Genomic DNA, 56319 nt, shown 5'->3' with positions numbered 1-56319 from the left:
TGACAAAACCGGCGCCTGCGACCCTGGGGGACGCGGACGCCGGTCTGCGGCTTGTCAGGTGGCCTTAGCCGCGCACGACCTTGCCTGCCTTGAGGCAGGAGGTGCACACGTTCAGGCGCTTGCGCTGTGAGACGCCCAGGCGGGCGTGCACAGTCTGGATGTTCGGGTTCCACCGGCGGTTGGTGCGCCGGTTCGAGTGCGAGACCGACTTGCCGAAGCCTGGCCCCTTGCCACAGACGTCGCACACGGCAGCCACGTCAGACACTCCTTCAGGTTGGCGGAGTCCACTCACACAAAGCGATATGCGGGTGGACGCACGTACGAGGGCCCAGGGCACACCCGGGCGGTCTGCACAGGGTAACCGGTCGCCGTAGCGTGCTCCAAACCGGGGCTGTCGGGGGTCGCTAGTCTCCCCCGATACCGATGGACGAGGTGGAGGGCCTGTGCTCAACGCGCTGGACGCGGGCGAGGTGCGGCGGTGGGCCGCGGCGTGCGTGCGGGCGCTGGACGCGCACCGCTCGGCCATCGACCGGATCAACGTGTTTCCGGTGGCTGACGGTGACACGGGGTCGAATCTGCTGTCGACGCTGCGGGCGGCGTTGGCCGCGCTGGTGGCGGCGCCTGCCGGGGAGCACGCTGGGCAGGCGTTCGGGGTGTTGGCGAAGGGGGCGCTGGCGGGGGCGCGGGGCAACTCGGGGGTGATCGTCTCGCAGGTGCTGCGGGGGATGGCCGAGGTGTTGCGGGAGCGGGCGGTGGTGACCGGGCCGGATCTGGGGGCGGCGTTGCGGCGGGGGGCTGAGCTCGCGGCGGCGGCGGTGTCGCGGCCGGTGGCGGGGACGATGCTCACTGTTCTCGACGCGGCGGCCGCGGTGGACGACCGGGGGTTGCCGGAGGTGGCGCGGGCGGCGGCCAAGGCGGCGGCGGAGGCGTTGAGGCAGACCCCGGCGCAGCTCGCGGTGCTGGCCGAGGCCGGTGTGGTGGACGCGGGTGGGCGCGGGATCGTGGTGCTTCTCGACGCGTTGGTCGACGTGGTGGCGCAGCGGCCCGCTGGGGTGGGCGCGGCGGCGGTCCACGACGACGAGCCGGTGGGCGGGGTGTCGCGGGAGGCCGGGTCGGACCTGTTCGCCTATGAGGTCATGTACCTGCTCGGGGAGTCCACCGAGGACGCGGCGGGCGCGCTGCGCGAGCGGCTGGTGGGGTTGGGGGACTGCGTGTCCGTCGTCAGCGACGGGGACGGGCTGTGGACCGTCCACGTGCACTGCAACGACGTGGGGGCCGCGATCGAGGCGGGCATCGAGGCGGGCAGGCCGCGGCGGATCAGGGTGGCGCGGTTCGCGGACGCGCCGTCGGACACGGCGGACCGGTTCGTCCGGGACCGCGCTGTGGTCGCGCCGGTGCGCGGCGACGAGCTGGCCGAGCTGTTCGCCGCGGAGGGGGTCGCGGTGCTGCGGGCCGACGACGCCGAGCCGCCGACGGCCTACGACCTGCTGCGGGTGATCACCGGGACCGGCGCGGCGCACGTGACCGTGCTGCCCGGGGACGCCGGGCTGATGGCGATCGCCGACGAGGCCGCGATCCGGGCGGTGGCCGCGGGCCAGGACGTCGTGGTGGTGCCGTGCGCGTCCCCGGTGCAGGCGCTGGCCGCGATCGCCGTGCACGATCCGCGCAGGCGCGCGGGCGACGACGTGGTCGCCATGGCCGAGGCCGCCGCGGCGACCCGGCGCGGCGAAGTCGTTGTCGCCGAGCAGGACGCGATCACCTGGATCGGCCCGTGCCGCGCCGAGGATGTGCTGGGCTTCGCCGACGGCGAGGTGGTTCTCATCGAGCCCGGCCCGCCCACGACCGCCGCCCTGGCGCGCGCCGCGTGCCGGGTGGTCGAGCGGATGCTGGCCGCGGGCGGGGAGCTGGTGACCGCGCTGCTGGGCCGCGACGCGCCCGACGAGGTGCCCGAGGCGCTGGCGGAGTTCCTGCGCCGCGAGCGGCCAGACGCCGATCTGGCCGTCTACCGGGGCGGACAGTCCGACTCGGTCGTGGTGCTCGGCCTGGAGTGAGCCGGTGTCGGTGGATGCCGACATAATCGGGGCGTCCAGATTTGGCACGGCGGGGAGAGTGATGGCAGCGCTGAGCGACCGGCTCGACCGGGTGGTGGGCAAGAAGTCCGCGGACGCGCTCGCCGCCGCGTTCAAGCTGGAGACCGCGGGTGACCTGCTGCGCCACTACCCGCGCCGGTACGCCGAGCGCGGGCAGCTCACCGACATCGCGGGCCTGGAGGTCGGCGAGCACGTCACGGTGATGGCGAAGGTCGTCTCGGTCAACAAGCGGCAGATGAAGACCAAGCGCGGCACGCTGATCGAGGTTTCCCTGACCGACGGCAAGCGGTCGCTGGACTGCGCGTTCTTCAACCAGCCCTGGCACATGGACAAGCTCAAACCGGGCATCAGCGCGCTGTTCGCGGGCAAGGTCACCGCGTTCCGGCAGAAGCTGCAGCTGGCCAACCCGGACTACCAGCTGCTCGACGGCGACGCGGAAACCGGTGCGGTGGAAGAGTTCGCGGGCGGTCTCATCCCGGTCTACCCGGCGTCGGCGAAAATCCAGTCCTGGCAGATCGCGCAGTGCGTGCGGCAGACGCTGGACATGCTCGACGAGATCGAGGACCCGTTCCCCGACGAGCTTCGGCTGAAGCTGGGCCTGGTCGAGTACGACACGGCGGTGCGCGCCATCCACCGGCCCGCCGAGTGGGCCGACCTGGAGATCGCCCGGACCCGGCTCAAGTGGGACGAGGCGCTGGCCGTGCAGCTCGCGCTCGCCCAGCGCCGCAAGGCTTCCGCGGCCCGGCCCGCGCCCGCGTGTCCCCCCAAGCACGGCGGAATCCTGGACGCGTTCGACAAACGGCTGCCGTTCACGCTGACCAAGGGGCAGGTGGAGGTCGGCGCGGCCGTCGCGGAAGACCTGGCAGGCGAGCACCCGATGAACCGGCTGCTCCAGGGCGAAGTGGGTTCCGGCAAGACGATCGTGGCGCTGCGGGCGATGCTCCAGGTGGTCGACTCGGGCAGGCAGGCCGCGCTGCTGGCGCCGACGGAGGTGCTGGCGTCCCAGCACGCCCGGTCCCTGTCGGACATGCTGGGCGACCTCGGGCAAGCTGGAGAGTTGGGGGCCGCGGAGAACGCCACCCGGGTCACCCTGCTCACCGGTTCCCTCTCGGCGCCCCAACGCAAACAGGCGATGCTCGACGCGGTGAGCGGCGCGGCGGGCATCGTGGTCGGCACGCACGCGCTGATCCAGGACAAGGTCTCCTTCGCCGACCTGGGTTTCGTCGTGGTGGACGAGCAGCACCGCTTCGGCGTCGAGCAGCGCGACGCCCTGCGCGCGCGGGCGGGTGAGAACGTGAGCCCGCATGTGCTGGTGATGACCGCGACGCCGATCCCCCGCACCGTCGCCATGACCGTCTACGGCGACCTGGAAACCTCGTCGCTGCGCGAGCTTCCGGCCGGCCGCTCGCCGATTTCCACGAATGTCGTTCCCGTGTCGGAGAAACCGGCGTGGCTCGACCGTGTGTGGCAGCGGGTCCGCGAGGAAGTCGCCAAGGGACACCAGGCTTACGTCGTCTGCCCCCGCATCGGCGACGAGGACTCCCCCGACTCCCCCGACTCCCCCAGCGGCGGCGACGACGGCCGCAGGCCCCCGCTGGCGGTCGCCGACGTGGCCCCCATGCTCGCCGAGGGTCCGTTGGCAGGCCTGCGGGTGGGAATCCTGCACGGCCGGTTGGCGACGGACGAGAAAGACCGCGTCATGCGGGCGTTCGCGGCGGCGGAGATCGACGTCCTGGTCGCCACCACGGTGGTCGAGGTCGGCGTGAACGTCCCCAACGCGACGGCCATGGTCATCATGGACGCCGACCGCTTCGGCATGAGCCAACTCCACCAGCTTCGCGGCCGCGTCGGCCGAGGCTCCGCGCCCGGCCTCTGCCTCCTGGTGACGGAAGCGATCGGCGGCACCTCCACCCGGGAGCGCCTGGACGCGGTCGCCGCCACCCTCGACGGCTTCGAACTGGCCCGCCAGGATTTGGAACTGCGCCGCGAGGGCGACATCCTCGGCGCCACCCAGTCCGGCTCCCGCTCCGGCCTGAAGATGCTGTCCCTGCTCCGCGACGAAGACGTCATCGCCAACGCCCGCGCCGTCGCCCAGGCCCTCGTCGCCGACGACCCCGACCTCCGCGCTTTCCCCGGCCTGGCAGGCATGGTCGGCCAGTTGGTGGACGACGAACGCGCCGAATACCTGGAAAAGGCCTAGCCCTGGCGCGTCCCCTTGCCCACCGACCACTCCCCACCGCGAGGACACGTCCGCCCAATGCCCACCACGCCCCGAGTCGGCGCGCGCGTCCTGCTGCTCGACCCCGCCGACCGCGTGCTGCTCATCCACGCCCTCGACCCCAAGGAACCCGACCACCACTGGTGGGAACTCCCCGGCGGCGGCCTCGAAGCGGGCGAAACCCTTACTGAGGCCGCACTTCGGGAAGTCGCCGAGGAAACCGGCTTCACGCTGTCGACCCTGGACCGCGAACTGTGGGTGGGCGAAACCCGATTCCACTACCAGGGCCGCGACCACCACCGCGTCGACCACGTCTTCCTCGGCCGAACCCACACCACAACCCCCCAACTCCCCCGCACCCCCACCGAGAACGAGAAAGCCGGAGTCATCGAACGCCGCTGGTGGTCGGCCCCCGAACTCCACCAGTGCCCCGACAAACTCGTCCCCGCCACCCTCCCCACCCTGCTCGACGACTTCCTCGCGGGCCGCATGGGCGACTCTCCCCTGACCCTCCACGGCTGACCACTCAGAGGTCCAGAAGCGTGTAGTCAGCCAGTTCACGGACAAGTTTGGACGCGAGAGTCCAGCGGATCACGGGATCGGTGAAGGCCACGACGTGCTGGTCAACGGGCACCGGATGCGGACGTCCAGCGCGGTACCGGAAGCCGTCAATCCCGTAGAGGGAGAACGATCCCGCCCGCAGAAGCACGTGCCCCTTCCGCAGCGCCGGACAGACCTTCACAGCCAGGTGCGCGCAGGCCCGGCAAATCGGTGGCTCGCTGACCAGCATGTCCTCCGGCAACGTCTCACCCTTGTCGCGCAACAACCACAGCACACCGTGACAGGTGTTTTCAGCCCCTCCCCCGCACACCTGACACAGCAGCCTGCGCATCGCCCGACGCTGCCGCAACGGATGGATCTTGGCGAACTCCGGTTTGCCGCATCCCCGCCTGCCCGTCACCCGATCCCACAGGACCCCGCCGCTGTCCCGATCGGCCACGATCTCATCGGCATAGGCGATCCCGGCACCGCCCCGCCGTTCCACCACACGCGGAAGGTCGGCCCAACTCTCCCCGCTCCAGGTCGCGACGTACGGAACCAACAGCCCAACCCGGTCAGTGGCGCTCACGCCCCACCACCCAGGGACGTCGCCGCCGAGCGGGAGTGGTTCCCGCCAGGAGGCTGTGCCAGCAACGCACTCACCGGAAAGAGCACCTTCGGCGCTTCCGGCTCACCCGGTGCGGGCAATTCGATCAATTCCCGAGCAGTCCCGGCGATGCCACCACCGTGCCTCAACCACGCGATCCCACCATCCGGGTCAGGCACCACCCGCATCCCCAGCACCTGACTTCGATCAAAGATGACGACGACATCGGTATGCCCAACTTGCCCACGACTGGCCGCCACTCCACGCGGGCGGTCGTCCGCACTGAGCAGGTGAAATCTCCATCCGTCTCGACGGACAGCCAACAATTCACTCAATTCCGGCAGGACAGACAGGGCTTCGGTTTCGGTGAAGTCGACGCAAGGCATCTGATTTGGCTCCAGCTCGGCATCGGTCGGCTGTGTGCATCGACCCTCCCGCGCTCGGCCGCCCGGATACAGGGCATTGACCGTGCGACCCTCGCGCATCTTGCGGGCACACCGCGCGCCAACAGCAGGGCGACCAGGGATAACACGGTATGAAGTACGCTGGGAGCGAAAGGCGACGCCGGAGGTGAGCGCGCGATGGGGAAGCGACGCGAGTTCGCGGAAGCGCGGCGAGCGTGTGGGTACACGCAGGAATCGCTTGCCGAGGCGATCGGTGTCGATCCTTCGACTGTCCGGCGTTGGGAAGCAGGCAGCAGCACTCCCTTCCCACACTTTCTTCCCAAGCTCTCCAAGCTTCTGGGCGTCACGCGAGACGAGTTGCAAACCCTCCTGCCAGACGACTCACCTGTGCCGATTCACAAGCGGCTACCGGCTACTGATGACGAACTGGCAGCGCTGGAGCTATTGCATCGGGTCACGTCCAGCGATGTCAGCGAGGAAACACTGACGCAGTTGGAGTCGGTTGTTGACGATCTCGCGATGGCGTATCCGCTCGCACGGCCAGAGGAACTGCTTGAACGGCTTCGCATGTACCTCGCCTATGTGAACACTCTTCTGGATAGCCGCATGACGCTCGCGGGCCGTCAGCGGCTTGTGGTGGTGGGGGCGTGGCTGTCGTTGCTCGCGGCCACCGCGCATATCGACCTGAACCAGGCTGGAGCCGCGACCGCCCGGCTGCGGGTGGCGGCTGGGTTGGCGAAGCACGCGGGGCACAACGAAATCCGGGCGTGGTGTTACGAGACGCAAGCGTGGCGGGTGCTCACCGAAGGGCGGTTCGCGGAGGCGATCGGGCTCACCCATGCCGCGCAGGCGTTGGCGCCTGTCGGGAGTGGAGTCGAGGTGCAGGCCGCTGCGCAGGAAGGGCGGGCGTGGGCGCGGTTGAAGCGGCCGCAGGAGGCCTACCGAGTGATCGGGCGGGTGGAGAAGCTGGTGTCGCCGCTTCAACGGCCGGAGCAGCCGGAGCATCACTACCGGTACGACCCCACCAAGTTCGTCGCCTATCTGGCCACGACGCTCGCCTGGATCGGCGACCCGGAGGCTGAGCGGTTCGCCCGGGAAACCATCACGCGGTTGACGCCCAGTGATGGCGACGGGAAGTGGCCGCGGCGGGTCGCATCGGCGAATCTGGATCTGGCGCTCACGTTGGTGGCGAACGACCGGCATGACGAGGCCTGTCACGCTGCCGCGCAAGCGCTTCACTCCGGGCGGGTCGTGCCCTCGAACCACTGGCGGGCAGCGGAAGTCGTCGCCGCTGTTGAAGCGCGTGGGCTGCCGGAAGCCGCCGGGCTAAGGGAAGCGTATGACGGGATGTTGCGGGGCTAGGGGAGCTTCCAGTCCACCGGCTCCGCGCCCTGTTCCACCAGCAGCGCGTTGGCGCGGCTGAACGGGCGGGAGCCGAAGAAGCCCGCGTGCGCCGACAGCGGGCTCGGGTGGGCCGACTCGATGGCCGGGACCGAGCCGAGCAGGGGGCGCAGGTTGCGGGCGTTGCGGCCCCACAGGATCGCCACCAGTGGGCCGCCGCGGGCGGCGAGGGCGCCGATGGCCTGCTCGGTGACGTCCTCCCAGCCCTTGCCCTGGTGGGAGTTCGACTTGCCCGGCTGGACGGTGAGCGCCCTGTTGAGCAGCAGGACACCGTTTTCCGCCCACGGCGTCAGGTCGCCGTTGGACGGCGGCGGGTGCCCGAGGTCGTCGCAGTACTCCTTGTAGATGTTGACCAGGCTCTTCGGGATCGGGCGGACGTCGGGGGCCACCGAGAACGACAGGCCGACCGCGTGTCCCGGAGTGGGATACGGGTCCTGGCCGACGATCAGGACGCGGACATCGGCGAAGGGCTGTTTGAACGCCCGCAACACGTTCTCGCCCGCGGGCAGGTAGCGCCTGCCCGCGGCGATCTCCGCGCGCAGGAACTCGCCCATCGCGGCGATCTTGTCGGCGGCGGGCGCCAGCGCCTGCGCCCACCCGGATTCGACGATCTCGGTCAACGGTCGTGCCACGCCGAGAAACCCTACTCAGCCGAGCCTGCGCAGCCCCGACCGGTACACGGCGATGTTCTCCACGTACTTGGCCACGATCCCCGATGTCATGTCTTCTGGCACCACATGGCCTTCGCGGACTTTCGCCGGGATGCCCAGGGCCATCGAGCGGGCGGGGATGAAGCCGTTGAACGACACCACGCCGCCCGCGCCGAGGATGGCGCCGTCCTCGACCACCGAGCCGTTGAGCAGCACCGAGCCCGAGGCGATCATGCAGCGGTCGCCGACGGTGGCGCCCTCGATGTGGACGTTGTGCCCGATGACGCAGTCCGCGCCGACGCGGACCGGGTGTAACTCGGTGCAGTGCACGACGGTGCCGTCCTGGACGCTGGTGCGGGCGCCGATCTCGATGCTGCCGTAGTCGCCGCGCAGGACCGCCTGCGGCCACACCGACGCGAACGGGCCCAGGGTGACGTTCCCGATGACGGTCGCGTCCGGGTGGACGTAGGCGTCGGGGTGGATGTCGGGCGTCAGGTCGCCGAGGGCGTAGACGGGCACGTTATCTCCTCGCGGGTGAGCGGCTTTCCGAGGTGGTAGGCCTCGGTGGCGTCGGCGTAGTGGCCGAACGGGGTGACGGGGGTGTATCCGGCGGACTCGTACAGGGCGATGGCCTCCGGCTGCCGCAGGCCCGTTTCCAGGATGAGCCGCCGGTGGCCCGCGGCGTACGCGGTGCGTTCGAGTTCGGCGAGCACGGCGCGGGCGAGGCCCCGGCCGCGGACGGCGGGGGTGACGTACATGCGCTTCATCTCCGCGTCGCCGCCGTCGTGGCCGCGCCACCCGCCGGTGGCGACCGGGGTCCCGTCGAGGTAGCCGACGAGGAACAGGCCCCGGGGCGGGGCGAACTCGGCGGCGTCGACGGGGGTCTCGTCCACGCCGCCGTAGCGGATCACGTACTCCTGTTGGACCTCGTCGATGAGCCGGGCCGAGTCGGGGTGGTCGTACCGGCGGACTTCGATGCGCACGCCCCGATTGTCGCTCACTCGATCCGGTGAATCGCGGGCCGCCTCAGCGCCAGTGCTGCCAACCCGTCGGCCCCGCGTACGGGCCGCCGTCGACGGTGACGCCGGTGCCCCTGGTGACGGTGCCGATGGTGCGCCAGCCCGGGGGCACGCCCGCCGGGTCGGGGAAGGTGGCGGCGAGGGCGTGGTCCTCGCCGCCGGTGAGGACCCAGTGCCGGGGGTCGCCGCCGAGCGCCGAGGCGACGTCGACCAGCCGCTGGTGCACCTCGATGAGGTCGGTGCGCACGTCGATCGCCACATTGGACGCGGCGCAGATGTGCCCGAGGTCGGCGAGCAGGCCGTCGGACACATCGATCATCGCGGTGGCCCCGGCGTCGGCGGCCTGCGGACCGGCGGCATACGGCGGCTCCGGGGAGCGGTGCGCGCCGACAACGCTGACCGGGGAGCGGAAACCGCGCCCGAGGACCGCGAGACCGGCCGCGCTGAAGCCAAGCTGACCGGCCACCGCGACCACGTCGCCGGGCATCGCGCCGCCGCGGGTGACCGGCGCGCGGCCCCGCAGGTCGCCTAACGCGGTGATCGAAATCACAAGGTTTCCGGACTCCGTGAGGTCGCCGCCGACGACGCCGACGCGGGCGCGGGTGGCCTCGTGCCACATGCCCTTGGACAGCTCGTCGACGACCTCCGCCGCGGTCGCCGACGGGCAGGCGATGCCCACCAGGACCGCCGTGGGGACCGCGCCCATCGCCGCGACGTCGGCCAGGTTCACCGCCACGGCCTTGCGGCCCACCTGCTCCGGGCTGGACCAGTCGAACCGGAAGTGGACGCCCTCGACCAGCACATCGGTGCTGGCCACGACCCGTCCGTCGGACGCGGCGACCACCGCGGCGTCGTCGCCGGGCCCGAGCAGCGTGCTCTTGGGCTGGGGCCTGCTCTCGGTGATCCGCCTGATGAGGTTGAACTCACCCACGTCGGCCACGGTCTCCGCGCCCTGGGGCGTGTCCGGTCTCACGACTTCCTCCGATCGCCGAACTCTGTCGAACCCCCGCGGATCGCCAACTGGGGTACGTTGCTGGACACGTTCCTACATCTTGGGGACTCCTAGCCGCGAAGGGGCGCGCCGTGGTCCACGCATACATCCTTATCCAGACCGAGGTCGGCAAGGCCGCCGCGGTCGCGGCCGAGATCGGCGGAATCGCAGGGGTCACCACCGCGGAGGATGTCACCGGGCCCTACGACGTCATTGTGCGGGCGGAGGCCGACAACGTCGACCTGCTCGGCCAGCTCGTCGTGGCCCGCATCCAGAACGTGGACGGCATCACACGGACGCTGACCTGCCCGGTAGTCCACCTCTGAGCCGTGGTCTAGTGGGGGCGTGAGCGAGCTTGCGAGCGAACAATCAACACAGTGCGTAGGCGCGCGAGGCCACCGATCTTGTGAGGTGGCCGCATGAGCAAGCTTGCGAGCGAATCACCGACACAGCGCGCCCGCGAGGAAGGCCACCGATCCTGTGAGGTGGCCGCGTGAGCGACCAGCCCCAGACCGGCCCGTCGCGCGCCGCGGTGATCACCGCCGCCGCCCTCGTCGGCGCGCTGGCCGTGGGCATCGTCGTGGCGAGCAGGCTGCTTCCCGAGTCCCCGGACAACCCCGAGTCCGGGCCGGTCGGCCTGGTGCCGGTCGAGGCGCCCGCCGCCGGTTCGCCCGAGTGCGGCGCGCTGGTGGCCGCGCTGCCCGCGACCCTGCCCAGCGGCGGCTCGACCCTGGACCGCCTCCCGATCGTCGAACCGGCCCCGGTCGGCGCCCTGGCCTGGGGCGACGCCGCCGGGAGCCGGGTGGTGCTGCGCTGCGGCCTGGGCAAGCCCCCGGAGCTGACGCCGACCGCGGCGCTGCGGCAGGTGTCCGGCGTGCAGTGGCTGCCCATCGAGGGCGACGGGTCGGCGACGTGGTTCGCGGTCGACCGGGGCGTCTACGTCGCGCTGACCCTGCCGTCGACGGTGGGCACCGGTCCACTCCAGACGGTGTCCGAAGTGGTCGGCCAGACCCTGGCCGCGCAGCCAGTGCGGCCCTAGCGCAGGCCGGTTCCTCGGGCCAACGCGGTGTCGATCAGGACTCCCAACAGGTTCGGGTAGTCCACACCGGACACCTCCCACATCTTCGGGTAGGCCGAGGTCGGGGTGAAGCCGGGCATCGTGTTGACCTCGTTGACGGTCAGCGCGCCGTCCTCGCCGACGAAGAAGTCGACCCGGGCCAGGCCCTGGCAGTCCAGGGCGCGGAAAGCGTCGGCGGCCATGGCGCGCAGGCGTTCGGCCACGTCGTCGGGGAGCTTGGCCGGGATGTCGAGCTGGCACACGTCGTCGAGGTACTTGGCGTCGAAGTCGTACCAGTCGACGCCGTCGACCAGCCGCACCTCGGCGGGCTGGGAGGCGCGCACGCTCCCGTCCGGGAACTCCAGGACGCCGCACTCGACCTCGCGGCCGACGACGGCCGCCTCGACCAGCACCTTCGGGTCGATCTCGCGGGCGTGCGCGATGGCAGCGTCCAGGTCGCCCCAGGACGTCACGCGGGTGATGCCGGTGGACGAGCCCGCGCGCGAGGGCTTGACGAACACCGGCAGGCCAAGGTGGTCGCGCTCGGCCTCGGTCAGCGTGGCCTGGTCGCGGCGCGGCTCGACATACCGGCCGACGGGCAGGCCCTCGGCGGCGAGCAGCTTCTTGGTGTAGCCCTTGTCCATCGCCACCGCGCTCGCCAGCACTCCGGGCCCGACGTAGGGCACGCCCACCATCTCCAGCAGTCCCTGGATGGTGCCGTCCTCGCCGTAAGCGCCGTGCAGCACCGGGAAAACGAGGTCCACACCGGAAAGGACCTCGCCCGCGCGGCCCTGCTCCAGCACGACGAGGCTCGCCGCGGTCGGGTCGGCGGGCAGGGTCAGCGCGGTGCCCGAGGTGACGCTGGGCAGGGTGCGGCCCTGGATGCCCAGCTCGCGGGGGTCGGACGGGCCGAGGACCCAGGCGCCCTCGCGGGTGACGCCGACCGGCACGACCTCGAACCGCTCAGGATCCAGGTTGGCGAGCACGCTCGCCGCCGACACGCAGGACACCGAGTGCTCGGTGCTGCGCCCGCCGAACACGACAGCGACACGGATCTTTGAGCTGGTCATGGGGCCCGACCCTACCCGGATGAGCGCACCCGCCCGGTGAAGACCTCGAGCAGCTCCGGAATGGCCTCGTGGAGCTGCTTCCTTGAGCACGCCGCGTATCCGAGGGCGATGCCGAACCAGGTCGGTTTGCCGCAGTGGTGGCGGGCGAGGCCGTCGAGGACGAGGCCGCGCGCGCGGGCCCGCCCGATCAGGTCGCGCTCGGTCTCCGCGGAGTCCAGCGGCACCACCAGATGCGCGCCCGCGTCGTCGCCGATGACCGCGACACCGCCGTCCGTCAGCGCCCGCACCAGCAGGGCGCGCCGCTCGGACAGCTCGCGGCGCAGCTTGCGCAGGTGCCTGCCCAGGTCGCCGTTTCGGGCCAACTCCACGACCACGAGCTGCCCGGCCGCGGACGGGCTGGCCCCAGTGGACTCGCGGTGTTCCAGGACGGCGGACACCACCGCTGGCGGGGCCACCAGCCAGCCCGCGCCGAGCGTCGGGGTCAGGATCTTGCTCGTGGTTCCCAGGTGCACCACCACATCCGGGGCGAGCGCGGCGAGCAGCGGCAGCGGCGCCACGTCGTAGCGCAACTCGCCGTCGTAGTCGTCCTCGATGACCAGCCAGCCCTCGCGGCGGGCCCGCTCGACCAGCTCGACCCGCCTGCCCGCCGACATCCGCCTGCCCAGCGGGTACTGGTGCGCGGGCGAGCAGTAGACGGCCTTCGCGCCCGCGGGCACGGCGTCGAGCAGCAGGCCGTTGGCGTCGACCGGGATCGGCACCACCCGCAGCCCGGCGGCGCGCATCGTCTCCACCGCCCGCTGGTAGCCCGGGTCCTCCACGGCCACCGTGTCGCCTTGCCGCAGGACCGTCGCCGCCAGCTCGGCCACGGCCGCCGTCGTGCCGCCGGTCGCCAGCACCGACTCGCCCTCGCCGGACTCGTCGAACTCGGCCCGCACCCGCAGCCCCCGGTGCCGCAGCAGGTGCTCCGCGACGACCGCGCGGTAGGCGGGCAGGCCCGCGCGCTGGTGGCGCAGCATCGGGGCGGCCTCGGCCGCGCCCCGCCACGCCCGCCGCCACGCGGACCGGTCGATGCCCCCCGCCCACGGCGAGCCCGGCCGCAGGTCCACCGCGGCTTCGTCCTCGGCGGCGGGCTTGGCGCGGCGCGGCCTGGCCGTGGGCGAGCCGGGCGGCGCGGTCGTGACATAGGTGCCCGAGCCGTGCTTGCCCGCGATCCAGCCCTCGGCGTGCAGTTGCTCGTAGGCGGCGGCGGTGACGGTCCGGCTCACCTTGAGCTGGGCCGCGAGCGCGCGGGTGGACGGCAGCCGGTCACCGCTGCGCAACCGGCCGTCGGCGGCGGCCGTCCGCAGCTCCTCGGCGAGCTGCACGGCCAGCGGGGTCGCCGACCGACGGTCCAGGGTGACCGGCAGCGCGGGACTCTCCGACACGAGTGGCCTCCCAAAATCGTGTTGCTGTGGACCTGTCAGCATGCCACTCAGGTGGGCGAAGGTGATAGCCGTGACCGAGACGCGCTCCGCTGAATCCCTGTCCCCCACCGACCGCAGCACGATCCGGCGCGGCGCCAAGCGCGCGGTGACCGACCGCGCGGCGCTGTGGGCGATTCTGGACGCTGGCCTGGTGTGCCATCTGTCCACAGTGGTCGACGGGGCTCCGCTGGTGCTGCCCACCGGGTACGGGCGCGACGGCGACACTCTCTACCTGCACGGCTCCACCGGGGCGCTGAGTCTGCGCACGGCGGCTGAAGGGGTCGAGGTGTGCGTGGCGGTGACGTTGCTCGACGGGGTGGTTTATGCGCGGTCGGTGTTTCACCACTCGATGAACTACCGCTCAGCGGTGATCCATGGGTCGGCGAGGCCGGTGGTCGAGCCTTCGGCGAAGCTGCGGGCGTTGCGGGTGCTCACCGAGCACATGGCGCCGGGGTCATGGGAGCACGCTCGGGAGCCGAACGCGAAGGAACTGGCGGCTACGGCGGTGTTGGCTGTGGACCTTGCCGAAGCCGCGGTGAAGGTTCGCACCGGTGGGCCGGTGGATGACGCGGAGGATGTGGCTGCCAACACGGCTTGGGCGGGGGTTCTGCCGGTGCGGACCGTGTGGGGTGCGCCATCACCGGATGACGCCCTGGCGGGGGCGCCGGTTCCGGAGCACGTCACGCGGCGGGCTCGGGGCCGGTGAGGGGGTCGAAGCGGTAGTGGCCCATCGGAGGGCGGGCGGCACGGTAGACGTGGATGCTGACCGCCGGGTCCGGGGAGTCGTTGCGAACCTGGTGGATGTAGCCGGGGGCGAAGACACGGGTCTGACCTTGGATCAGGTGGTGCAGGGCCTCGGCAGGCTTGCCGTGGGTTGCCACGCGTTCGGTGAGGGAACCGGAGACGACGGTGAAAGCGCCGGTGGCCAGGCTGTGGTCGTGCAGGTCGGTGCCCTGGCCGGGGAGCCAGCTCATCAGCCAGACCTCCTGGTTTTCGGTCTTGGCGATTCGGGCGGCGAAACGTTCCGTGGGGTCGTAGCGGAGTAGGTGGCGCCAGGTCGCGCGGTCGGTGGCGTATTCGCGGGCGATCAGCGCGGGGTGGGCGGTGGTGGGGATAGTGGTGAGGGCGACGGTGTTGGGGGGCACTGCGAACATGGGGGTGGGCTCTCTTCGGGATTCGCGGGCACGGGGCGGCGGATCTACCGACAGAGACAGAGCGCGCTGGCGACACGGCTGAGGTCGATGTGACCTCGCCGGTCGGTCATGGCGCGCAGGAGCATGGTGCTAGTCGAGCATTTCGCTGCTCCGGGGTCAAGCTGTTCATATGGTGGGACGGGGTCTGGTTGCGTTGTCGCTCGTCCTTCACCCCCAAAGAAGCCACTCCACCCCATCGAGCACCTGGCAGGGCTGGTTCGGCCTGGCAGATGCTCGGGTTTGGCGCACTGCGCATATCGAGCGCTGGGCTAGCCTTGGTGCGGTTCAGTGGGTGTGCGGCTTGTCTGGTGAGAGTGCGGCCAAGGCTTTCAGGACGTCTGCGGTGAGGTCTTGGGGGTCTTCGCAGCCGCAGGAGAAGCGGAGTAGGCCTGCTGGGACCGGGTCGCCCCAGCGGGCTCGGCGGTCTGCTGAGGAGTGGAGGCCGCCGAAGCTTGTGGCTGATGCGACTAGGCGGGCGGCGTCGAGGAATGAGTCCACTGCCGCTGCTGACTCCAGTTCGAAGGCGAGTACGCCGCCGAAGCGGCGCATCTGCTTTGTGGCTGTTGGGTAGGCCGGGTCGGTTGGGGAGCCGGGCCAGCGCAGGTTTCGTACTCTGGGGTGGTCGCTGAGGGCCTTGTGGAGGGCGTTGGCGTTTTCTGCCTGGCGGGCCAGTCGTAGGTCCAGGGTTCCCAGGCCTCGGTGGGCCAGCCAGGTCTCGAATGGGCCTGGGACGGCTCCGCTTGCTGTGCGTTCGGCTCTTAGTTGGGCGGCCAGGGTGGGGTTTGTGGTGGTGATGTGGCCTAGTACTACGTCGCTGTGGCCGGAAAGGGCCTTGGTGTCGCTGGCGAGGGTCACGTCCGCGCCCAGGGCCAAGGGGCGTTGGCCTAGTGGGGTCGCGGTGGTGTTGTCGACGGCGACCAGTGCGCCCGCCTCGTGCGCCAGGGTGGTGATCGCGGCTATGTCGCAGACGTCCAAGCCCGGGTTGGAGGGGGTTTCCAGCAGGACCAACCGGGCGTTGGCGACGGTCTCGGGTGTCCACTTCGCGACTGTTGGGACTTCGTGGACGTCTAGGTTCAGGGCGGTTAGGTGCTCTCGGACGTAAGAGCGGGCCAGGTAGTAGCCGTCCGAGGGCAGCACGACCTTGTCGCCTGGGCCCAAGACCGTGCGCAGGAGCGCGGAGATCGCGGCCATGCCTGAGGAATAGACAACGCACTCGCCGCCGTCCAGGTCGCCCAGGGCGGATTCGAGGGCGCGCCAAGTGGGGTTCGTGGCGCGGCCGTAGAAGTCGCCGGAGTCGGACAGGTGGAATTGGGCTGCCAGGACCGGTTGGGGTGGGACGGGAGTGCCGGGGGTGGACGGTGGGGCACCCGCGTGGACGCAGCGGGTGCCGTCGCCAAAGTCTGGGGTCGTCATCGTTCCGGCTTTGTCTTGCGGCCGATTAGTTCGCCCGCCATCTCGCGGGGGTGGAAGCCGTCGTGGCAGACCCGGTGGACCACCTCGGTGATGGGCATTTCCACGCCGTGGCGCTGGGCCAGTTCGCGGATGGCCGAACAGGACTTCACGCCCTCGGCCACCTGGCCGTGGACGGCGGCCTGGGCCTGGGCCATGGACTCGCCGCTTCCCAGTCTCGCGCCGAAGGTCCGGTTGCGGGAGAGGGGGGACGAGCAGGTGGCCACCAGGTCGCCCAGTCCCGCCAAGCCCGCGAAGGTCATGGGGTCCGCGCCCAGGGCCGCGCCAAGGCGGCTGGTCTCGGCCAGGCCCCGGGTGATCAGGGTGCCCAGGGTGTTCGCGCCGAAGCCCAGGCCGTCCGCCATGCCGCAGGAGAGGGCGATGACGTTCTTGCAGGCGCCGCCGATCTCGCAGCCGATGACGTCGGTGATGGTGTACGGGCGGAAGTAGCCGGTGGTGCAGGCCCGCTGGACGGCGACCGCGCGGTCGTGGTCGCGGCAGGCGATGACGGTGGCGGTCGGCTGCTCTTCGGCGATCTCCCGGGCCAGGTTGGGGCCGGACACGACCGCGATCCGGTCGTCGGGGACGCCGGTCACCTCGACGATGACCTCGCTCATCCGGCGCAGCGTGCCCCGCTCGATGCCCTTGGCCAGGCTGACCAGGGTCGCGTCCGGCGCCAGCAGGCTGCGCCACGCGGTCAGGTTGTGGCGCAGGCTCTGGCTGGGGACGGCCAGCACGACGGTGTCCGCGCCGTCGAGGGCGACGCGGGGGTCGGAAGTGGCGGCCAGGTTGTCCGGGAGGCGGATTCCCGGCAGGTAGTCGCCGTTCTCCCGGTCCCGCGTGACGGCATCGGCGACGTCGCGGCGCCGCGCCCAGAGGGTGACCGGCTGCCCGGCGTCGGCGAGCACCTTGGCGAACGCGGTGCCCCAGGAACCCGCGCCGAGCACGGTGATCTTGCCAGCGGTGGTCTTGCCAGCGGCGGCCATGTCAGCTCGCGACCTCGTCGGAGCCCCGCTTGGCGCTCTGCCTGGCCAGGGGCACGTAGAACCCGGCTGGCTCGGGCTCCTGCCTGATCTCGGCCAGCATCCGCCGGATCTCAGCCATCAGCAGGTCGGTGACCTCGCGCAGCAGTTTGTTCGTCACCGGCTGTCCCCGGTACGCCGACAGGTCGACCGGGTCGCCGAGGACCGTGACGACCTCCTTGCGCGGCAGCGGGTGGAACTTCTTGGTGTAGCCGTCCCAGATGTGGTTCGTGCCCCAGCGCGCGGCGGGGATGACCGGCACGTCGTTCTCCAGCGCGAGCCGGGCGACGCCGGTGCGGGCGCGCATCGGCCAGCCGTCCGGGTCCTTGGTGATGGTGCCCTCCGGGTAGATCACCACGGCCTTCCCCGTCCGCAGCGCCTCGTGCGCCGCGCTGAGGCTGTGCCTGGCCTCGGAAGAGCCCCGGTAGACGGGGATGCCGCCGGAGCCAGCGAGGATCTTGCCGAACACCGGGACGCGGAACAGGCTGTCCTTGGCCATGAAGCGCGGGACCCGCTTGTTGCGGTGCACGAACACCGCGTCGTTGGGCGGGTCGAGATGGGAGACGTGGTTCATCACCAGCAGCACCGGACCCGTCGCGGGCAGTTTCTCCGCGCCGCGATAGGTGCGTTTGCCCAGCCAGGTCATCGGGTAGAAGGCGACCGCCGCGGCGCCGACCCAGAACCCGCCCTTCTCGCGCTTGCCCAACTGCTCCTCCTCTTCGCGCAACCGTGGGCAGTGAGTCTTCCTGGCCACCCGGTCGCGGGTCCATACGGGGTGGGTGTCAGCGCTGGCCGGCAGTATCGGAGCGGTGGTGGACCTCGTGGTGCCGGTCAAGCACCTGGACCGGGCGAAGTCGCGGTTGCGTGGCGCGGTGGGCGGCGGCCCGGCCTGCCACCGCGACCTGGTGCTGGCGGTGGTGCTCGACACCGTCGCCGCCGCGCTCGCCGCGCCGGGGGTGCGGCGGCTGCTGGTGGTGTGCGAGGACGAACGGGTGGCAGGCGCGCTGGCGCCGACGGCAGCGGAATGCGTCGACGAGCGCGGCCTCGCCGGGCTCAACGCCGCGCTGCGCTTCGGCGCGGCGACGCTGCGTGCCCGCGACCCCCGGTCGGTGGTCGGCGCGCTGCAGGCCGACCTGCCCGCCCTGACCCCCGCCGCGCTCGCCGCGGCGGTGGCCGAGGCCGACGGGCGGCGCGCGTTCGTCGCGGACCGGCCCGGCACCGGCACGACACTGCTGCTGTCCGCGCCCGGCGGGCCGCTCGCCCCCCGATTCGGACTTGGCTCGGCGAACGCCCACGCCCACTCCGCCATCCGCGTCGGCGACGACCTCCCCCGCCTGCGCTGCGACGTCGACACGCCCGAGGACCTGGCGCACGCGCGCTCACTCGGCGTCGGAGCCAACACGACCCGCGCCACCCGCGCGGCCTGCGGAACGCCTTGGAACAGGCTGTAGATCACAAGAAAGTTCACGGTCGCGTAGGCCCGGGAACGCGCGGTTGTCGCATCTCTGCTGGACAATGAGGGTGTGAGCACGGAGAGCACGCACGACCAAGCCCCCGCCCCCGACGCGCCGCCGCCAGCGACCTCGGCGCCGGAAACCACGCCGGAGCCGCGCAGCGTCCCGTTCGCGCCACCGGCGGTGACCCCGGCCGCTGCCGTGACGGACCTGCCCGACGACCGCTACCTCAACCGGGAACTGTCCTGGTTGGACTTCAACGCCCGGGTGCTCGCGCTCGCGGAGGACTCGTCGCAGCCGCTGCTGGAGCGGGCGAAGTTCCTCGCCATCTTCGCCTCGAACCTGGACGAGTTCTACATGGTGCGCGTCGCGGGCCTCAAACGCCGGAACGAGACCGGGCTGTCGGTGCGCAGCGCGGACGGACTTACCCCGCGCGAGCAGTTGGGCCACATCGCCAAGCGCAACCAGGAACTCGTCGCCCAGCACTCGCGCGCCTTCTCCGACCGGGTCCGCCCGGAACTCGCCGACCGCGGCATCAAGATCGCCACCTGGGACGAGGTCACCGACGACGACCGCAGGCGGCTGTCGATCTACTTCCGCGACCAGGTCTTCCCGGTCCTCACCCCGCTCGCGGTCGACCCGGCGCACCCGTTCCCCTACATCTCCGGGCTTTCCCTCAACCTCGCGGTGACGGTGCGCGACCCGGAGGGCGGCACCGAGCGGTTCGCCCGGGTCAAGGTCCCCGACAACGTGCCGCGCCTGGTCCCCATCGACCGCAGCGCCGACGAGCAGGTGGCCGTCTTCCTGCCGATGGAAGAGCTGATCGCGGCCCACTTGAACGCGTTGTTCGCCGGGATGCAGGTCATCGAGGTGCACGCGTTCCGGGTCACCCGCAACGCCGACCTCGAAGTCGAAGAGGACCGCGACGAGGACCTGTTGCAGGCACTGGAACGCGAACTGGCGCAGCGCCGGTTCGGCCCGTCGGTGCGGCTGGAAGTGTCCGACGACATGAGCGAGCACATGCTCGAACTGCTGCTGCGCGAACTGGAGGTGCACCCCAACGACGTCGTCGTCGTGCAGGGCCTGCTCGACCTGTCGTGCCTGTGGCAGATCTACGGCGTGGACCGCAAGGAGCTCAAGGACCCGCCGTTCGTCCCCGCGACCCACCCGGCGTTCGCCGAGCGCGAGACGCCCAAGAGCGTGTTCGCGACGCTGCGCGAGGGCGACGTGCTGGTGCACCACCCGTACGACTCGTTCTCCACCAGCGTGCAGCGGTTCGTGCAGCAGGCCGCGAGCGACCCGCAGGTGCTGGCCATCAAGCAGACGCTGTACCGCACCTCCGGCGACTCGCCCATCGTGGACGCGCTCATCGACGCGGCCGAGGCGGGCAAGCAGGTCGTCGTCCTGGTGGAACTCAAGGCGCGCTTCGACGAGCAGGCCAACATCAAGTGGGCGCGGGCGCTGGAGAAGGCGGGCGTGCACGTGGTGTACGGCTTGGTGGGCCTCAAAACGCACTGCAAGACCTCGCTCGTGGTCCGCCAGGAGGGCTCCACGATCCGCCGCTACTGCCACATCGGCACCGGCAACTACAACCCGAAGACCGCGCGGCTCTACGAGGACGTCGGCCTGCTCACCGCCGAGCCCGCGATCGGCGCGGACCTCACCGACCTGTTCAACGTGCTGACCGGCTACGCCCGGCAGGACAAGTACCGCAGCCTGCTCGTGGCCCCCTACGGCGTGCGGCGCGGCATCGTCGAGCGCATCGAAGGCGAAGTCGAGCACCTGCGCGCCGGGCGGCCCGCGCGAATCCGCATCAAGGTGAACTCCCTCGTGGACGAACAGGTCATCGACGCGCTCTACCGCGCGTCGCAGGCCGGTGTGCCGGTCGAGGTGGTGGTGCGCGGGATCTGCGCGCTCAAGCCGGGAATCCCGGGGCTCAGCGAGAACATCCAGGTCCGCTCCATCCTGGGGCGGTTCCTTGAGCACTCGCGCATCTTCCACTTCGCGGGCGCCGGGGAGCACTGGATCGGCAGCGCGGACATGATGCACCGCAACCTCGACCGGCGCGTCGAAGTCCAGGTCCGGGTCACCGATCCGCGGCTCACCGCGCAACTGGACGAGCTCTTCGACTCCGCGCTCGACCCGTGCACCCGGTGCTGGATCCTGTCCCCCAAGGGCGAGTGGGAACCGTCGCCCGCGGACGGCTCACAGGTCCGCGACCACCAGGCGGGGATGCTCGCCCGACACCGCGCCCTCGGTTAGCCGTGCCGGGACACATCGCCGCCGCGGGCGCGGTCCTGTGGCGGCGCGGGAAGAACACGGTCGAGACAGCCATCGTCCACCGCCCCCGCTACGGCGACTGGAGCCTGCCCAAGGGAAAACTCGACCCCGGCGAGTCGGTGCACGCCGCGGCGGTGCGGGAAGTGGCCGAGGAGACCGGTTTCGCGGCGGTGCTGGGCCGCTCCCTCGGGCAGGTGCACTACGTGGTCGGTGAGAGCGCCAAGACGGTCTCCTACTTCGCCGCCCGCGCGGCTGGGGGTTCCTTTGAGCCCAACGACGAGGTCGACGTCCTGCGCTGGATACCCGTGTCCGACGCGGTTCACCTGGTGACCTATCCGCACGATCGGGTGGTGTTGGCGCGCTTCGCGGCTTTGCCCGCTGAGACGACGACGTTGCTGGTGGTTCGACATGCGCACGCGGGCAAGAAAGACCGCTGGCATGGGCCGGACGCGGAGCGTCCGCTGTCGCCCACCGGGCTGCGGGAACGGGAGGCGCTGACGCGGCTGCTGCCGCTGTTCGGGCCGTCGCGGGTGTTGGCGGCTCCGAAGGTGCGGTGCGTGGACACTGTGCGGCCGCTGGCAGGTCTCTTGGGGGTTTCGGTGGAGCAGGAGCCCGCGCTGGCGGAGCAGGCGGCTGAAGGGGCTGCTGTGGACGTGTTTCGGCGGGTTGTGGCCACGGGGGAGGTCGCGGTCGTGTGCAGTCAGGGGGGTGTGATCCCGGGGGCGCTGGCGGAAGTGTCGGCGGGGTCTGGTGTGGAATTGGGGGAGCCTCAGAGTCGGAAGGGCAGTGTCTGGGTGCTGTCGTTCGCTGGTGAGGAGCTTGTGGCGGCGGACTACGTCGACTCGCCTTGATTCGTGTTGGCTGGCTTCTGCGGGGGCTGGGTTGTGGGGTTGGCTCGATGGGGTGGAGTGGTTTCTTCGGGGCCCCTACGAAGGAAGATCCCGTCGCGGGGAAAGACGGGTGGGGAGCCTTCGGCCCCACGACCACGGCAAGTTTAGGGATCTTCCTTCACCCCCGAAGAAACCACTCCACCCCATCGAGCACATGGCAGGCCGGGTGCGGCTCTGTGGGGGGCGGGTTCGCTCCTTCACCCCGGCCAAGTACCCGGCAGGGCCGGGCTTGGTTGGCAGGAGGGTAGGGGGTGACGAGCAGGCTCCGAGAGCTTGGTCGGCTACCGCTTGTCCTTAAAGCCGTCCACCGCTTTGGCCGACTACCAACTCAAGGGGCGACCCGGGCCGACCCGACAGTTCGTCCGCCTGCCGACCGGTAATCCCACGCCAATCGGGTCCGTCGGCTGCTTTCTCGCCTGCCACACCCGTCCCACTGCTTTACCGGCTGTCCGCCGAACTGGCAGTCCCCCGCCGACGGCCAGGCTGCGCTGAAGCGCGCCCATTGCCTGGCTGGTAAACCCTGTTGTTCCCCAAGCAGGCAACCGCTCGCCCACGAAGCCGCCTGCCTGCCAAACCTGCTCGCCTGTCCCGTGAACCACGGCCCAGCGAGCCTCATCGGTCCTTGGCCCGGATACGCGAGAGCCCCGCACGGGGGAAGCGTGCGGGGCTCTCGCGAAAAGCTTTTACTGCCTGACGGCCACTACTTCTTGCGGGTGGTGGCCTTCTTGGGCGCCGGGGTGGCGCTGGCGGTCGCCTTGGGGGTGGTGCTCTTGGCGGCCGTCGTCTTCTTGGTGGCGGTGGTCTTCGCCGCCGTGGGGGTGGCCTTCTTGGCCGGGGTGGCCTTGGGGGCCGCCGTCTTCGTGGTGGTGGCCTTGGAGGCCGCCGCGGTCTTGGTGGCCGCGGGCTTCGCCGCCGCCGCGCGGGTGCGGGTGGTGGTGGCGGGCTTCGCCGCCGCCGCGGGCTTTGCCGCTGCCGCACGGGTGCGCGTGGTGGTGCTGCGCGTGGTCGCGGCCGCGGGCTTGGGCGCCGCGGTGCGAGTGGACGCCGCCGTGCCGCGGGTGGTGGTGCCCGCGGCGCGAGTGGACGCCGCCGTGCCGCGGGCGGTGGTGCCCGCCCCGCGGGTGGCCGCGACCTTGGGCAGCTTCTTCGCCCCGCTCACGACCTCCTTGAACATGGTCCCGGCGCGGAACGCGGGCACGTTCGTCTTCTTGACCTTCACCGTCTCGCCGGTACGCGGGTTGCGCGCGGTACGGGCAGCACGGGCGCGCTTCTCGAACACGCCGAAGCCGGTGATGTTGACCTTCTCGCCCTTGTTGACCGTGCGAACGATCACGTCGACGAGACCGTCGACCGCAGCGCCTGCGGCCTTCTTGTCGCCAAGGCGCTCGGACAACGCCTCGATGAGTTGGGCCTTGTTCACCCTTCAGTCCTCCGTAAGAGAGCCACACTGCCGTTAACGGCCGAACTCGGCCGACTTCTCGCCAAGATAGGCCCAAATGCGCGCGATTTCCACGCGACGCGCCCGATTTTTCCTTGCGTCATGCGGTGTCGGCGTCCACTCGGAGGGCCGAAACGCTGGTTTTCGGGCGTCGCGCGGGGTGCTCGCGTTGGGTTGTGGCTGACGGAGAGCGGGCCGGATCCCCCTTCGGGAAAGGGGAATCCGGCCCGGGGGTCAGGCGGTCGGAAGCGGGGTCGTCACCGGCTTCCACGAGGGCCTGGCCTGCTCGAACTCGTCAATCGCGTCCGCGTGGCGCAGGGTCAGGGCGATGTCGTCGAGCCCTTCGAGCAGCCGCCAGCGGGTGTAGTCGTCCACGAAGAACGGCGCGGAGAAGTCCTTGGCGCGGACGGTCTTTTCGACAAGGTCGACAGTGACCTGCGTCCCAGGCTCGGCTTCGAGCAGCTTCCACAACAGTTCGATGTCGGACTGGGCGCACTCGGCGGCCACGAGGCCCTGCTTGCCCGCGTTGCCGCGGAAGATGTCGGCGAAGCGGGCGGAGACGACCACCCGGAACCCGTAGTCGGACAACGCCCAGACGGCGTGCTCGCGGGAGGACCCGGTGCCGAAGTCGGGGCCTGCGACCAGGACGCTGCCCGCCCGGTAGGGCTCCTGGTTCAGCACGAAGTGCTCGTCGTTTCGCCAAGCCGCGAACAACCCGTCCTCGAACCCGGTGCGGCTGACCCGCTTGAGGTAGACGGCGGGGATGATCTGGTCGGTGTCCACGTTGGACCGGCGCAGCGGCACCCCGACCCCGGTGTGCGTGGTGAACGGCTCCATGGTGTCGATACCTCAGTTCCGGTCGTCGGTGCTGGTGGCGGGGGCGAGGTCCTCTGGCGAGGAAAGCGTGCCGCGCACCGCGGTCGCCGCGGCGACCAGCGGCGAGACCAGGTGGGTGCGCCCGCCCTTGCCCTGCCTGCCCTCGAAGTTGCGGTTCGATGTGGACGCGCTGCGCTCCCCGGGGGCGAGCTGGTCGGGGTTCATGCCAAGGCACATCGAGCAGCCAGCCTGCCGCCACTCCGCGCCAGCGGCGAGGAACACCTTGTCCAGGCCCTCGGACTCGGCCTGCGCGCGCACCCGCATCGAGCCGGGCACCACGAGCATCCGCACCCCGTCCGCGACGTGCCTGCCGCGGATGACGTCCGCCGCCGCGCGCAGATCCTCGATGCGGCCGTTGGTGCAGGAACCGAGGAACACCGTGTCGACGCTGATCTCGCGCAGCGGCGTGCCCGGGGTGAGATCCATGTACGACAAGGCCTTCTCGGCGGCCACGCGCTCGTTCTCGTCGGCGATCAGCTCCGGGTCCGGGATCGCCGCCGACAGCGGCAGGCCCTGCCCCGGGTTGGTTCCCCAGGTGACGAACGGAGTCAGCTCGGCGGCGTCGAGCACGACCTCGGCGTCGAACGTCGCGCCGTCGTCGGTGCGCAACTCGCGCCAGTCGGCCACCGCGGCGTCCCAGTCCGCGCCCCGCGGCGCGTGCGGACGACCCTTGAGATAAGCGAAGGTCGTCTCGTCCGGGGCGATCATCCCGGCCCGCGCGCCCGCCTCGATCGACATGTTGCACACGGTCATCCGCGCTTCCATCGACAGCTTCTCGATGGCCGGGCCGCGGTACTCCAGGACGTACCCCTGGCCGCCGCCGGTGCCGATCTTCGCGATCACCGCGAGGATCACGTCTTTCGCGGTGACCCCCGGGCGCAGCTCGCCCTCGACGGTGATGGCCATGGTCTTGAAGGGGCGCAACGGCAGTGTCTGCGTGGCGAGCACATGCTCGACCTCGGAGGTGCCGATGCCGAACGCGAGCGCGCCGAACGCGCCGTGCGTCGAGGTGTGGCTGTCGCCGCACACCACGGTCATGCCGGGCTGGGTGAGCCCAAGCTGCGGCCCGACCACGTGCACGATGCCCTGCTCGACGTCGCCCATGGGGTGCAGCCGCACGCCGAACTCGGCGCAGTTGCGGCGCAGCGTCTCCACCTGGGTGCGCGAGACCGGGTCGGCGATGGGCAGGTCGATTCCCACCGTCGGCACGTTGTGGTCTTCGGTCGCTATGGTCAGATCCGGCCTGCGGACCGGCCGCCCAGCGAGCCGCAGGCCGTCGAAGGCCTGCGGGCTGGTCACCTCGTGCACGAGATGCAGGTCGATGTAGAGCAGATCAGGTTCCGCGCCGCTGCCGCGACGCACCACGTGCTGGTCCCACACCTTTTCGGCGAGCGTTTTGGCCATCGCCCATCACCATCAGCTTCCCACAGACTGGACTTCCCACATAACGGGAAAGTAGTATCGAGACGTGGGACAGCATAGCGGCATCGGAGTTCTGGACAAGGCAATGGCCGTACTGCAGGCGGTGGCCAAGGAGCCCTGCGGCCTGGCGGAGTTGTGCGCCAAGACCGGCCTGCCCCGGGCCACGGCCCATCGGCTGGCGGTCGGCCTGGAGGTGCACCGCCTCCTGCGCAGAGGGTCCGACGGCAGATGGCGCCCCGGCGCGGCTCTGGCCGAACTGGCGGGCGGCGCGACCGACCCCCTGCTCGACGCGGCGACCTCGGTCCTGCCCAGGTTGCGGGACCGAACCGGCGAGAGCGTGCAGCTCTACCGCCGCGACGGTCTGCACCGAATCTGCGTCTGCTCCGCGGAACCCCCCAGCGGCCTGCGGGACACCGTCCCGGTCGGCTCCCGCCTCCCCATGACCGCGGGCTCGGGAGCCAAGGTCCTGGCCGCCTGGGCCGACCCAGCCACCCAACGCAGCCTCCTCACCGACGCCGTCTTCGGCGAACGCGCCCTCCTGGAGGTAAGACGCCGAGGCTGGGCCCAAAGCGTCGCAGAACGCGAACCAGGCGTGGCCAGCGTCTCCGCCCCCGTCCGAGACGCCTCCGGCACCGTGGTGGCCGCCGTCTCCGTCAGCGGCCCCATAGACCGCATGGGCCGCCGCCCCGGCGCCCGCTGGGCCGCCGACCTCCTAGCCGCCGCCGACGCCCTCCAAAACCGCCTCTAACCTTCCACCGCCCTCACCGCCCTGGCTGTGAGGGCGGTGCGCTATCTGTGGCTGGTGGTCACCTTGGGGCGCTTGGTTTCGAGCGTCCGGGGACGTGGTCCGGCCGCGGTGAGGCTTGAGCGGAGGGCTCGATGGGGCTTCTGCGAGGCTGGGCTTCGTGGGGTCTGCTCGATGGGGTGGAGTGGTTTCTTCGGGGCCCCTACGAAGGAAGATCCCGTCGTGGGAAAGACGGGTGGGGAGCCTTCGGCCCCACGACCACGGCAAGTTTAGGGATCTTCCTTCCCCCCAAAGAAATCACTCCACCCCATCGAGCACTGGGCGAGCCTCGGTGCGGCCTGGCAGGAACGTGGGTTCGCTGTTCCGCTCCCACGAGCACCTGGCAGGGGCAGTGCGGCTTTGCGGGGGCGGGTGTGCTCCTTGGCCTATGAGCACCTAGCAGGGGTAGTGCCCGGTTCGTCGGGGGGCGGGTCTGCTCCTTCGCCCCGCCAAGCACCCGACAGGGCCGGGCTTGGTCGGCAGGAGGGAGGATTAGCTTGCCCGCCCATCTCGCACCTGCCAGCTTTGGCTGCACCAGCGAGAGACAGTTAGCCGTCAGAACGAAACATCAACGACACTCCCAAGCAACATCCCCCACCCCACACCCCACGCTCCAAACGGCACACGCCCCCAAGGAGACACAGACCCATCTCCGCCCCCACTTCCCCACTCCCCCCACTCCGATGCGCGAAGCGCGAGCCCCGCTGGTTCAAGAGAGAACGCACCGTGGGGGTCTGGGGGGTCGCCCCCCAGCGCGAATAGCGAAAGAGGCCCGAAAGCGCTTTCCGCTTTCAGACCTCTCCCACTCTGTAGCCCCGACGGGATTCGAACCCGCGCTACCGCCTTGAGAGGGCGGCGTCCTAGGCCGCTAGACGACGGGGCCAGGAACTTTGCCTACTTCATTCAGTTGTTTTCGCTGGAGAGATCTTAGCAGAACCGCTTTGGGCTCTCCAAGCTGGGGTACCAGGACTCGAACCTAGACTAACTGAACCAGAATCAGTCGTGCTGCCAATTACACCATACCCCATTGGCATTCAGGTGAGCGGGTCTGCTTCTGGTGCGGATCCGCTGTCCCTGTCGCCGGAGAAGATGTTAGACCACACCCCCGCTGATCGAGAAATCGGCCCCTACCGTCGGGGGCCGGGGACGCCGGAGGCGCTGGTCATGCCGGGGGTCCGGTACTCGCTGACGAGCAGCTCGGGGAGGTCGGCGAGGGTTTCGACGACGGGGACCTCTGGGGTGTCGTCGTGGTCGTGTTGGTCGGCTGCGCGGTCGAGCCAGATGCCGTGCAGGCCCGCGTCTCGGGCGCCGATGGCGTCGAGGTCTAGGCGGTCGCCTACGTGGGCGGTCTCGTGTGGGGTCACGCCTAGTTCGGCGCAGGCGGTATGGAAGATGGTGGGGTCGGGTTTGGCCGCGCCGAGTTCTCCCGCGCTGATCACGGCGTCGAAGAAGCGGGACAAGCCCAGGCCCGCGAGCCGGGTGCGCTGGTGCGGGCCGGAGGCGTTGGTGACCGCGGCGATCTTGAAGCCTGCGGCTCTGAGCCAGTCCAGGCACGGCACGGCGTCGGGGAACAGCCGCCACGCCTGGCTCATCTGGGCCAGTCTGCGGTCTTCGAGGACGGCGACCGTCTCGTCGTCGATGAGGGCGCCCAGGTCGGCCAGGAAGGCCTTCGTGCGGGCCCGGCGCATGGAGTCGTAGTCAAGCTCGCCGGAGACGACCATGGCGCTGTGCTCGTCGGTGATGCGCTGCCACGCTGGCCACATGTCGTCGCGGCCGATCAATATCGACAACGCCATTCGGGCGGACCCGGTGAAATCGATCAATGTGTCATCGATATCCAGGCAGATCGCGTGAATGGCGGGCGGCTCGTGCGACGGGTTCGGCACACCCTGGCGGGGCGTGGTCGTGGGCGACGGAAATGGCACGAGCGCGGAAGTCATCCAGCGAGGCTAGATGCCCGGGCGGGCTTCCCGATTCGTCTGCACAGGTGATGTTTCGGCTTCTGACACGGTCAAGCAAGAAAGCCCGCGATAGTCTGCTAAAGAACTCTATCGCGGGCCCGCCTTGCCGCGTTACGGGTTAGCGCGCCGCAATCGAGTGAGAGTGCAGTCACGTCCGAGTAGTTCCAGCGACTCGTACAGCGGCGGCGACACCGTGCGGCCGGTGGCGGCCACCCGGACGGGAGCGAACGCCTTGCGCGGCTTGAGCCCGAGGCCGTCGATGAGGGCCGTCTTGAGCGCTTCCTCAATGGCCGCTGTTGTCCACTCCGGCAGCGTCTCCAGCGCCTTGATGCTCGCGTCGAGCACGGGCTTGGCGTCGGGTCCGAGCACTTTGGCCGCCGCGTCCGCCTCGGGGGCGAACTCCTCCTCGGCCACGTAAAGGAAGCGCACCATCGGCGCCGCGTCGGACAACACGATCAGGCGTTCCTGCACCATCGGGGCGACCGCGTCCAATGTGGCCAACTGCGCCGCCGTCGGCGTCCGGGGCAGCACGCCCGCGGAAATCAGATAGGGCACCACCCGCTGGACGAAATCCGCGGTGGGCAGCGCGCGCAGGTGCTCGGCGTTGATGGCTTCGGCCTTCTTGAGGTCGAACCGGGCCGGATTGGAACTGACCTTGGCGATGTCGAACGCGGCGACCATCTCGGCCATGCTGAAGATGTCGCGATCGTCGGCAATGGACCAACCGAGCAGCGCGAGATAGTTCAGCATTCCCTCTGGGACGAATCCGCGGTCGCGATAGGCGAACAGGTTCGACTGCGGGTCGCGCTTGGACAGTTTCTTGTTGCCTTCCCCGCGCACGAGGGGCATGTGCCCGAAGTGCGGGGTGAACTCCGCGACGCCCACCCGCTGCAACGCCTCGTAAAGGGCGATCTGGCGGGGCGTCGAGGGCAGCAGGTCCTCGCCGCGCAGGACATGGGTGATCCGCATGAGAGCGTCGTCGACCGGGTTCACCAGGGTGTAGAGCGGCTGGCCGTTCGCGCGCACCAGCACCGGGTCGGGCACGCTGCCCGCGGGGAAGCTGATGTCGCCGCGGATGAGGTCGGTGAAGCCGATCGCCCGGTCGGGCATCCGCAGCCGCAGCACCGGCTCGCGGCCCTGCGCGCGCAGTTCGGCGCGCTGCTCGTCGGTGAGGTCCCGGTCGGCGTTGTCGTAGCCCAGCTTCGGGTCCTGCCCGGCGGCCTTGCGGCGGGCCTCGACCTCTTCGTTGGTCGAGAAGGACTCGTACAGCTCCCCGGCATCGGTCAGCTTGCGGACGACCTCGGCGTAGCGGTCGGCGCGCTCGCTCTGCCGGTAGGGGCCGTACTCGCCGCCGACCTCGGGGCCCTCGTCCCAGTCGATGCCGAGCCAGCGCAGCGCGTCGAGAAGGGCGTGGTAGCTCTCCTCGCTGTCGCGCGCGGCGTCGGTGTCCTCGATCCGGAAGACGAGTCGGCCGCCGGTGTGCCGGGCGAAAGCCCAGTTGAACAGGGCGGTGCGGATGAGCCCGACATGCGGGGTGCCCGTCGGGGACGGGCAGAAGCGGGCTCGGATCTGGGTGTCTGCGTGTGGCGTGCTCATGGCCGGATCAGCGTATCCCTGCCGATTGGACTTGACCGAGCCGGAGCCAGGGTGCATCCTCAACTTATTCAACTGGTGTTGAAAATAGGAGGGGTCATGGAACGCACAACGGTGTGTGTGGTCGGGGGCGGACCCGCGGGCATGGTGCTGGGCCTGCTGCTGGCACGGGCCGGGATCGAGGTCACCGTGCTGGAGAAGCACGACGACTTCCTGCGGGACTTCCGCGGCGACACCGTGCACCCGCCGACCCTCGACCTGCTCGACGACCTGGGCCTGGGAGAGCGGTTCCGCGCCCTGCCCCAGAGCCGCATCGAGCGAGTGCAGGTCCCGTTCCGCGGCGGGGCGGCGACAGTGGCCGACCTGACGACCCTGCCGGGGCCCAACAACTTCGTCGCGATGGTCCCGCAGTGGGACTTCCTGGACCTGCTGGCCGACGCCGGGGCCGCGGAACCGACATTCCGGCTGCGGATGCGGACCGAGGCGACCGGGCTGCTGCGGGAGAACGGGCGCGTTGTCGGGGTCACCTATCGGACCCGCGACGGGGAGACCGGGAGCATCGCGGCGGATCTGACCGTGGCGTGCGACGGGCGCGGGTCGATCCTGCGGGCGGCGGCGGAACTGCGGCCGAAGTCGTATCCGACACCGATGGACGTGTGGTGGTTTCGGCTGCCGCGCTTGGCGTCGGACCCGGCGGGGATCGTGGGGCTGATCAGCAAGGCGCGGGCGGCGGTGTTGATCGATCGCGGGGATTACTGGCAGGTGGCGACGTTGATCCGGAAGGGGTCGGATGCCGAGGCTCGGCGGACTCCGGTCGAGGGGATGGTGCGCGATCTGATCGGGGTCGCGCCGTGGCTGGCGGATCGCGCGGACGCGGTGAGCTCGTGGGACGACGTGAAGACCCTGGACGTGAAGCTGGACCGGCTGCGGCGGTGGCACCTGGACGGGTTCCTGTGCCTGGGGGACGCCGCGCACGCCATGTCGCCGATCGGCGGGGTGGGGATCAATCTGGCTGTGCAGGACGGTGTGGCCGCGGCACGGATGCTGGCTGGGCCGATTCAGCGACGGTCGGTGTCCACTTGGGATCTTGCGAAGGTTCGGTGGCGGCGTCTGCTGCCTACCGTGGCGATTCAGACGTTGCAGCGGGTTTTGCACGCTCGGGGGCTGCGGCCTGCGTTGGAAGGGAAGATCGAGGTCGCCGGGGCGGGTCGGCCGCCGTTGCCGTTGCGGGTGTTGACGGGGACGCCGTTGTTGCGGCGGATACCGGCGCAGCTGCTTGGCCGGAGTGTGTTCCCGGAGCCTACGCCGGAGTTCGCTCGGCGGTCTGCTGCGCGGTGATGGGCTTTGGGGGTTGGCTCGATGGGGTGGAGTGGTTTCTTCGGGGCCCCTACGAAGGAAGATCGCCCGTGTGAAAGAGCGTGGGAAGCCTGCGGCACCACACGCGCGGCCAGCTTGGCGATCTTCCTTCTCCCCCGAAGAAACCACTCCACCCCATCGAGCACCTGGCAGGGTCGGTGCGACCTGGCAGGGGTACGGCTTTGTTCAGGTGTGGCTTGGTTCAGGTGCGGGCTGGCAGGAGGGCGGGTTTACTGCTCCACTCCATCGCGCACCTGACCGGCAGGGTGGGTTCGGCCTGGCGGGAAGGTGGGTGTGGCTGGTGGTTAGCGCTTGACGACGGGGTTGGTGAGGATGCCTAGGCCGTCGATGGTCACCGAGACGGATTGGCCTTCTGTGATGGGGCCTACGCCTGCTGGGGTGCCGGTGAGGATGACGTCGCCGGGGAGGAGGGTCATCACTCGGGAGATCCATTCGACCAGGGCGCCGATGTCGTGCAGGAGCAGGGAGGTGCGGGAGTCTTGTTTCACCTCACCGTCCACTGTGGTCTTGATCGCCAGGTCGGCCGGGTCCGCTGTGGTGTTGATCCAGGGGCCCAGGGGGCAGAAGGTGTCGTGGCCCTTGGCCCTGGTCCACTGGCCGTCGGCCTGTTGTTGGTCTCGGGCGGTGACGTCGTTGGCGATGGTGTAGCCGAGGATGACGTCTTTGGCGCGGGAGGCGGGGACGTCGCGGCAAGGCATTCCGATGACGGCTGCCAGTTCACCCTCGAAGTCGACTCGGGTTGAGTCGGCGGGGAGTTTGATGGCGGCGCCGGGGCCGATGACCGTGGTCGACGGCTTCATGAAGATGACCGGGTTTTCCGGGGGCTCGCCGCCCATCTCGCGGGCGTGGTCGGCGTAGTTCTTGCCTACGCAGATGATTTTCGTGGGCAGGATGGGCGCGAGCAGCCGGGTGTCGGCCAACGGCCACCGGCGGCCGGTGAACGTGGGCTTGCCGAACGGGTGCTCGGCGATCTCGGCGGCGACCTGGTCGGTTCCGTCGCCCTCGACGGCGACGAACGCGACCCCTTCTGGATGGGCAATTCGAGCTAGTAGCACGGGGCATACCCTAGGACCTGCCTCGAAGTGCCGGTGCGTGTGTCGCACTTGCCGTGCCGCGGGCACTTCGGGACAGGTCCTCGGAGCCGGTCACCGTTCGATAGGCGTGAGGCTGTCCTTCGCGAGGAGGTAGCCGGGGAGCGCCTTCGCGTAGTCGGCCGGGTTTTCCGCGCCGACCTCGACCACGATGGTGCGCAGCGGGGTCGCCACGGCGAACGCGCGGCCGCGCTGGTCGCCGGGCTTCTCGTAGGTGACTTCCACGCCCGAGCCCTTGCCGATCTGGGTGTCGCGGAAGTGCGGCTCGGTGATCTCGCCCTCGCCTTGCAGGAAGCGTTCCAGCGCGCCGCGTGGGGAACTGCCCGCCTCGGTGCCGATCCAGACACGCAGGTAGGCGGGGTCGGCTACGAGGTCGCAGGCTGCCTCCAGGCCGTCACGCGGTTCCGCCGGGGGGTTGGGGCGTGGTGTCCAGCCGCCGGAGACGTCGAAGGCGAACGGCATCGGGCACGCCTGCGGTGTGCCGACCCTGGCGGCGGCGGAGGCGGGCCGGACAGCGCTGTCCCACACGTCGCCGGTGGCCGCGGAGCTGCTGGGCGGCGTGGTGGCGGGAGCATCGCCCGGCTGGGTTCCGCCGCCCGCGCACGCGCTCACCACCCCGGCTGTCAGCACGATCGCGGCGTAGTGACCGATCCGACCCACTCCACTGCCCTCCTCGCCTCACGGGCGGTCTACGGGCGCAGACCGCCGATGCCGACTTCCGACCGCACGCGCAGGGCTTTGTGGGCCAGCGCGTCGCAGAGGGCCAGCCAGCTCGCCTCCACGATGTTGCCGTGCACCCCGACCGTGGTCCATTCGAGCTCGCGGTCGGTGGACTGCACCAACACTCGGGTGACGGCTTCAGTGCCGTGCGGGGTTGCACGGGGGCCGTCACCCGATGTGAGGATTCGGACCTTGTAGTCGCTCAGTTCGACGTCGTCGAGCCACGGCAGGTGCGGCACCAGCGCCCGGCGCAGCGCGGCGTCGAGGGCGTGGACGGGGCCGATGCCCTCGGCGGTCGCGATGACCCGGTGCCCGGCCACGTCGACCTTCACCGTGGCCTCGGACACCACCTCGCCGTCGGCCCGGTGGTCGAGGATCACCCGGTAGGACTCCAGCGTGAACGGGGCGACCGCCTCGGCGGCCGACGGGTCGGTCTTGGCGATCTCCCGGCGCAGCAGCAGCTCAAGGGAGGCGTCGGCGGCCTCGAACGACCAGCCGCGCGCCTCCAGCTCCTTCACCCTGCGCAGTGCCCCGGCGACAGCGTCGGGCCGGTCCGCGAGGTCGACGCCCAGCTCGTGGCCCTTGAGCTCCAGGCTGGCCCGGCCCGCCATCTCGGTGACCAGCACCCGCATGTCGTTGCCGACGGCCGCCGGGTCGATGTGGTTGTAGAGCTCCGGGTCGACCTTGATCGCGCTCGCGTGCAGCCCCGCCTTGTGCGCGAATGCGGACCACCCGACGTAGGCCTGGTGCGGGTCGGGGGCGATGTTGGCGATCTCGGCCAGGGCGTGCGAGACGCGGCTCAGCTCGGCCAGCCCCGCCTCGGGCAGCACGGGCATCTTGAGCTTGGTCACCAGGTTCCCGATGACGGCGAACAGGTCGGCGTTGCCCGCGCGCTCGCCGTAGCCGTTGGCGGTGCACTGGACGTGGCTCGCGCCCGCCTGCACCGCCGCGACGCTGTTCGCCACCGCGCAGGACGTGTCGTCCTGGCAGTGGATGCCCACCCGGAACCCGGTGCGCGCGATGACCTCGCCGACGGTGTCGGCCAGGGCCAGGGGCAGCTGTCCCCCGTTGGTGTCGCAGAGCACGGCCACGTCCGCCCCGGCCTCCATGGCGGCGCCGAGCACCCGCAGCGAGCAGTCCGGGTCGAAGGCGTACCCGTCGAAGAAGTGCTCCGCGTCGAGGAACACCCGCCGCCCCTCGCCGACGAGGAAGGAAACGGTGTCGCGGACCATCTCCACCGCCTCGGCCACATCGGTGCGCAGCGCGAGTTCGATGTGCCTGCGGTCGGACTTGGCCACCAGGGTCACCACCGGAGCCCGCGCGTCGAGCAGCGCCCGGACCTGCGGGTCGGCCGCCGCGGTCGTCCCGGCCCGGCGCGTCGAGCCGAACGCGACCAGCGCGGCGTGCTTGAGGTCGAGTTCCCCCGCCGCGGCGCGGGCGAAGAACTCGGTGTCCTTGGGCAGCGCGCCCGGCCAGCCGCCCTCGATGTAGCCGACCCCCAGCCCGTCGAGCAGCCGCGCCACGGCGAGCTTGTCGGCCACCGAGTACGAGATGCCCTCCCGCTGGGCCCCGTCGCGCAACGTCGTGTCGTAGACGTGGAAGGAGTCGCCAAGCGGGGTGCCTGCTGGGGTCGTGCGGGTCACGGGATGCTCCTCGGGAACGTTCTGGGAAAACAAAAAGACCCCCCGCTGGGATGCGAGAGGTCTGCGCGCCGGGCTGTGGCTTGGGCTACCCGACGCGCTCGTCGATAATGCTCACGGCGAACACGCCCCGATCCTCACACAGGGGCGTTCCACATTCCAAGTCGGTTTCCCACATCCTGAGCAGCCTGAGCCCGTGTGTCCCATCGCACCAGGATCGGCGCGATGGGGCACACGGGCTCGGGCGCCAGAGGGGATCAGGCGCTCTTGGCGTTCGAGGACACCAGGGCCGCCAGCCGGTCGCCGATGGCGAACGTGCCGCCGGGCGAGGCGTGGTCCCGAGTGGCCAGATCGAAGGCGACCGACGCCTCGATGCGCCGCGCCGCCTCGACCTCGCCGAGGTGGTCGAGCAGCAGGGCCACCGAGAGCACCGCGGCGGTGGGGTCCGCGATGCCCTGGCCAGCGATGTCCGGCGCGCTGCCGTGCACCGGCTCGAACATGCTCGGATTGCGCCGGGTGATGTCGAGGTTTCCGCTGGCCGCGAGGCCGATGCCGCCGGTGACCGCCGCCGCGAGGTCGGTGAGGATGTCGCCGAACAGGTTGTCGGTGACGATGACGTCGAAGCGGGTCGGGTCGGTGACCATGTGGATGGTCGTGGCGTCGACGTGCTGGTAGGCGACCGTGACGTCCGGGTGCTGCAGCGACACCTCTTCCACCACACGCGACCACAGCGAGCCCGCGTGCGTGAGGACGTTCGTCTTGTGGACGAGCGTGAGGTGCTTGCGGGGCCGGGCCGCGGCGCGGGTGAACGCGTCGCGCACGACCCGCTCGACGCCGAAGGACGTGTTGACGCTGACCTCGGTGGCGATCTCGTGCGGAGTGTCCTTACGCAACAACCCGCCGTTGCCCGCGTAGAGCCCCTCGGTGCCCTCCCGGACCACGATCATGTCGATCTCGCCCGGATCGGCGATCGGGCTCTTCACACCCGGGTAGAGCCGTGCCGGACGCAGGTTGACGTGGTGGTCGAGTTCGAAGCGCAGCCGCAGCAGCAGCCCGCGCTCCAGGATGCCGCTGGGCACCGACGGGTCGCCGACGGCGCCGAGCAGGATCGCGTCGTGCTCCCGCAACTCCCCGAGCACGGACTCCGGCAGCAGCTCCCCCGTCGCGTGCCACCTCGCCGCGCCGAGGTCGTAGCGGGTGATCTCCGCGGTCGGTATGACCTCACCGAGCACCTTCAGGGCCTCAGCGATCACTTCCGGCCCGATCCCGTCTCCTGGGATCACCGCGAGCCGCATGCACACACCTCCCGGGGTATCGGCCCGAACTATCAGGGCCTCGTAGACGAACGAAGGCTACCGGCAAGTCGTCCGGTGTCCGCACCTCGCCACCCCTCTGGGTGGTGTCGACGTGTTTTCCGGTCGTTTGGAAAACACGAACGGTGCCCGGAACGGTTGCTGGCCAACCGATCCGGGCACCGCGGAAGCCGGGGACGCGTCCCAGCAGATGGACTTTCCGATCAGCCCGATCGACCTCAGTCGAGGTTCACGGCGCGGACGAGGCTCGCGCCGATCGAGGCGCCGATGGACTCCAGGACCGAGCCGTCGACGGCGCGGTCCACGCGCAGCAGCATGACCGCGTCCCCGTCGCCGGTCTGGCTGATCTGGGCCGCGTCTATGTTGACCCCGGCCTCGCCGAGCAGGGTGCCGACGGTGCCCATCACGCCGGGGCGCTCCGAGTACTCCAGCAGCAGCACGTGGCCCTCCGCGCGCAGGTCGAACGAGCGGCCGTGCACCTCGACCAGCTTCTCGACCTGGGCCAGGCCGGACAGGGTGCCGCTGACGGTGATCACCGAGCCGTCCGCGTAGACCCCGCGCAGGGTGACCAGGCTGCGGTAGATGACGCTCTCGCTCTCCTTGGCCACCTCGACGGTGACGCCCAGCGTCTCGGCCAGCCGCGGCGCGTTCACGAACGTCACCTGGTCCTCGACGATGCCGGAGAACACCCCGCGCAGGGCGGCCAGCGGCAGGATCGCGACATCCTCCGCGGACAGCTCGCCGCGCACCAGCACGGTGATCGAGGTCGGCGCCTTGTTGCCCAGCGCGGAGAGCACGACGCCCAGCTTCTGGGTCAGCGGCAGGTACGGGCGCACCTCTTCGCCGACCACGCCGCCGCCGACGTTCACCGCGTCGGGCACGAACTCGCCGCGCAGCGCCAGCCGCACCGAGTGGGCCACGTCGGTGCCCGCGCGGTCCTGCGCCTCGGCGGTTGAGGCGCCCAGGTGCGGGGTGACCACGATGCCCGGCACGCCGAACAGCGGGCTGCTGGTGGTGGGCTCGGTCACGAACACGTCGACGCCCGCGCCGCGCACCTGGCCGCCGCGGACCGCGTCGGCCAGCGCCTCCTCATCGATCAGGCCGCCGCGGGCGGCGTTGACGATGATGACGCCCTTCTTGGTCTTGGCGAGCGCCTCGGCGTTGAGCAGGCCCTTGGTCTCGGGGGTCTTGGGCAGGTGCACGGAGATCACGTCCGCGCGGCCGAGCAGCTCGTCCAGCTCGACCAGCTCGATGCCAAGCTGCGCGGCCCGCGCGGGCGAGGCGTAGGGGTCGTAGGCGATGAGCGTGGTGCCGAACCCGGCGAGGCGCTGCGCGAAGAGCTGGCCGATCTTGCCGAGGCCGACGACGCCCACGGTCTTGCCCTGCAACTCGACTCCGGAGAACGCGCTGCGCTTCCACTGCCCGTCCTGCAGGGTGGCGTGCGCGTCGGGCACCTGGCGGGCCACCGCGAGCAGCAGCGCGACGGCGTGCTCCGCGGCCGAGACGATGTTCGACGTGGGCGCGTTCACCACGAGCACGCCGCGCTCGGTGGCCGCGGGCACCTCGACGTTGTCGAGGCCGACCCCGGCGCGGGCCACGACCTTGAGCGTGTCGGATGCCTTGAGCACCTCGGCGTCGACCTGGGTGGCCGACCGCACCAGCAGCGCGTCGGCCTCGGCGACGGCGGCCAGCAGCGCGGGCCGGTCGGTGCCGTCGACGTGGCGGACGTCGAACTCGTCGCCGAACACGTCCAGCACGGACGGCGCGAGCTTCTCGGCGATGAGGACGACGGGGCGGCTCGTAGTTGTCACGCTGGACTCCTGTGCTGGTAGCGCTAAGAGGAAGCGGTTACCTCTCTGTAACCGCGACGAGTCTATGACGGTCACTGAACCGTTCAACCGATGGGTGAGACAGGTGACAAGTCAGCCCCCGGGTCAGCACTGCCCCGGTGCCAAGCGGCACAACGGGTAGCGCGGACATGGCGGCCGAGTGATGACCTTCGTCACTCCCCGATGACCGGTGGCGCGGTGAACTCGCCGGTGCCGAACATCTCATCATCGTCGCCTTCGACGAGGTAAGCCGGGCGGCGCTTCTCGGGTTCCCTGGGCAGGCCGGGGTCGGGCTCGGTTTTGGCGGGGTGGACGGGGACCGGCGTGCTGCCCACGGGGTAGCCACCGGACCCGGTGGGCCCGAACCCCGACCCGAAGCCCGCCGGGAAAACCGGCGGCGGTGGGACCTGGCGGGGCGGCTGCGGCCGGTGGTCGTTTCGTGGGGGCGGCGGCCCGGCGGCCCGCGAAGGCGCGGGCAGGGACCGCTGCCCGGCTCCCGGCGGCGACTCGGTCCTCGGCGGCCCGCCATGCGGCTCAGGCCGCCGCGGCGGCCCGGACAGCGGAGCCCGCGCGGGCTCCGCTGTCCGGGGCGAAGGCGGCTGGGCGGGCGACGGCAGCGGCGGCTGGGCGGGCGGCAAGGGCTGGGCGCGTGGCGTCTGAACCGGTGGCGCCTGGGACCGGGGCGCTTGCGGAAGCGGCGGCTGCGGGCGCGACGCCGGTGATCCCGGCGGTTGAACACCGGACGCCGCGGGCCCCGGCGTCCGGGCCCCAGGTGAGCCTGGTCCGTGCGGCTCCGGTGGGAGCGCGCCGGACCGGGGCGCGTCTGCCGTCGGGCGGCGCTGGGACGCGTCGGGCTTCAGGCGCGGCTGGGGCGCTTGGGCCGCGGGGAACTGGCCCGCCGAGGGCGCGGCCAGCGCGGGCGCGACCGGCGCGGGCGGGCGGACGGAGCCCGGCGGCGGAATGTCGAGAGAACCGGTGTGGCGGCTGGGAACCGGCGCGGGCGGACCGGGCGCGGGCGGGTGGGAGCGGCCCGCGGCAGGGGAATCCGGTCGCGGCTCGTCGTCGGGCGAGAGGGCGAGGGAACCGCTGCTGGCCGCGAAGGGGTGCTCACCCACGTCTTCTGGCGGGGTCCACACCGCGGGGGCGCCGCGTCGCGGCGCCGCCTGCTCTGTCCACACCGGATCGCCCGGGGTGTCGCCCTGGGGTGAGCCGGTCACCACGGCTCGTCGAACTCGCCCGCCTTGGCGCCCTCGACGAAGGCGTCCCACTCCGACTCGGTGAAGACCAGGACCGTGTCGTCCGGGCCGGTGTACTTGGAGTTCCGCATGGCGATGTAGGTCTTGCCGTCGGTGTGCGGGACGAAGGCGATCTCGACGTACTCGCCATCGGGGTCGGCGTCGGGCTCCGCCGCGCGCTGCCACTCGGCCTTGCTCAGGTCGAGCCTGCCGCGCACCTCGGCCTTGTCGTCGTAAATGGGGGCGCTCTCCATGGCCTCTCCTCGTTCGCTGAGGTCTCGACTGTCGGTGACCAGGTATACCGCAGGCCACCCGCGCCGCGGCACGCACCGTGTCGTTGCCGCGCCGGTCTGGTCGCGCTGAGTAGCGTGAGCGGTGTGACCTCGTATTTCCTGCGTTACCTGCACGGCGAGAGAGAAGCCGTGTGGACCGAGTTGCGCGCGCTCGGCCCGGTGCCCGACGCCCTCGCCGAGGACGTCGCCGCCGTCGCCGACGAGACCATGGTGCGGGTGTCACAGCACGTGGCGAGGATCGCCGCGGCGCTGCCGGAGCTGGACTGGGTGTCTTCCGACCGTCTGGTGAGCCCACACCAGCCCCCCACCGAGGGCGACCACGCCCTGATAGACGAACTGGTCGACAAGATCGGCGGCCTGCCCTACGCCCTGGAGGCGTGTCTGCGCAGGGTCGGCGAGGTGTGGTTCGCGGGCGACTGCGACGCGCTTTACCTGACCTATCACCAAGAGCCCGCGCCCACCACGACCGCGCCCGGCGCCGAGTACCCGGACCCCCTGTGCCTGGGCAACGCCTACTCCCTGCACCTGGAATGGGAGGAACGCGACGATCCCACCGAGTTCGCGTTCGCCTTGGCTCCCGACGAGTACGTCAAGACCAACGTCGAAGGCGGCACCCACGACATCGACCTGCCCGCGCAGGTGGCCGACCCGGTCTTGCGCGGCGTGGCGGGCAGACCAGGCATCACCCTGGTCGACTACCTGCGCGAATCCGTGCGGTGGGGCGGTTTCCCCGGCTACTCGTTCGCCCCGGATCTCGCCCCCGAGGTCCTGATCACCCTGCGCACCGACCCGGACTTCTGACCGCCCGGACAGCCCAAGAGGCCGTCGCTCCCGGGGAGCGACGGCCTCTCACGGCGCGAGCGAGACTCAGGCGGTCTCGGTGATCGGCCGGTCGACCCAGGACATCAGGTCGCGCAGCTTCTTGCCGGTCTCCTCGATCGGGTGCTGGGCGCCCTGCTCCTGGAGGCGGCGGTAGTTCTCGCGGCCGCTCTCGTCCTCGGCCACCCACTCGCGGGCGAAGGTGCCGTCCTGGATCTCGCCCAGGATCTTCTTCATCTCCTCCTTGACCGCGGGCGTGATGACGCGCGGGCCGCGGGTGAGGTCGCCGTACTCGGCGGTGTCGGACACCGAGTAGCGCTGGCGGGCGATGCCGCCCTCGTACATCAGGTCCACGATGAGCTTGAGCTCGTGCAGCACCTCGAAGTAGGCGATCTCCGGGGCGTAGCCCGCCTCGGTGAGCACCTCGAAGCCGGTCTGCACCAGGGCGGACGCGCCGCCGCAGAGCACGGCCTGCTCGCCGAACAGGTCGGTCTCGGTCTCCTCGGTGAAGGTGGTCTTGATGACCCCGGCGCGGGCGCCGCCGATGGCCGCGGCGTAGGACAGGGCCAGCGCCTGCGCGCCGCCGGTGGCGTCCTGGTGCACGGCGATGAGCGCCGGGACGCCCTTGCCGTCGACGAACTGGCGGCGCACGAGGTGGCCGGGGCCCTTGGGGGCGACCATGGCCACGTCGATGTTCGCCGGGGGCTTGATCAGGTCGTAGCGGATGTTGAAGCCGTGGCCGAAGAACAGCGCGTCGCCGTCGGAGAGGTTGGGCTCGATGTCCTCGGCGTAGATGAAGCGCTGCTTCGTGTCCGGCGCCAGCACCATGATCAGGTCGGCCTCCCGCGAGGCCTCGGCCGGGGTGAGCACCCGCAGGCCCTGCTCCTCGGCCTTCGCGCGGGACTTCGAGCCCTCGGGGAGCCCGATGCGGACGTCCACACCCGAGTCACGCAGGCTCAGCGCGTGCGCGTGGCCCTGGCTGCCATAACCGATGACAGCGACCTTGCGACCCTGGATGATGCTCAGGTCGGCGTCGGCGTCGTAGAAGATCTCGACGGACATGCTGTTTCGTACTTCCTTCCTGGGACCTGCGAAAAACGTGGGGGTTACCGGCCCGCGGTCGCGGTGATGGACCGCGGACCCCGGCCGATGGCGACCATGCCCGACTGCACCATCTCGCGCACCCCGTAGGGCTCCAACATGCGCAGCAGCGCCTCGATCTTGTCCGCGGTGCCGGTGGCCTCGATGGTCAGCGCCTCCGGGGAGACGTCGACAACCTTGGCACGGAACAGTTGCACGGTCTCCAGGACCTGGCTGCGCACGGTGGCGTCCGCGCGGACCTTGACCAGCAGCAGTTCCCGCCGCACCGCGATCGCGGGCTCCAGCTCCACGATCTTGATGACGTTGACCAGCTTGTTGAGCTGCTTGGTGACCTGCTCCAGCGGCAGTTCCTCGACCGCCACCACGATCGTCATCCTGGACACGTCCGGGTGCTCGGTCGGGCCGACCGCGAGCGACTCGATGTTGAAGCCCCGCCGGGAGAACAGCCCGGCGACGCGGGCCAGGACGCCCGGCTTGTTCTCGACCAGCACGCTCAGCGTGTGCTTGCTCATCTCTGCTCCCTCTGCTCCGCCGCCGGTCACTCTTCGTCGAACAGCGGGCGGATGCCGCGCGCGGCCATGATCTGGTCGTTCCCGGTGCCCGCGGCGACCATCGGCCACACCTGGGCGTCCTTGCCGACCACGAAGTCGATCACCACGGGGCGGTCGTTGATCTCCATCGCGCGGTGGATGACCGCGTCGACCTCTTCCCTGGTCTCGCAGCGCAGGCCCGCGCAGCCCAGCGCCTCGGCGAGCAGGGTGAAGTCGGGGATGCGGTGCTTGTGCGTGCCCAGGTCGGTCTGGGAGTAGCGCTCGGCGTAGAACAGGTTCTGCCACTGCCGGACCATGCCGAGGTTGCCGTTGTTGATGACCGCGACCTTGATCGGCGCGCCCTCGATGGCGCAGGTGGCCAGCTCCTGGTTGGTCATCTGGAAGCAGCCGTCGCCGTCGATGGCCCAGACCACGCTGTCGGGCTTGCCGAACTTGGCGCCCATCGCGGCCGGGACCGCGTAGCCCATGGTGCCCAGGCCGCCGGAGTTGAGCCAGCTCATCGGCTTCTCGTAGCGGATGTGCTGCGCGGCCCACATCTGGTGCTGGCCGACGCCCGCGGTGTAGATCGCGTCCGGCCCGGCGATCCGGCCGAGGCGCTCGATGACGTACTGCGGGGACAGCGTCCCGTCCTCGGGCCACTCGTAGCCCAGCGGGAACGTCTCGCGCCACGCGTTCAGCGTCGTCCACCACGGCGTGAGGTCTGCGGTGCCCGCGGCCCGCTCGGCGCGCACCGCGGCGATCAGCTCGACGATGATCTCCTTGCAGTCGCCGACGATCGGCACGTCCGCGCGGCGGTTCTTGGAGATCTCGGCGGGGTCGATGTCGGCGTGCACGATCGCGGCGTCCGGCGCGAAGCTGGAGAGCTGGCCGGTGACCCGGTCGTCGAACCGCGCGCCCAGGGCGACGAGCAGGTCGGCGCGCTGCATCGCGCCGACGGCGGGCACGGTGCCGTGCATCCCGGGCATACCCAGGTGCTGCTGGTGCGAGTCGGGGAACGCGCCGCGCGCCATCAGCGTGGTGACCACCGGGATGCCGGTCAGCTCGGCGAGCTCGAGCAGCTCGGGCGAGGCGTGCGCCTTGATGACGCCGCCGCCGACGTAGAGCACCGGGCGCTTCGCCGCGCAGATCAGCTTCGCGGCCTCGCGCACCTGCTTGCCGTGCGGGCGGGTGGTCGGGCGGTACCCGGGCAGCCGCAGCTCCGGCGGCCAGCTGAACGAGGTGGTCTCCTGCAGGACGTCCTTGGGGATGTCGACCAGGACCGGGCCGGGCCTGCCGGTCTTGGCCAGGTGGAACGCCTCCGCGATGGTGCGGGGAATGTCGATCGGGTCGGTGACCAGGAAGTTGTGCTTGGTGATCGGCAGCGTGATGCCGCAGATGTCGGCTTCCTGGAAGGCGTCGGTGCCGATCAGCGCCCGGGTCTGCTGTCCGGTGATGGCGACCAGCGGCACCGAGTCCATGTTGGCGTCGGCGATCGGGGTGACCAGGTTGGTCGCGCCCGGCCCCGATGTCGCCATGCACACCCCGACCTTGCCGGTGGCCTGGGCGTATCCGGTGGCCGCATGGCCCGCGCCCTGCTCGTGGCGGACCAGGACGTGCCGGAGCTTGGTGGAGTCCAGCAGCGGGTCGTAGGCGGGCAGGATGGTGCCGCCGGGGATTCCGAAGACGATCTCGACGCCTACCGCTTCGAGCGACCGGACGAGCGATTGCGCGCCCGTCACCCGGATGGGGGTGCCGGAGGGCGGCGCAGGCTTGGGGCGGGCAGGCTGCGCGGTGGCAGCCGCAGACGCCGTCCCAGGGGTCGCTGCGGCACTGGGCCGCGATGGTGCGCTGGTCATCGGTTCTGCCTCGTGGTCGATGTGGTGTTTCGCTGCTGGTCTGTGGCTACTGGACTGTCTGGCTACTGGGGTCTGGGCACGAAAAAACCCCCGTCGACCTCAAAGGTCGCACGAGGGTCGCGCGTTCGATGCGGGCGGCTTCCGTCAGCGTCGAACGCGCGTCGGAAGTACGAGAAGGGTCTGTGCGGGCACCCGGCAGACGCTAGTGCGTTCGGTGTAGAGCGTCAACTGTGCGGGATCGTGATCCCGGATACTGGTCAGACTTCCACTGGAACGGCCGTCCGCACCCCGGGCACAGGCGCGGCGGCGGGCGGGTGCACCATCTACGGGTGGCTGAGCAGCAGGTCCCGTCCCGACTCGTGTTCCGGACTCCGTCCGTCGCGGTGCTCGCCGCGTTCCTGTTCGCGATCGGCGCCACCCCGGTCGCCTTCGCCGCGCCCGGCCTGGTCGCGGTCTACCTGATCCCGCTCGCGTTCATGGTGTGGGTGCTGCGCGTGCGCACCACCGCCGACGCGGGCGGCCTGGTCGTGCGGCAGGTGCTCACCAGTCGCGCGCTGCCGTGGACGGCGCTCAAGGGCCTGCGGCTGACCAAGCGCGCGGGCGTGCGCGCGGTCCTCGACGACGGCGCCGAGGTGCCGCTGCCGTCGGTGCGCGTGCGGCACCTGCCCGCGCTCGCCCTGGTCAGCGGCGGCAGGCTGGACGACCCGACGGTGACGCGGGACGACGACCAGGCCGATGCCGACCCCGCGCGGACCGAACCCGCCGCCACCGCGCCGACCGCTCCCGAGCAAGAGCGTTCCGAGCCCGAGCGGCGAGCGGAGTAGCCTGGTAGGCACCGCTCCCGTCCGTCGGCGCCGACCCAGGCGCCGTGCCCGCCACCCACCGCAGACGAGATCGACTTGGAGGAGCCGTGCCAGCGCTGCGCTCCCGCACCACCACCCACGGCCGCAACGCCGCCGGGGCCCGTTCCCTGTGGCGGGCCACCGGCATGACCGACTCGGACTTCGGCAAGCCCATCGTGGCGATCGCCAACTCCTACACCCAGTTCGTGCCCGGCCACGTCCACCTGCGCGACCTCGGCGACATCGTGGCCGAGGGGGTCCGCGCGGCAGGCGGGGTGCCCCGGGAGTTCCACACGATCGCCGTTGACGACGGCATCGCGATGGGCCACAGCGGGATGCTCTACTCGCTGCCCTCGCGGGAGATCATCGCCGACGCCGTGGAGTACATGGTCAACGCCCACCAGGCCGACGCGCTGGTGTGCATCTCGAACTGCGACAAGATCACCCCGGGGATGCTCAACGCCGCGCTGCGGCTCAACGTGCCGGTCGTGTTCGTCTCCGGCGGGCCGATGGAGGCGGGCAAGGCGGTCGTCGTCGGCGATGTCGCGCACCCCTCCAGCGACCTGATCACCACGATCTCCGCGTCGGCCAACTCCTCGGTGGACGAGGCCGCGCTCAGCGAGGTCGAGCGGTCGGCCTGCCCGACCTGCGGCTCGTGCTCGGGCATGTTCACCGCGAACTCGATGAACTGCCTGACCGAGGCGCTGGGCCTCGCGCTGCCGGGCAACGGCTCCACGCTGGCCACCCACGCCGCCCGCCGCGACCTGTTCCAGCGCGCGGGCACGACCGTGGTCGAGCTGTGCAAGCGCTGGTACGGCGAGGACGACGAGACCGCGCTGCCGCGCACCATCGCCAACCGCAAGGCGTTCGAGAACGCCATGGCGCTGGACATGGCCATGGGCGGGTCGACCAACACGGTCCTGCACATCCTCGCCGCCGCGCAGGAAGGCGAGATCGACTTCACCCTCGCCGACATCGACGCGATCTCGCGCAAGGTGCCGTGCCTGTCGAAGGTGTCGCCGAACTCCGACTACCACATGGAGGACGTGCACCGGGCGGGCGGCATCCCGGCCATCCTGGGCGAGCTGTACCGGGGCGGGCTGCTCAACACCGACGTGCACTCGGTGCACAGCCCGTCGCTGGAGCAGTGGCTGTCGGAGTGGGACATCCGCGCCGAGAACCCGTCCCCCGAGGCGATCGAGCTGTTCCACGCCGCGCCCGGCGGGGTCCGCACCACCGAGGCGTTCTCCACGTCGAACCGCTGGTCCTCGCTGGACACCGACGCCGCGAACGGCTGCATCCACGACGTCGAGCACGCCTTCACCGCCGACGGCGGCCTGGCGGTCCTCTACGGCAACCTCGCCGAGCGCGGCGCCGTGATCAAGTCGGCGGGCATCGACGAGGACCTGTTCACCTTCCAGGGCCCCGCTCGGGTCGTGGAGAGCCAGGAGCAGGCCGTCTCGGTCATCCTGGGCAAGCAGATCCAGCCCGGCGACGTGCTGGTGGTCCGCTACGAGGGCCCCGCTGGCGGCCCCGGGATGCAGGAGATGCTGCACCCGACCGCGTTCCTCAAGGGATCGGGCCTGGGCAAGAAGTGCGCCCTGATCACCGACGGCCGCTTCTCCGGCGGCTCGTCGGGCCTGTCCATCGGCCACGTCTCCCCCGAGGCGGCGGGCGGCGGCACCATCGGTTTGGTCGTCGACGGCGACCAGATCCGCATCGACGTGCACAAGCGCACCCTGGAACTCCTGGTCGACCCGGATGTCCTGGCCGAGCGGCGAGCCAAGATGGAAGCCAGCGAACGCCCCTGGCAGCCCGTCGACCGGGTGCGCCCGGTGACCAACGCCCTGCGCGCCTACGCCCGCATGGCCACCGACGCCTCCACCGGCGCCGTCCGCGACCCCAACAAGTAACCCGAGAACTAGAGAAGAGGGGCGCGTCCACCACCGGACGCGCCCCTCTTCTTCAGTTTCGCCCACTACCGCAGAACGACAAGCGTCACCACACTGGCCCCCGCCGCCAACAGCAAAAACACGAACCCGTACGCGGGCGCCCGCCGAAACCACGGCGTGTTGCGGTCCAGCGAGATCTTCCCCGCCCCCGCGAACAACAACGCGAACGCCGCGGCGGAGTACAGCGCCTCAACCTCGACCGCCCCCGCGAACTGGTGCACGTTGATCTTGGTCCAGATGGCGTTCGCCATCACCCCGAGAACACCAGCCGCCGCGGCCGGAGTGAACAGCCCCAGCACAAGCAGCACCCCCGCCGCCAACTCGGTGAGCCCGGTGACCCAGGACAACACCGTCGCATGTTGAAACCCCAGCGACGTCAGATACTGCGCGAAGCCACCGATCCCCGGCCCCTGCATCATCCCGAACACCTTTTGCAGCCCATGCCCGGCGAACAACACCCCCACGGTCACCCGCAGCACCAACAACCCCAGGTCAGCCCCGAAATGCCAGGCGTGCGGCTCCCGCTCGACCACCTCCTCCCGGGGACCGTAGTCGTCGTCCGCCTCCATCGGCCCAGGCAGAACCGCCGTCGGATCCCCCGGATAAGCGTCCCCTCTAGGCGGCGTCACCGGCTGCGATGGCGCGTAGTACCCACTGTCCGCGTATCCGCCGGTCTGCCGAGGCCGGTCGTCGTCGCTGCTCACGCCGGCAGACTAAGCGATAGGTCAAGATCACGCCGGTCAGCTCACCCACCCCCTGCCCCACCTCCTGCCACCCCCACCCCCACGCCCGCCAGGTGCCCAGTGGAGCAGAGCAGGAAGCCCCCACCGATCAGGAAGTTCAACCACCCAATCGTTCAACAATTGAACTGTCCACCAAGCCACCAAGCCAACGGGACAGCGAACCCTCCTTCCTGCCAACCGCACCCACTCCACCCCATCGAGCAGACCCCCGGAACCAACCTCAGTAGTCCCCACGCACAAGATTCCCCGGCGCAAGCCCCGCAGCGAACTGCGCGATCTGCTCAACCACAACCCGGTAAGCCCGCCGATGGTGCCCCGTGCAACTCCCGGCGACATGCGGAGTGAGCACCACCCCCGGCACCGTCCACAGTGGATGCCCCACAGGCAGCGGCTCCGGCTCAGTGACGTCAAGAGCCGCACGCAACCGACCACTCCGCAACTCAGCGAGAAGCGCCTCGGTATCCACCACAGCACCACGCGCGGCATTCACCAGGACAGCACCATCCCGCATCCGGGCAAGAAACCCCGCGTCGACCAGCCCGCGAGTGGCAGGCGTCAACGGAACCATCAAAACGACCGCATCGTGCGACGGCAGCAGATCAGGCAACTCGTCAACCCCACGCACCCCTTCCCGCGCGCTGGTACCCACCAGGGTCGGCTGAGCGTCGAACGCCTCAAGCCTGCGACGCATCTGCTTCCCGAGATCACCCGCGCCGAGCACAAGGACCCGCTTGTCCTGGAGCGTGTCAGTGACATGCTGGTTCCACACCTTCGCCCGGCGAGCAGCGTCGAACTCGCTCAGCTCCCGGTAGATGTTCAGCAGCACGCCCATGACCCACTCAGCCGTGCTGCCACCGTGCGCCCCCCGCGACGTCGACAGCATGACGTGATCGGGCAGCTTCCCGATCCAGCTTTCCGCCCCCGTGGTGAGCAGTTGCACCAGCCGCAGCGCGGGCATCTTCCGGACGGCGTCGTCCATGTCCTCGGCCAGGAAGTCGGGGACGAGCACCTGCGCGTGGTCGGCCTCGGGTGGAAGGTCGGTGAGGGAGGCGTAGCGGACCGCGTGGATGCCCTCGACCTCGGAGAGCGCCGCGATGCCGTGTTCATCGGGAACCAGAACGGTGATTGTCACGCGAACACAGTAGGTCGCCGCCATCTGCGGCACACTGGCTTCCGATGCGCGAATACCAGGTCCGCGCCGCCGACGGCACCCGAATCGTGGGCTGGCAGACCGAGTCCGAGGGGCCGGTCGTGCTGCTCTGTGCTGGGCTGGGGACCTTCCCCGAGGCGTGGCCAGCGTTCCTGCTGCCGTCCTCCGGTGTGCGGGTGCTGAGCTGGTACCACCGGGGCACCATGGGCTCGGACCGGCCCGCGGACGAGAGCCGGATCACCCTGGCCGACCACGTGGCCGACGCGCTGGCGGTGCTGGACGACGCCGGTGTGCAGCGGTGCGTGGTGATGGGCTGGTCGACCGGGGTCATGGTCGCCGCGGAACTCACCCTGCGACACCCCGACCGGGTTTCCGGGCTGCTGCTGGCGGGCGGGGTCCCCGGCGACCTGTTCGGCGCGGTCCTGGGCGTGCTGCCGCTGCCCGCCCCGATCCGCAGGCGGCTCGTCGTCGGCGGCGCGCTGGCGGTCCGCGCGGCCGGGCCGCTTCTCGACCCGCTGCTGCGCCTGCTGCCGGTGAACCGGCTCACCGCGACCGCGCTCCAGCGCAGCGGGTTCATGCTTCCCGGCGCGGACCCCGGCGACGTCGCGCGCGCCGTCCGCCGCTTCCTCAGCCGCGACTGGCGCTGGTACCTGACGCTGGCGCTCGCCTTGGCCGAGGTCCCCGAACGCGACCTGGCGGGCATCGGCTGCCCGGTGACCGTCCTCGCCGCCCGCTACGACGCCGTGGCCGACCCGCGGCGGACGGCCCGGTCGGTGGCCTGCCTGCCGCAGGCGCGCGTGCGGGTGGTGCCGACCAGCCACTTCGTGCCGCTGGAGGCGCCGCGGGCGATAGCCGAGGAGCTGACGGCGCTGGTCGCGCGGGTCGCGGCGGTCGAACAGGCCCGCGGGGACCTGCTCACCGAAGATTCACGGCCGCGCGCCTAGCCTTGGGCACCATGTCAGGTTCGCCGCGCCGGTCCCGAGTGCTCGCCGCCGCGGTGGGCGCGCTCCTGGTGACGTCGTGCGCGTCGTTCGCGGAGCAGCCGCCCCCGGAGAGCTGGCAGCCCAAGGTCCCGCTGAGCCCGCAGGCCGCGCCGGAGCCGGACGCAGGTGGCGGCATCGGCGGTGGCGGCGGCGAGGACAAGCGGCCGCCCGCGTCGGAGATCCCGCCGCCGGACGGGTGCAGGGACTTCCACCCGGCCGTGCTGGGCACCTGCCTGGACACTCTCGTCGCGGTCGCCGCCCTGCCCGGCGACGGCTCGAACCCGACCGCCCTGGTCGGCGAACGCAAAACCGGCCGCATCCTGCTGGTCCGCAAGAACAGCGAGCCGACCGTGTTCGCCACCGTCCCGGTGGACGCGACGACCGACGGCGGCCTGACCGGGCTCGCGCTGTCCCCGAACTACGCGGAAGACCAACTGGTCTTCGCCTATGTCACCACCCCCACCGACAACCGCCTGATCCGCATCGCCCCCGGCGACACCCCGAAACCGGTCCTCGCAGGCATCCCCCGCGGCCCCAGCGGCAACCGGGGCGCCCTCACCCAGGACCGCCAGGGCGCCCTCCTCCTGGCCACCGGCGACGCGGGCATCCCCGCCGACCCGAACTCCCTCGCGGGCAAGGTGCTCCGCCTCGACACCGCAGGCCAACCCGCCGACGGCAACCCCAACCCAGGACACCCGATCCTCACCACCGGCCTCCACTCCCCCGGCGGCCTGTGCACCACCCTGGACGGCTCCCAGATCTGGGTGACCGACCGCACCCCCACCGCCGACCACGTCTACCGCGTCACCCCCGGCAGGCCCCTGGAGGCGCCCGCCTGGTCATGGCCGGACCGCCCCGGCGTCTCCGGCTGCGCGGCGACCACGCAGATGCTGTGGGTGGCCATGTCGACGGCCGGGCACCTGCAGAGCCTCCCCCAGGCCCCCGACGGCACCTTCACCGGAAAACCGCAGACCACCATGGCCGACGAGGGCTTCGGCAAAGTCGACGGCCTGGACCTGATGACCAACCAACTCGCCGTCGGCGGCACCGTCAACAAGCAATCAGGCACATCGGTCTCCAGCGACGACCGCGCCGTAGTGATCGTCGTCCAACCCAGCGGCGGCGGATCAGCGGACTGACCCCGCCCGCACCCGCCGCACGCCCCTCGCGCGCGCGTAGACGGCATACCCCCACCCTTCCCGGGGGGCTGCCCCGCTCCAGTCTATCGGGTATTGGGGCTGGTGGAAGGGGGTGCCGAAATCTGTGGATAACTCGGGACGGCGGACACGATCGGGGGACACTTTTGCGGGAGTTGTCCACAGAATCGCGGGGCTAGACGCAGATTGAGAGCAAGGCGCGGCCCAGGGCGAGCTCTTGCAGGTGGTCAAGCCGCCGGGCGCTTTCCACGACGCGGTAGCCGACTACCAGGGCGCGTAGGCAGGTGGGGCTGGCGCGGAGGGGCTCGGTGTCGCGGAGGTGGCGCAGGATCTGCTCGGTGATCCGGTCCAGCCGGGGACGCACCTCGGTTTCGAGGTCGGGCCGCTCGGCGGGCGCCTCGTCCGGGTGCGCGGTCCACCGGGCGTGCAGGGCGCGTTGGACCAGTTTGCTCGCCTCGATCTGGTCGCGGAACACGCGCACGGCCAGCGCCGGGTCAACGCCCAGCTCCGCCGCCCGGCGGGCAGCGGTGTCGAGGACGACCTGTTCTCTTGCCGGGTCGTCAATGGGCGCGGGGGTGCCGAACTTCGCCGCCGCGACCAGGTTCGCGATCTGCACTCGCTCAGCCGACACGTCGGCCAGGGCCAGGAACGTCACCCCGCCAGCGTGAGCCTGCCGCCCGCCCGTCAGCAACCCGCATAACACCAACGCGAACGCGATCCACCCGCGTGCCCCACCGGCCCGGCGAACGGGTGGGCGGGGCACGCGGGCACGGGTCACGCGCCGCAGCGTTCCAGCACGAGTTCGCGGACGCGCTTGGCGTCCGCCTGGCCCTTGGTGGCCTTCATGACCGCGCCGACGATCGCGCCCGCCGCGGCCACCTTCCCGTCGCGGATCTTGTCCGCCACGTCCGGCTGCGCGGCCAGTGCCTCGTCGACCGCGGCGTAGAGGGCCGAGTCGTCGGAGACGACCTTCAGGCCGCGCTGGTCGACCACCTGCTCCGGCTCGCCCTCGCCAGCCAGGACGCCGTCGACGACCTCCCGGGCGAGCTTGTTGGTGAGCGTGCCGTCGGCGACCAGGGCGATCACCTTGGCCACCTGGGCCGGGGTGATCGGCAGGTCGCCCAGCTCGACGCCCCGCGAGTTGGCCGACTGGCTCAGATACGACACCCACCACGACCGCGCCTCCGCTGGCGGGGCTCCGGCGTCGACGGTCGCCGCGACCAAGTCGATCGCGCCCGCGTTGACCAGGTCGCGCAACTCCAGGTCGGTCAGCGACCACTCGGCCTGGATGCGCTTGCGGCGCTGCGCGGGCATCTCCGGCAGCGTCTGGCTCAGCTCCGCCACCCACTCACGGGACGGGGCGATCGGCACCAGGTCGGGCTCGGGGAAGTACCGGTAGTCCTCCGAGGTCTCCTTGCGGCGCCCGGCCCGCGTCGTGCCGGTGGCCTCCTCGAAGTGCCGGGTCTCCTGCAGGATCGTCCCGCCACCGACGAGAATCCCCGCCTGCCGGGTCATCTCGTGCCGGACGGCGCGCTCGACGCTGCGCAGCGAGTTGACGTTCTTCGTCTCGGTGCGGGTGCCGAACTCCGCGGCGCCCTTGGGCATCAGCGAGACGTTCGCGTCGCACCGCAGCGAGCCCTGGTCCATCCGCACGTCGGACACGTCGAGCGCCTTGAGCAGATCGCGCAGGGTGGCCACGTACGCGCGGGCCACCTCCGGCGCGCGCGCCCCGGTGCCCTCGATGGTCTTGGTGACGATCTCGATCAGCGGCACACCCGCGCGGTTGTAGTCGAGCAGCGAGTGCTCCGCGCCGTGGATGCGCCCGGTCGCGCCGCCAACATGCAGCGACTTGCCGGTGTCCTCCTCCATGTGCGCGCGCTCGATCTCCACGCGCACGATCTCGCCGTCGTCCAGGGTGACGTCGAGCCAGCCGTTGAACGCGATCGGCTCGTCGTACTGCGAGGTCTGGAAGTTCTTCGGCATGTCCGGGTAGAAGTAGTTCTTCCGCGCGAACCGGCACCACTGCGCGATCTCGCAGTTCAGCGCGAGGCCGATGCGGATCGCCGACTCGACCGCGGCGCCGTTGACCACCGGCAGCGAACCCGGCAGGCCAAGGCAGGTCGGGCAGACCTGGGTGTTGGGCTCCGCGCCGAACCCGGTCGGGCAGCCGCAGAACATCTTGGTGTTCGTGGAGAGCTCGACGTGCACTTCGAGCCCGAGGACCGGGTCGAACCGGTCCAGGACCTCGTCGTAGTCCATCAGCTCGGCGGTGACGGTCACTTGCCCCCCCGGAACGCGCGCGCGGCGATCAGCAGGCCGGTGACCGCGACGAGGATGCTGCCGAGCGCGTTCACCAGCGCCAGCTTGTCGTTGTCCTGCCGGGCGGTGCGCAGCCCGTTGGCCGCGCTGCTGGCGGCCGCGACCGAGCTGACGATCCCGAAGGCGCCCTTGAACTTCTTCGTGTCTGCCATCAGTGTGCGACCTCCAGCTCGGGAACGCGGGTGATGAGCGGACCGCCCTGCGCGGCGTCGCGGGCGGTCTCGTAGGCGGCGGCCACCCGGTATCCGCGGTGGTCCTGCAGCGCCGGGGACATGATCTGCAACCCGACCGGCAGACCGTCGCAGGCGGACAGTCCACACGGGATGCTGAGGGCGGCGTTGCCCGCCATGCTCGACGGGATGGTGCACAGGTCGGCCCGGTACATCGCGATCGGGTCGTCGGTGCGCTCGCCGATGCCGAACGCCGTGGTGGGCGTTGTCGGCGAGACCAGCACGTCGACCTGGCCGAACGCGGCGTCGAAGTCGCGCTTGATCAGCGTGCGCACCTTCTGCGCGGAGCCGTAGTAGGCGTCGTAGTAGCCCGAGGACAGCGCGTACGTGCCGAGCATGATGCGCCGCTTGACCTCGGCCCCGAAGCCCGCCTCGCGGGTCAGCGACATGACCTCCTCTGCGCTGCGGGTGGCGTCGTCGCCCACCCGCAGGCCGTAGCGCATCGCGTCGAACCGGGCGAGGTTGGACGAGCACTCGCTCGGCGCGATCAGGTAGTACGCGGGCAGCGCGAGGTCGAAGCTCGGGCAGGAGACCTCGACGATCTCCGCGCCCAGTTCGCGCAGCTGCGCGACGGCGGCCTCGAACGCGGCCAGCACACCCGGCTGGTAGCCCTCGCCCGCCAGCTCGGTGACCACGCCGACGCGCAGGCCCTTGAGGTCGGCGTTGGCGCCCTCCCGCGCGGCGGCCACCACTGGCGGCACGGGCGCGTCGATGGAGGTCGAGTCGAGCGGGTCGTGGCCCGCGATCACCTCGTGCAGCAGGGCCGCGTCGAGCACCGTGCGCGCGCACGGGCCCGCCTGGTCCAGCGAGGACGAGAACGCGACCAGGCCGTAGCGCGACACCGTGCCGTAGGTCGGCTTCACGCCGACGGTGCCGGTGACCGAGCCCGGCTGGCGGATCGAGCCGCCGGTGTCGGTGCCGATCGCCAGCGGCGCCTCGAACGCGGCCAGCGCGGCGGCAGAACCGCCACCGGAGCCACCCGGGATGCGGTCGAGGTCCCACGGGTTGCGGGTCGGGCCGTATGCGGAGTTCTCGGTGGACGAGCCCATGGCGAACTCGTCCATGTTCGTCTTGCCGAGGATGACCAGGCCCGCCTCGAGCAGCCGCAGCGTCACCGTCGCGTCGTACGGCGGCTCCCAGCCCTCGAGCATCTTCGACCCGCACGTGGTCGGCGCGCCCCGCATCGTGAGCACGTCCTTGAGCGCGAGCGGCACCCCGGCCAGCGGGGACGCCGCGGGCCGACCGGCGGCCACATCCTCGTCGACGGCCTTGGCCGCCTGCAGCGCGCGGTCGCCGTCGATGTGCAGGAACGCGTGCACCGCGGGCTCGACCGCGTCGATGCGGTCCAGGTGCGCCCGGGCGACCTCGACCGCGGACACCTCCTTGGCCTGGATCTTCGCCGCGATCTCCGCTGCGGTCAGGCGGATGAGGTCGGTCATGCTTCCTCCCCGAGGATCCTCGGCACGCGGAACCGGCCGTCCTCGGCGGCGGGCGCCGCGGCGAGGGCCTGCTGCTGGGTCAGCCCGGGGCGGACGAGGTCGCGACGGAAGACGTTGGTCAGCGGCACCGCGTGCGAGGTCGGCGGAATGTCCTGGTCGGCGACCTGGCCGACTTGGGCGACGGCCTGCACGATGTGGTCGAGCTGGTCTGCGAACAGGTCCAACTCCGCTTCGGTGACGGACAACCTGGCCAGTCGGGCGAGGTGGGCAACCTCGTCGCGGGAGATGCTGGGCACTCGACGAACCCCCGGGGTTCTCTGCGATGGGACCCACGGAGTCTATTTCGCGCGCGATCGAAACCCCGAACGGGTTGTTCCTAGCGCCCGGCGGGTGTAAACCGGTGCGCGATCCCGCGATTGCGATCCGGCGGACGCCTGCCACAACCCGTGACCTGGTCTGCGACAATCAGCGGTCGGCGTAGGGTGCGGACGACAAGGTTCCGCGCACCGAGTAGGTAGTGCGGGAGGCGTTCGCCTTGTCGTTCCTGATCCGGGTCCAGCTCCCGGACAGCCCAGGCACCCTGGGTGCGGTCGCGACCGCGCTGGGGGCCATCGGGGCCGACATCCTCAGCGTTGACGTGGTCGAACGCGTCGGCGGAGTCGCGATCGACGACCTGGTGGTCGAACTGCCCAGCGGCAGGCTCCCCGACGTCCTCATCACCGCCGCCGAGTCCATCGAGGGCGTCGAAGTGGACGCGGTGCGCCCCTACGCGGGCGTCCTGGACACCCACCGCGAACTCGAACTGGTGGAGGAGGTCGCGGCCGAGCCCAAAACCGGCCTGGTCACCTTCACCGAGGGCGTCCCCAAGATCATCCGCGCGGGCTGGGCCATGGTCGTCGGCGCGGGCGGCGAAGGCTCCCACCGCCTCGCGGCGAGCACCGCGGCGCCGGACATGCGGACCCTGGACCTGCCCTGGATGCCCCTGGCCCGCGCCACGGTGCTCGACGGCGAAGAACCCTGGGTCCCCGCCACCTGGCGCGAACTGGGCACCGAACTGGCCGCCACCCCCCTGGGCAAACCAGACCGCGTCCTGCTCGTGGCCCGCCCCGGCGGCCCCATGTTCCGCGCCGCAGAAGTGGCGCGGCTCGCGCACCTGGCCGGGATCGTCGCGGTCGTCCTCCCGGACTGACCCACCGCTGACCCACTGCTGACCCACTGCCCGCGTGCCCCCAGGCGCCCCTCAACCCACCACGCCGCAGGGGCGGCCTGGATTCACGCTCCGCACCATGCCCAATTACCCGCCACGAACAGGGCAAACGCTGCCGGCACACGGGTCTTCCGCGCGTGAACGACCGTTCCCATCCCGAACGACCGTTCTCACCCGGCCGCGGTCGAGCGCTTACCCACCGATCAGTGACGGTCCCCGTCGAAGCGGCGCGGCACGCGCCGATCCACGCGCCGATCGAGGCTGTGGCTCGCCCGCGCCAGCCGACAGCCCAGCCCCAGCCCCAGCCCCAGCCCCAGCCCCAGCCCCAGCCCCAGCCCACGGTGCCACTCCCGCGCACCACCTGACAGCGCCCACTCAGCGGCCCAGTGGACCCGACGGCACCAGTCGACAGCGCTACCGCGCAACACCGCCCAACGGTATGCCCAACGGCACCGTAGTTAGATCGCCACTTGGGCTGTGTCGCTCGGACAGTCCACCGCAGGCGGGATTCGCACGGGTCCGCCAGTAGCTGGTCGCATGACCGCCGCGCCTGCCCTCGCTTCCGGCACACCCGCACCCGCCTGCGCACAGGCACGGCCCCACCTACCTCGGCACCGGCAC

General features: G+C 70.9%; 54 protein-coding genes and 2 tRNA genes. 19 read left to right on the top strand and 37 right to left on the bottom strand.

The annotated features are described in order from the left end of the window. Positions 1-64: 64 nt before the first annotated feature. Positions 65-256, bottom strand: a complete 192-nt coding sequence (gene rpmB / locus BLS56_RS08985; protein WP_091449505.1) for a 50S ribosomal protein L28 — start codon at positions 254-256, stop codon at positions 65-67. A gap of 187 nt (positions 257-443) precedes the next feature. On the opposite strand from rpmB, the gene BLS56_RS08980 reads away from it, so the two are divergent. The 3 genes from BLS56_RS08980 (at position 444) to BLS56_RS08970 (ending at position 4830) form a co-directional block, all read left to right on the top strand. After that, positions 444-2051: a DAK2 domain-containing protein gene (locus BLS56_RS08980; RefSeq protein ID WP_091449504.1), complete on the top strand. Its 1608-nt coding sequence runs from the start codon at positions 444-446 to the stop codon at positions 2049-2051. 61 nt (positions 2052-2112) lie between these two features. Then, positions 2113-4290: an ATP-dependent DNA helicase RecG gene (gene recG, locus BLS56_RS08975; RefSeq protein WP_091449503.1), complete on the top strand. Its 2178-nt coding sequence runs from the start codon at positions 2113-2115 to the stop codon at positions 4288-4290. A gap of 57 nt (positions 4291-4347) precedes the next feature. Continuing rightward, complete coding sequence (locus BLS56_RS08970; RefSeq protein ID WP_091449502.1) at positions 4348-4830, top strand: NUDIX hydrolase; 483 nt, start codon at positions 4348-4350, stop codon at positions 4828-4830. A gap of 4 nt (positions 4831-4834) precedes the next feature. On the opposite strand, the gene BLS56_RS08965 is transcribed toward BLS56_RS08970, so the two are convergent. Together BLS56_RS08965 and BLS56_RS30515 are read right to left on the bottom strand one after the other, a co-directional pair. After that, positions 4835-5437: a hypothetical protein gene (locus tag BLS56_RS08965; RefSeq protein ID WP_091449501.1), complete on the bottom strand. Its 603-nt coding sequence runs from the start codon at positions 5435-5437 to the stop codon at positions 4835-4837. Next, positions 5434-5940 carry a hypothetical protein gene (locus BLS56_RS30515; protein WP_139190575.1) on the bottom strand — a complete coding sequence of 169 codons (507 nt, stop codon included), beginning with the start codon at positions 5938-5940 and terminating at the stop codon, positions 5434-5436. Before BLS56_RS30515 ends, BLS56_RS08965 begins: the two co-directional genes overlap by 4 nt. Positions 5941-6036: 96 nt before the next feature. Between BLS56_RS30515 and BLS56_RS08960 the strand changes: the two genes are divergently transcribed. Beyond that, positions 6037-7221: a transcriptional regulator gene (locus BLS56_RS08960; protein ID WP_091449500.1), complete on the top strand. Its 1185-nt coding sequence runs from the start codon at positions 6037-6039 to the stop codon at positions 7219-7221. Here BLS56_RS08960 and BLS56_RS08955 read toward each other — a convergent pair. The 4 genes from BLS56_RS08955 to BLS56_RS08940 are packed head-to-tail and all read right to left on the bottom strand — an operon-like array spanning position 7218 to position 9902. Continuing rightward, positions 7218-7892: a uracil-DNA glycosylase gene (locus BLS56_RS08955; protein ID WP_091449499.1), complete on the bottom strand. Its 675-nt coding sequence runs from the start codon at positions 7890-7892 to the stop codon at positions 7218-7220. The genes BLS56_RS08960 and BLS56_RS08955 overlap by 4 nt on opposite strands. Positions 7893-7907: 15 nt before the next feature. Then, positions 7908-8429, bottom strand: coding sequence for a gamma carbonic anhydrase family protein (locus tag BLS56_RS08950; protein ID WP_091449498.1), 522 nt, complete (start codon positions 8427-8429; stop codon positions 7908-7910). Next, a complete protein-coding gene (locus tag BLS56_RS08945; protein WP_091449678.1) occupies positions 8402-8893 on the bottom strand; it encodes a GNAT family N-acetyltransferase in 492 nt (163 codons plus the stop codon). The genes BLS56_RS08950 and BLS56_RS08945 overlap by 28 nt, the downstream gene beginning before the upstream one ends. A 43-nt stretch (positions 8894-8936) precedes the next feature. Beyond that, complete coding sequence (locus BLS56_RS08940; protein ID WP_091449497.1) at positions 8937-9902, bottom strand: thiamine-phosphate kinase; 966 nt, start codon at positions 9900-9902, stop codon at positions 8937-8939. Positions 9903-10012: 110 nt separating this feature from the next. Between BLS56_RS08940 and BLS56_RS08935 the strand changes: the two genes are divergently transcribed. Further along, positions 10013-10246, top strand: coding sequence for an Lrp/AsnC ligand binding domain-containing protein (locus BLS56_RS08935; protein ID WP_091449496.1), 234 nt, complete (start codon positions 10013-10015; stop codon positions 10244-10246). A 167-nt stretch (positions 10247-10413) separates the two neighbouring features. Next, positions 10414-10959 carry a DUF3515 domain-containing protein gene (locus tag BLS56_RS08930; protein ID WP_091449495.1) on the top strand — a complete coding sequence of 182 codons (546 nt, stop codon included), beginning with the start codon at positions 10414-10416 and terminating at the stop codon, positions 10957-10959. On the opposite strand, the gene BLS56_RS08925 is transcribed toward BLS56_RS08930, so the two are convergent. Further along, complete coding sequence (locus tag BLS56_RS08925; RefSeq protein WP_091449494.1) at positions 10956-12047, bottom strand: D-alanine--D-alanine ligase family protein; 1092 nt, start codon at positions 12045-12047, stop codon at positions 10956-10958. The genes BLS56_RS08930 and BLS56_RS08925 overlap by 4 nt on opposite strands. 11 nt (positions 12048-12058) lie before the next feature. After that, entirely contained in the window at positions 12059-13513 is a 1455-nt protein-coding gene (pdxR, locus tag BLS56_RS08920) for a MocR-like pyridoxine biosynthesis transcription factor PdxR (protein WP_091449493.1), read from the bottom strand. A 28-nt stretch (positions 13514-13541) separates the two neighbouring features. On the opposite strand from pdxR, the gene BLS56_RS08915 reads away from it, so the two are divergent. Continuing rightward, on the top strand, positions 13542-14216 hold the full coding sequence (locus BLS56_RS08915) for a pyridoxamine 5'-phosphate oxidase family protein (protein WP_228771490.1): 675 nt from the start codon (positions 13542-13544) through the stop codon (positions 14214-14216). Here the strand turns inward: BLS56_RS08915 and BLS56_RS08910 are convergent. From BLS56_RS08910 to BLS56_RS08895, 4 genes are all read right to left on the bottom strand, one after another. Then, a complete protein-coding gene (locus BLS56_RS08910; protein ID WP_091449491.1) occupies positions 14191-14664 on the bottom strand; it encodes a cysteine dioxygenase in 474 nt (157 codons plus the stop codon). The genes BLS56_RS08915 and BLS56_RS08910 overlap by 26 nt on opposite strands. 324 nt (positions 14665-14988) lie before the next feature. Then, the gene (locus BLS56_RS08905; RefSeq protein WP_091449490.1) at positions 14989-16116 is read right to left on the bottom strand and encodes a cystathionine gamma-lyase; all 1128 of its coding nucleotides are present in this window, start codon (positions 16114-16116) and stop codon (positions 14989-14991) included. Then, positions 16113-17138 carry an NAD(P)H-dependent glycerol-3-phosphate dehydrogenase gene (locus BLS56_RS08900; protein ID WP_091449489.1) on the bottom strand — a complete coding sequence of 342 codons (1026 nt, stop codon included), beginning with the start codon at positions 17136-17138 and terminating at the stop codon, positions 16113-16115. The genes BLS56_RS08905 and BLS56_RS08900 overlap by 4 nt, the downstream gene beginning before the upstream one ends. 1 nt (position 17139) lies before the next feature. Continuing rightward, entirely contained in the window at positions 17140-17880 is a 741-nt protein-coding gene (locus BLS56_RS08895) for a lysophospholipid acyltransferase family protein (RefSeq protein ID WP_091449677.1), read from the bottom strand. Positions 17881-17986: 106 nt separating this feature from the next. Here BLS56_RS08895 and cofC point away from each other — a divergent pair, with 106 nt between their 5' ends. From cofC to BLS56_RS32885, 3 genes are all read left to right on the top strand, one after another. Continuing rightward, positions 17987-18625, top strand: coding sequence for a 2-phospho-L-lactate guanylyltransferase (gene cofC / locus BLS56_RS08890; RefSeq protein ID WP_091449676.1), 639 nt, complete (start codon positions 17987-17989; stop codon positions 18623-18625). Between the two features lie 72 nt (positions 18626-18697). Next, positions 18698-20890 carry an RNA degradosome polyphosphate kinase gene (locus tag BLS56_RS08885; protein WP_228771489.1) on the top strand — a complete coding sequence of 731 codons (2193 nt, stop codon included), beginning with the start codon at positions 18698-18700 and terminating at the stop codon, positions 20888-20890. Positions 20891-20892: 2 nt separating this feature from the next. Then, positions 20893-21759 (top strand): NUDIX hydrolase, encoded by an 867-nt coding sequence (locus tag BLS56_RS32885; protein WP_324187504.1) that lies wholly within the window; start codon positions 20893-20895, stop codon positions 21757-21759. A 739-nt stretch (positions 21760-22498) separates the two neighbouring features. Here BLS56_RS32885 and BLS56_RS08875 read toward each other — a convergent pair. From BLS56_RS08875 to leuC, 3 genes are all read right to left on the bottom strand, one after another. Then, positions 22499-23218, bottom strand: coding sequence for an HU family DNA-binding protein (locus BLS56_RS08875; RefSeq protein WP_091449487.1), 720 nt, complete (start codon positions 23216-23218; stop codon positions 22499-22501). A gap of 252 nt (positions 23219-23470) precedes the next feature. Further along, complete coding sequence (gene leuD, locus BLS56_RS08870) at positions 23471-24073, bottom strand: 3-isopropylmalate dehydratase small subunit (protein WP_091449486.1); 603 nt, start codon at positions 24071-24073, stop codon at positions 23471-23473. A 12-nt stretch (positions 24074-24085) separates the two neighbouring features. Continuing rightward, on the bottom strand, positions 24086-25516 hold the full coding sequence (gene leuC, locus BLS56_RS08865; protein ID WP_091449485.1) for a 3-isopropylmalate dehydratase large subunit: 1431 nt from the start codon (positions 25514-25516) through the stop codon (positions 24086-24088). Between the two features lie 64 nt (positions 25517-25580). Between leuC and BLS56_RS08860 the strand changes: the two genes are divergently transcribed. Next, the gene (locus BLS56_RS08860) at positions 25581-26282 is read left to right on the top strand and encodes an IclR family transcriptional regulator (protein WP_194957322.1); all 702 of its coding nucleotides are present in this window, start codon (positions 25581-25583) and stop codon (positions 26280-26282) included. A gap of 846 nt (positions 26283-27128) precedes the next feature. Here the strand turns inward: BLS56_RS08860 and BLS56_RS08855 are convergent. From BLS56_RS08855 to gltX, 4 genes are all read right to left on the bottom strand, one after another. Then, positions 27129-27201 (bottom strand) — tRNA-Glu (locus BLS56_RS08855). A gap of 72 nt (positions 27202-27273) precedes the next feature. Beyond that, positions 27274-27345 (bottom strand) — tRNA-Gln (locus tag BLS56_RS08850). A gap of 100 nt (positions 27346-27445) precedes the next feature. After that, entirely contained in the window at positions 27446-28258 is an 813-nt protein-coding gene (locus tag BLS56_RS08845; protein ID WP_091449483.1) for an HAD family hydrolase, read from the bottom strand. Between the two features lie 132 nt (positions 28259-28390). Next, positions 28391-29875: a glutamate--tRNA ligase gene (gene gltX, locus BLS56_RS08840; protein ID WP_091449482.1), complete on the bottom strand. Its 1485-nt coding sequence runs from the start codon at positions 29873-29875 to the stop codon at positions 28391-28393. A 96-nt stretch (positions 29876-29971) separates the two neighbouring features. Between gltX and BLS56_RS08835 the strand changes: the two genes are divergently transcribed. Next, a complete protein-coding gene (locus BLS56_RS08835; protein ID WP_091449481.1) occupies positions 29972-31210 on the top strand; it encodes an FAD-dependent oxidoreductase in 1239 nt (412 codons plus the stop codon). A 323-nt stretch (positions 31211-31533) separates the two neighbouring features. Here the strand turns inward: BLS56_RS08835 and BLS56_RS08830 are convergent, their stop codons facing one another. The 6 genes from BLS56_RS08830 to BLS56_RS31335 form a co-directional block, all read right to left on the bottom strand. Then, positions 31534-32304, bottom strand: coding sequence for a fumarylacetoacetate hydrolase family protein (locus BLS56_RS08830; RefSeq protein WP_091449480.1), 771 nt, complete (start codon positions 32302-32304; stop codon positions 31534-31536). Between the two features lie 90 nt (positions 32305-32394). Next, entirely contained in the window at positions 32395-33000 is a 606-nt protein-coding gene (locus BLS56_RS08825) for a lipoprotein (RefSeq protein ID WP_091449479.1), read from the bottom strand. 29 nt (positions 33001-33029) lie between these two features. Then, complete coding sequence (gene cimA, locus BLS56_RS08820) at positions 33030-34703, bottom strand: citramalate synthase (protein ID WP_091449478.1); 1674 nt, start codon at positions 34701-34703, stop codon at positions 33030-33032. A 254-nt stretch (positions 34704-34957) separates the two neighbouring features. Further along, the gene (locus tag BLS56_RS08815) at positions 34958-35995 is read right to left on the bottom strand and encodes a 3-isopropylmalate dehydrogenase (RefSeq protein WP_091449477.1); all 1038 of its coding nucleotides are present in this window, start codon (positions 35993-35995) and stop codon (positions 34958-34960) included. Positions 35996-36231: 236 nt separating this feature from the next. Continuing rightward, positions 36232-37824: a phosphoglycerate dehydrogenase gene (gene serA / locus BLS56_RS08810; protein WP_091449476.1), complete on the bottom strand. Its 1593-nt coding sequence runs from the start codon at positions 37822-37824 to the stop codon at positions 36232-36234. Between the two features lie 191 nt (positions 37825-38015). After that, positions 38016-38177: a hypothetical protein gene (locus BLS56_RS31335; protein ID WP_175482741.1), complete on the bottom strand. Its 162-nt coding sequence runs from the start codon at positions 38175-38177 to the stop codon at positions 38016-38018. Positions 38178-38196: 19 nt separating this feature from the next. Between BLS56_RS31335 and BLS56_RS30510 the strand changes: the two genes are divergently transcribed. Beyond that, the gene (locus BLS56_RS30510) at positions 38197-38502 is read left to right on the top strand and encodes a hypothetical protein (protein WP_139190574.1); all 306 of its coding nucleotides are present in this window, start codon (positions 38197-38199) and stop codon (positions 38500-38502) included. Positions 38503-39055: 553 nt separating this feature from the next. On the opposite strand, the gene BLS56_RS08805 is transcribed toward BLS56_RS30510, so the two are convergent. Beyond that, positions 39056-39331 carry a DUF397 domain-containing protein gene (locus BLS56_RS08805; protein ID WP_091449475.1) on the bottom strand — a complete coding sequence of 92 codons (276 nt, stop codon included), beginning with the start codon at positions 39329-39331 and terminating at the stop codon, positions 39056-39058. Positions 39332-39454: 123 nt separating this feature from the next. Between BLS56_RS08805 and BLS56_RS08800 the strand changes: the two genes are divergently transcribed. Beyond that, positions 39455-40171, top strand: coding sequence for a hypothetical protein (locus BLS56_RS08800; protein ID WP_139190573.1), 717 nt, complete (start codon positions 39455-39457; stop codon positions 40169-40171). A gap of 66 nt (positions 40172-40237) precedes the next feature. On the opposite strand, the gene ilvC is transcribed toward BLS56_RS08800, so the two are convergent. Genes ilvC through BLS56_RS08785 form a run of 3 tightly spaced genes read right to left on the bottom strand, consistent with a single transcriptional unit; the run spans position 40238 to position 43676 of the window. After that, positions 40238-41251, bottom strand: coding sequence for a ketol-acid reductoisomerase (gene ilvC, locus BLS56_RS08795; RefSeq protein ID WP_091449473.1), 1014 nt, complete (start codon positions 41249-41251; stop codon positions 40238-40240). 44 nt (positions 41252-41295) lie between these two features. Continuing rightward, a complete protein-coding gene (gene ilvN, locus BLS56_RS08790; protein ID WP_091449472.1) occupies positions 41296-41802 on the bottom strand; it encodes an acetolactate synthase small subunit in 507 nt (168 codons plus the stop codon). Between the two features lie 26 nt (positions 41803-41828). Then, positions 41829-43676, bottom strand: coding sequence for an acetolactate synthase large subunit (locus BLS56_RS08785; RefSeq protein WP_091449471.1), 1848 nt, complete (start codon positions 43674-43676; stop codon positions 41829-41831). 329 nt (positions 43677-44005) lie between these two features. Between BLS56_RS08785 and BLS56_RS08780 the strand changes: the two genes are divergently transcribed. After that, positions 44006-44500 (top strand): PH domain-containing protein, encoded by a 495-nt coding sequence (locus BLS56_RS08780; RefSeq protein ID WP_091449470.1) that lies wholly within the window; start codon positions 44006-44008, stop codon positions 44498-44500. An 86-nt stretch (positions 44501-44586) separates the two neighbouring features. After that, complete coding sequence (gene ilvD, locus BLS56_RS08775; protein WP_091449469.1) at positions 44587-46431, top strand: dihydroxy-acid dehydratase; 1845 nt, start codon at positions 44587-44589, stop codon at positions 46429-46431. A 65-nt stretch (positions 46432-46496) separates the two neighbouring features. Here the strand turns inward: ilvD and BLS56_RS08770 are convergent, their stop codons facing one another. After that, the gene (locus BLS56_RS08770; protein ID WP_228771488.1) at positions 46497-47174 is read right to left on the bottom strand and encodes a DoxX family protein; all 678 of its coding nucleotides are present in this window, start codon (positions 47172-47174) and stop codon (positions 46497-46499) included. Between the two features lie 259 nt (positions 47175-47433). Next, positions 47434-48369: a 2-hydroxyacid dehydrogenase gene (locus BLS56_RS08765; protein ID WP_091449674.1), complete on the bottom strand. Its 936-nt coding sequence runs from the start codon at positions 48367-48369 to the stop codon at positions 47434-47436. Between the two features lie 20 nt (positions 48370-48389). On the opposite strand from BLS56_RS08765, the gene BLS56_RS08760 reads away from it, so the two are divergent. Both BLS56_RS08760 and BLS56_RS08755 read left to right on the top strand, forming a co-directional pair. Further along, positions 48390-49307 carry an alpha/beta fold hydrolase gene (locus tag BLS56_RS08760; RefSeq protein WP_139190572.1) on the top strand — a complete coding sequence of 306 codons (918 nt, stop codon included), beginning with the start codon at positions 48390-48392 and terminating at the stop codon, positions 49305-49307. An 11-nt stretch (positions 49308-49318) separates the two neighbouring features. After that, entirely contained in the window at positions 49319-50485 is a 1167-nt protein-coding gene (locus BLS56_RS08755) for a PQQ-dependent sugar dehydrogenase (protein WP_091449673.1), read from the top strand. A gap of 193 nt (positions 50486-50678) precedes the next feature. Here the strand turns inward: BLS56_RS08755 and BLS56_RS08750 are convergent, their stop codons facing one another. From BLS56_RS08750 to gatC, 5 genes are all read right to left on the bottom strand, one after another. After that, positions 50679-51206 (bottom strand): chorismate mutase, encoded by a 528-nt coding sequence (locus BLS56_RS08750; RefSeq protein WP_267463902.1) that lies wholly within the window; start codon positions 51204-51206, stop codon positions 50679-50681. Between the two features lie 71 nt (positions 51207-51277). Beyond that, entirely contained in the window at positions 51278-52783 is a 1506-nt protein-coding gene (gene gatB, locus BLS56_RS08745; RefSeq protein WP_091449467.1) for an Asp-tRNA(Asn)/Glu-tRNA(Gln) amidotransferase subunit GatB, read from the bottom strand. Continuing rightward, the gene (locus BLS56_RS08740) at positions 52780-52974 is read right to left on the bottom strand and encodes a hypothetical protein (RefSeq protein WP_091449466.1); all 195 of its coding nucleotides are present in this window, start codon (positions 52972-52974) and stop codon (positions 52780-52782) included. Before BLS56_RS08740 ends, gatB begins: the two co-directional genes overlap by 4 nt. Next, positions 52974-54491, bottom strand: a complete 1518-nt coding sequence (gatA, locus tag BLS56_RS08735; protein WP_091449465.1) for an Asp-tRNA(Asn)/Glu-tRNA(Gln) amidotransferase subunit GatA — start codon at positions 54489-54491, stop codon at positions 52974-52976. Before gatA ends, BLS56_RS08740 begins: the two co-directional genes overlap by 1 nt. Beyond that, entirely contained in the window at positions 54488-54787 is a 300-nt protein-coding gene (gatC, locus tag BLS56_RS08730; RefSeq protein ID WP_091449464.1) for an Asp-tRNA(Asn)/Glu-tRNA(Gln) amidotransferase subunit GatC, read from the bottom strand. The genes gatA and gatC overlap by 4 nt, the downstream gene beginning before the upstream one ends. 239 nt (positions 54788-55026) lie before the next feature. Between gatC and BLS56_RS08725 the strand changes: the two genes are divergently transcribed. After that, a complete protein-coding gene (locus BLS56_RS08725; protein ID WP_091449671.1) occupies positions 55027-55680 on the top strand; it encodes an ACT domain-containing protein in 654 nt (217 codons plus the stop codon). Positions 55681-56319: the final 639 nt, after the last annotated feature.

The organism is Actinokineospora iranica (assembly GCF_900101685.1).
Lineage (GTDB): Bacteria > Actinomycetota > Actinomycetes > Mycobacteriales > Pseudonocardiaceae > Actinokineospora > Actinokineospora iranica.
Note: the sequence above shows the minus strand (reverse complement) of the source record. Positions and strands in the feature narration are given on the sequence as shown.

What these genes read in the sequence shown, in the direction of transcription:
- BLS56_RS08760 (WP_139190572.1), top strand. Translation starts at nt 48,390, where the DNA reads ATGCGCGAATACCAGGTCCGCGCCGCCGACGGCACCCGAATCGTGGGC.
- BLS56_RS08815 (WP_091449477.1), bottom strand. Translation starts at nt 35,995, where the DNA reads ATGCGGCTCGCGGTGATCCCAGGAGACGGGATCGGGCCGGAAGTGATC.
- BLS56_RS08835 (WP_091449481.1), top strand. Translation starts at nt 29,972, where the DNA reads ATGGAACGCACAACGGTGTGTGTGGTCGGGGGCGGACCCGCGGGCATG.
- BLS56_RS08765 (WP_091449674.1), bottom strand. Translation starts at nt 48,369, where the DNA reads ATGGCGGCGACCTACTGTGTTCGCGTGACAATCACCGTTCTGGTTCCC.
- pdxR (WP_091449493.1), bottom strand. Translation starts at nt 13,513, where the DNA reads ATGCTGACAGGTCCACAGCAACACGATTTTGGGAGGCCACTCGTGTCG.
- BLS56_RS30515 (WP_139190575.1), bottom strand. Translation starts at nt 5,940, where the DNA reads ATGCGCGAGGGTCGCACGGTCAATGCCCTGTATCCGGGCGGCCGAGCG.
- leuC (WP_091449485.1), bottom strand. Translation starts at nt 25,516, where the DNA reads ATGGCCAAAACGCTCGCCGAAAAGGTGTGGGACCAGCACGTGGTGCGT.
- BLS56_RS08755 (WP_091449673.1), top strand. Translation starts at nt 49,319, where the DNA reads ATGTCAGGTTCGCCGCGCCGGTCCCGAGTGCTCGCCGCCGCGGTGGGC.
- BLS56_RS08960 (WP_091449500.1), top strand. Translation starts at nt 6,037, where the DNA reads ATGGGGAAGCGACGCGAGTTCGCGGAAGCGCGGCGAGCGTGTGGGTAC.
- BLS56_RS08910 (WP_091449491.1), bottom strand. Translation starts at nt 14,664, where the DNA reads ATGTTCGCAGTGCCCCCCAACACCGTCGCCCTCACCACTATCCCCACC.
- leuD (WP_091449486.1), bottom strand. Translation starts at nt 24,073, where the DNA reads ATGGAGCCGTTCACCACGCACACCGGGGTCGGGGTGCCGCTGCGCCGG.
- BLS56_RS08845 (WP_091449483.1), bottom strand. Translation starts at nt 28,258, where the DNA reads ATGACTTCCGCGCTCGTGCCATTTCCGTCGCCCACGACCACGCCCCGC.
- ilvN (WP_091449472.1), bottom strand. Translation starts at nt 41,802, where the DNA reads ATGAGCAAGCACACGCTGAGCGTGCTGGTCGAGAACAAGCCGGGCGTC.
- BLS56_RS08905 (WP_091449490.1), bottom strand. Translation starts at nt 16,116, where the DNA reads ATGACGACCCCAGACTTTGGCGACGGCACCCGCTGCGTCCACGCGGGT.
- BLS56_RS08785 (WP_091449471.1), bottom strand. Translation starts at nt 43,676, where the DNA reads ATGACCAGCGCACCATCGCGGCCCAGTGCCGCAGCGACCCCTGGGACG.
- BLS56_RS08970 (WP_091449502.1), top strand. Translation starts at nt 4,348, where the DNA reads ATGCCCACCACGCCCCGAGTCGGCGCGCGCGTCCTGCTGCTCGACCCC.
- recG (WP_091449503.1), top strand. Translation starts at nt 2,113, where the DNA reads ATGGCAGCGCTGAGCGACCGGCTCGACCGGGTGGTGGGCAAGAAGTCC.
- gatA (WP_091449465.1), bottom strand. Translation starts at nt 54,491, where the DNA reads ATGACCGACCTCATCCGCCTGACCGCAGCGGAGATCGCGGCGAAGATC.
- BLS56_RS08805 (WP_091449475.1), bottom strand. Translation starts at nt 39,331, where the DNA reads ATGGAGAGCGCCCCCATTTACGACGACAAGGCCGAGGTGCGCGGCAGG.
- ilvC (WP_091449473.1), bottom strand. Translation starts at nt 41,251, where the DNA reads ATGTCCGTCGAGATCTTCTACGACGCCGACGCCGACCTGAGCATCATC.
- gltX (WP_091449482.1), bottom strand. Translation starts at nt 29,875, where the DNA reads ATGAGCACGCCACACGCAGACACCCAGATCCGAGCCCGCTTCTGCCCG.
- BLS56_RS08740 (WP_091449466.1), bottom strand. Translation starts at nt 52,974, where the DNA reads ATGGCAGACACGAAGAAGTTCAAGGGCGCCTTCGGGATCGTCAGCTCG.
- BLS56_RS08900 (WP_091449489.1), bottom strand. Translation starts at nt 17,138, where the DNA reads ATGGCCGCCGCTGGCAAGACCACCGCTGGCAAGATCACCGTGCTCGGC.
- BLS56_RS08925 (WP_091449494.1), bottom strand. Translation starts at nt 12,047, where the DNA reads ATGACCAGCTCAAAGATCCGTGTCGCTGTCGTGTTCGGCGGGCGCAGC.